The sequence below is a fragment of the Aquabacterium parvum genome (genome assembly GCF_001447195.1).
Lineage (GTDB): Bacteria > Pseudomonadota > Gammaproteobacteria > Burkholderiales > Burkholderiaceae_C > Aquabacterium > Aquabacterium parvum.
Genome location: NZ_LFRI01000235.1, coordinates 54708 through 102070 on the forward strand (window position 1 = coordinate 54708; position 47363 = coordinate 102070).

A 47363-nucleotide genomic window follows, 5' to 3' on the forward strand; every position below is an offset into this window, starting at 1 on the left:
GCAGGTCACCGTCAGCCGCGACAAGCAGGTGGCGACGCTGGCCTTCGGCGGTGGCGACGTGATCGAGCCCGTGGCCGTGCGTCCGGCCGCCAGTGGCGATCGCAAGAACGGCACCACCGTGCGCGCTTGGCCCGACGCCAAGTACTTCGAAAGCGCCGAGCTGCCCCGTGGCGAGCTGGTGCACATGCTGCGCAGCAAGGCCGTGCTGATGCCGGGCGTGACCATCACGCTGACCATCGAGAAGTCTGGCAGGGAGCCCGAAGTCCAGACCTGGCTCTACAAGGGCGGTCTGCGTGACTACCTGAGCCAGACGCTCACGGCCGACCCGGTCATCCCGCTGTTCGAAGGCGAGCAGTACGCCGGCGGCAACGAAAGCGAGAACTTCGCCGAAGGCGAGGGCGCGGCCTGGTGCGTGGCCTTCACCGAAGACGGCTCGCCCATGCGCGAGAGCTACGTCAACCTGATCCCCACCGTGGCCGGCGGCACGCACGAGGCGGGCCTCAAAGACGGCCTCTTCCAGGCGGTCAAGGGCTTCATCGAGATGCACGCGCTGATGCCCAAGGGCGTCAAGCTCATGCCCGATGACGTTTTCGGCCGCGCCAGCTTCGTGCTGAGCGCCAAGGTGCTGGACCCGCAGTTCCAGGGCCAGACCAAGGAGCGCCTGAACAGCCGCGATGCCCTGCGCCTGGTCAGCACCTACGTCAAGCCGACGATGGAGCTGTGGCTCAACCAGCACGTTGACCACGGCAAGAAGCTGGCCGAGCTGGTCATCAAGCAGGCCCAGGCACGCCAGCGCGCCGGCCAGAAGGTCGAGAAGAAAAAGGGCTCCGGCGTGGCCGTGCTGCCCGGCAAGCTGACCGACTGCGAAAGCCGCGACATCGCCTTCAACGAGGTCTTCCTGGTCGAGGGGGACTCGGCCGGTGGCAGCGCCAAGATGGGCCGCGACAAAGAGACGCAAGCCATCCTGCCCCTGCGCGGCAAGGTGCTCAACGCCTGGGAGGTTGAGCGCGACCTGCTCTTCAAGAACAACGAGATCCACGACATCTCGGTGGCGATCGGCGTCGATCCGCACGGCCCGAACGATTCGCCGGATCTGTCAGGCCTGCGCTACGGCAAGGTCTGCATCCTGTCGGACGCCGACGTGGACGGCTCGCACATCCAGGTGCTGCTGCTGACGCTGTTCTTCCGCCACTTCCCCAAGCTGATCGAAGCCGGGCACGTGCACGTGGCGCGCCCGCCGCTGTTCCGCGTCGATGCACCGGCGCGCGGCAAGAAGCCGGCGGCCAAGCTTTATGCGCTGGACGAAGGCGAGCTCACCGCCATCCTCGACAAGCTGCGCAAGGAAGGCTGCCGCGAAGGCGCCTGGAGCATCAGCCGCTTCAAGGGCCTGGGCGAGATGAGCGCCGAGCAGCTGTGGGACACCACGCTGAACCCGGACACCCGGCGCCTGCTGCCGGTGGCCTATGGCGAGCCAGGCTTCGGCGACACCGAAGTGGCTTTCAACAAGCTGATGGGCAAAGGCGAAGCGGCGTCGCGGCGCGAGCTCATGGAGCTGCACGGCGACGCCATCGAGATCGACGTCTGAGGGCCTGGTTCGGCCCGAGTCAAGCAGCTGCGCTCAGCGCGCGGAGCCGGCGACCTGCGTGTCGATGGCGATCGCGCGTTGGCTGGGCAGCCAGCCGAAGGTGATCACCTGGGTGATCGGGTGGGTGTATTGGACCTGGGTCCATGCGCCTTGGGTTGGCCCGATCCGGATTTTGTCGTTCTGCACCAGGTGCTTGCCCAGCGGGCATGCCTGGTCTGGCGCCGTGAAAAGGTGGGTGCGGCCTTCGGCCTCGATGCGGCCGACTCGCCATTGCGACAGGTCGGTTGGCTCGACTGGCTGCATGGGCTTGAGCGTGCAGCTGGCCTCGGCGCGTTGATCGCGAAGCGAGCCCGGCAGGCCCGCAGTGGGTGGGTGGCGCTCCATTTCGGCGAGGGCCAGGTTGATGTCGGTGGGCGATGCCTTGGCCAGCTGCGTGGGCGAGGTCATCGGGTCGCTGGTTTTGGGGCACGCGGCATCGAGTGATCCACCTGCCGGCAGCCAGCTGGTGTCGCTGCGCTGAACGCGCCATTGGCCTTTTTGACGCTGGAACTGGATCCGCTGCAACTGGAATCGGCCTCTGTCCAGCACGGGGCGGCCTTGTGCGTCAAGGGTCAGGGCGCACAGCTGCGCGACGGAATCGGTGGCCCAGGCTCGACGCACGGAGAGCTTGGTGCCCGGTGCAGATGGCGATGAGCTGGCCTGCCTGGCCAGGCTCACCAGCGTCACCCGCAGCGGCTCCATCGTCGCCAGTTCTCGGGCGTGTGCGCCAGCGCTGGTCGTGCCAAGCAGGCAGCTCAGGAGGGCGGCGGACAGGGGGCGGTCGAAGCGGGCCATGGTGGTTCGGCGCAGCGGGGGCTGCGCGTGGTTCATGTCCCGTCAAGGTAAGCCGGTTGACCTGGGCCAAAGGGCGGACAAAAGGGGTGTTGAGGCGGTATTTAAGCGGGCATCCGGGGCAGGCGAACAGCCAGCTCGTGCATCAGGCTGGGATGCGTCACCTGCGCGTAAGGTGGCTTCGGCCATTGCCACCGCTGGGCTGGAAACAGCGCTCGCATCGCGTTGATGTCGCAGTGGTAGGGAGGGCCCTCGATCAGCCCTTGCTCGACCGCCTCAGGGCGTGGGCGTTGCATGAACATCGCCCACAGGGCCCCATCCGGTTGCAGCCAGCGGTGCAACTGGGCCGCATAGGTCGTCCAGTGGTCAGGGTGGATGGCGCACAGGCAGGTCTGCTCGTAGATGGCGTCGAAGGGGCGCTGCGGCGTGTGGGTGAGCACATCGGCCTGGACCACCTCGGCGCGCAGGCCCTGGTTCGCCAGCAGGGCCCGGGCGCGGGCCACGGCGGCCTCGGTGTAGTCCAGGCCGATCACCTCGAAGCCACGGCGCGCCAATTCGGCCACCTCCCAGCCACTGCCACAGCCCGGCACCGCGATGCGGCACGGCTGCAGCACACCGCTGTCCAGCCAGGCCAGCAGCCCAGGGCTGGGCCCACCCCGATCCCAGCGGGTTTCCTGTTTCTCGAATCGTTCTTGCCAGAAGGCTGGTGTGGGGCCGCTCATGGTCCTGTCCTGTTGCTCTTGCTGTTGCCCTATGTCAGCGCAGCCAAAGGCTGATGCGTGGCTGGCAGTCCAGGCTCAGGGCCGGGTCAACGGCTTCTTGACAGGCCGGCAGGCCTGGCTTGGTGCCGACGGGGCGCAGCTTGTCCTGCCAGCCGGCGCTGGTCATCAGTTCATTGGCACGCACGTTGAACAGGGTGGTTTGTGGCCCGGATTGCCAGCGGCCAGTCGATTTCAGCAGCTCGCCCTGGCTGACCACCTGCACGCTCACCTCAACGCCGGACATGCCCTCGATGGCCTCCAACACCTTTTTCATGGCGGGTGCGTCTTGCTGGGTGAGTCGCCCCAGGCTCGCCACGAAGGGGTCATTGAGAACGTCCACCCGCAGGGGCTGCCCGGCCTGGCGGTTCAACTCGAAACGGTAGCTCAGGCTGTCCGGCATGGGGCGCTGGCCAAAGCGCCAGACCAGTCCCTGGAAGTCCGGCACCGCGTAGGTGACCTGGGCCACATGGAGGCGGCCCTCCTTGGGCAGCACCTCGCCGGACACCGCGACGCCCGGGGCCATGTTCATGGCCCGCTCTGCCAAGCGCGAGGGGTTCAGGTAGGCGGCCAGCGGGCTGGCGCCTGGCGGCAGCCACGCGGCGTCGTCGCGGACGCGGTAGGTTTCCGTGACCTGACCGCTGCCGTCCGCTTGGATCTCGAAGCGCACGTCGACCTGAATGCAGGCGCTCAGCCAGCACAACACGGGCAAGCAGACCAGCCATCGCAGTGAACGCATCCATCGGTGCATGGGATGTCCAGGGCAGTGAATCTGCCCTGAGGTTACGACATCCGAGAGGTCGATTCGGCCTTCAAAGCTGCTCGATGTTTTCCCTCAGTCGAATGGCTTGCTGGGAGATCGCATGCCTGGCCTCGGGGGTCATGCGGTCAAGCTGGCGGTAAACCATGCCAATGCGGGCGTTGCGGCGCAGCCTGTCTTCGTGGCGGAGGTGGAAGTCCCAGTACAGCGCGTTGAACGGGCAGGCCTGCTCGCCCAATCGCTCCTTGCGTTGGTAGGGGCAATGGCGGCAGTGGTCGCCCATCCGATCCAGGTAGGCAGCGCTGGACACATAAGGCTTGGTGGCCAGCAGCCCCCCGTCGGCGAACTGGCTCATGCCCAGGGTGTTGGGCAGCTCCACCCACTCGAAGGCGTCGATGTAGACGCCCAGGTACCAGTGGTGCAGGGCCTTCGGGTCCAGGCCGGCGAGCAGGGCGAAGTTGCCGATCACCATCAGGCGCTGGATGTGGTGCGCGTGGGCATCCTGCAGCGACTGGCCGATGGCGCGCGACATGCAGGCCATGCGTGTCTGGCCCGTCCAGAACCACTTTGGCAGCGGCAGGTCGTGGCCGAAATGGTTGCGCTCGTCGTAGCCGGGCATGTGGGCCCAGTAGACGCCGCGAACGTACTCGCGCCAGCCCAGGATCTGCCGGATGAAGCCCTCGGCCGCGGCCAGGGGCGCGTGGCCGTTTCGCCAGGCTTGCTCGGCCGCGTCGATCACCTCCCGTGGGTGGAGCATCTTGACGTTGAGCGCAAACGACAGCAGCGAGTGAAAGAGCCGGTTGGCCCGTTGGCTGAGTGCGTCCTGGAAGTCGCCGAAATGGGGCAGGGCGTGTTTGACGAAGGCGTGCAGGTGCGCACGCGCCTCGTCTGCGCTCACTGGCCAGGGCAGTCGATCGGCCTGCGGCTGGCCAAAGGTGGTCACGCCCGCGTCCACGATGGCCTGCCAAAGCGCCTGGTGGTCGTGCGGCGCGCGCCAGTCAGGGGGCTCGGGCGGCTGACCTGGCCAGGCTTTGCGGTTATCGGCGTCGAAGTTCCATTGCCCGCCTTCGGGTTGACGATCTGGCGACATCAGCACCCCATGGCGACGGCGCATGTGCCGATAAAAGTGCTCCATCAGCCACTGCTTGCGGCCGGCGAACAGCTCGGCGGCTTCGTCTCGTGCGGTCAGGAAGTGCGCTGTGTCGGCCATCTCCACCGTCAGGCCTTGCGCCCGCTTGGCCTGAGCCCAGCGAGCCAGCTCCTCATCCAGGCGCCATTCGTCCGGGGCCTGGTAGGCCACGCGGTCTGCCTGGTGGTGGGCGATCAGCGCGTCCAGGTTGGCCGCGATCGCCTGCCGGTTGCTCGGGTGGTCGATGGCGATGTATCGCACCCGGTGTCCCTGCGCCCGCAGGTGTTCGGCGAAGTCCCGCATCGCAGCGAAGATGGCCAGCACCTTCTGGGCGTGGTGCAGCACGTAGGAGGTCTCCTGCTTGACCTCCATGAGGACATGGACGACGTCCTCATCGACCTGCCGGTACCAGCTGTGGTCGGGGTTGAGTTGATCGCCCAGGATCAGGCGCAGCGTCGTCATGCCTGGCTCCACATGCGGCGGTAAGCCCCATCGGGGTCGTGCTCGCGGGCTTGTTTGTCGGCATCGAAGCGCCGACCGCCGCGAGGGTCGGTGCCGCGCCCGGCGATGTAGGCCCAGTTGCCCTGGTTGCTGAAAACGTCGAAGTCGATCAGCCGGGACTCGAACCAGGCGGCGCCGGCGCGCCAATCGCAACGCATCTCGTGGATGAGGTGGCTGGCCACGATCTGCCTCATGCGGTTGGACAGCCAGCCCGTGGCCTTGAGCTCCCGCATGCCGGCGTCAACCAGGGCGTGGCCGGTCTGCCCCAGGCACCAGCGCTCGAAGGCGGCAGGGTCGTGAGTGGGCGCAGGCAGCTGGCCAAGGCCCCTGCCGTGGTAAAGCCGCCGGCCATGCTTGAAGTGGAGCAGCCGGAAGTGCTCGCGCCACAGCAGCTCGAAGCTGACCCAGCCGCTGCTGTCGCTGGCGCCGTGCTCGGCCTCCCAGGCTTGCAAGGCGTGCTGAGCCTGCCGCGCCGAGATCGCGCCCCAGGCCAGCCAGGGCGCGAGCTTGGTGGAGAACGCCGTGCCATGCAGGCCGTTGCGGGTGGCCTTGTAGTGGTGCGGCAGCCCTTGTGCCAGGTAGCGCGCCCAGTGGGCTCGGGCCGCTTGCTCGCCGATGTGCCAGGCCGACTCGGTCAGGGGGAACGAAGACCTGGGGTCGGCATGCACGTGCGAGGACGCATCGAGCAGGGCTGGGGGCCAAGGGTGGGCTTGGGCCTGCAGCGCAGGATCGGTCAGTGGCCGCGGCCATTCGGTGGGGCCGGGCTGGGGCGCCTCGGCCTGCAGGCCAGACCGCTGCACCGCCTGTCGAAAGGCCGTGAACACATCGGGTGTCTGCTCAGGTCTGAAGGGCAAGTCACCCAGCTCGAACAAGCCGCCCTGGTGGCGGGTTTGCCAACGCCAGCCACCCCGCTGTGCCGCTTGAGCCAGCGCCTCCTCGACAGCGGTTTCCTCTGGTGCTGGCAGCTGCTCACTCCAGACTTCGCCCGCGCCGGTGCGCGACACCAGCTGCGTGATGGCCTGTGTCGGTTCACCCTGCAGCACCAGCAGGCCGTGCCCTTGGGCGCGCAGGCCTTCAGAGAGTTGGCTGAGCGCTTGATGCAACGCCAGCAAGCGGTGTGGGCCCATGCGCTGAGCCACCCACCGGGTCGCCTGGGTTTGCGCCGGGTCCCAGACGAAAACGGCCAACCAAGGCGCGCCCTGCGCCAACGCCGATGCGCAAGAGGCTCGCAGCACCGGGTGATCCGACAACCTCAGGTCCTGGCGAAACCAGTGGATCACGGGCTTCATGGGTTCCCCCGGGACGATGCAGGTTGCCCTGGTCCCTGGCCCCGGCAACGGTCCGAGCAGTAGCGCACCTTGTCCCAGTCGCGCTCCCATTTCTTGCGCCAGGCAAACGGGCGTTGGCAGCAGGCGCAGACCTTGGTGGGCAGCTCCGACTTCTTTTTCATGCGCGGCATTCAGAACCCCAGGGACAGTTGATCTTCGTTGGATGGGGTGCCGTGCCGCGCCTGCCGAGGCTTGCGGGCGCGTTGCGCTGGGTCGCCTCGGTGGGTGCGCGAGGCATGGCGTTGCGCGATGGCCTGCTTGGCCGCACGCACGTCGGGGTCGGCACGGCGCGCGTGCAGCCTGGCCTTGGCGCTGCGCAAGGCCTCGTCCAGGTCCACCAGCGGCAAGGGGATGTCGGCTTGCTCGTCGGCGCCCACGCGCAGGCCACAGCGCGCCTGCACGTCAGCGGGCATGCGCCAGGGCTCGAACAACCAGGTGTCGGGCACGCGTCGCATGTCGGGCAGCCAGCGGCGCACGAACACGCCGCGGGGGTCATGGTCGCGGGCTTGCTTGATCGGGTTGTAGACGCGGGTGGTGTTGATGCCCGTGGTGCCAGCCTGCATCTGGCTCCAGTGGATGCCGGGCTCGTAGTCGACGAACTGCCGCGCCAGCCACTCGCCCACGGCCCGACAGTGCAACCACAGTGGGTAGCTGGCCACCGACACCAGCATGGCGCGCATGCGGAAGTTGATCCAGCCGGTTTCGCGCAGCATGGCCACGCAGGCGTCCACCAGGGGCCAGCCCGTGCGCCCGGCCTGGAGGGCCGCGAACCGTTCGGCGCTGAATTCGCTCTCTCGCAAGCCGTCGTAGCCTCGGTGCACGTTGCGCCACTCGATTTCGGGCTCGCTTTCCAGCTTCTGGATGAAATGGCAGTGCCAGTGCAGGCGGCTGATGAAGGCGTGCAGGCCAGCTTGCTGTCGTGCTGCCCGGGCCTGCTCGTCGGGCGGTGCCGAGCTGGCTGGTTCGGCGAGTTCCGCCAGTCGGTGGTGGGTGGCTTGCACGACCTCGCGCAGGCTCACGCAACCCAACGCCAGGTAGGGCGACAGGCGCGAGCAAGCGGTGGGAGCAGACAAGGGCGACGAAATGCCGCCTCGGTATCGGGCGCAGCGGTCGTGCAGGAAGTCGTCCAGCACCTCCAGGGCGCGCTGCCGTCCCCCCCGCTGCCGGCGCGGTGCGTCGGCTTCCGCGAAGGTGGGCAGGTCCGGGAGTGCCCAGGGTGGCCGAGGCGCGTGGCCGGGCTGGTGTGGCGAGACTTCGCTGCGCAGGGCGTTCGCCCGGGGTGGCGCGGGCCAGGTGGGGCCGCGCATGAAAGCGTCCCATGCCAGGTGCCAGGTGTCGCGGCTGCGCAGGCGGCGCACCACGCCGAACTGGGGCCACTCCTCGAACGCGATGCCCCGATCCCGGCACCACGCTGCCACGGCCAGGTCACGCTGGTAGGTCAGGGCGTTGCCGGTTTCCTCGTGCGCCAGCAGGGCGTCGAATGGTGTTTCGGCGTGCAGGCGGGCCAACGCCTCGCAGGCCTCGCCACGCACCACCTCGAGTCGGCCACCGTGCGCCTGCACCTGGGCATGCAGGTCGGCCAGGCATTCCATGACAAAACCGAGCTGGCGCGCCGAAGCGTCGGGCTGGCCCCACACCGAAGGCTCGACGATGTAGACGCCTCGCCAGGGCTGCTGCGGTGCGCGCAAGATCGCCGCGTGGACGGCGGCGTGGTCGTGCACGCGCAGGTCGCGCTTGAACCAGACAAGGGGAGTGGCCATGGTGTCGAGTATCGGCAGGCGAGTCGGGTTCGACGCGGATTTGCCGCGCAAAAGCGGCGTCATGCTGAGGTCAGTGTGGTCCGTTGGGCGGTGAGCGGGCCCGCAGTGCCTTGCCGCTAAACTCCCGGCGCATGGTTGCCCGCCCCAGCGGCTGGCCCACGAGAGACACGATTGCCCACCGATGACCCAACAGACCATCGATTTCAGCCCGCCCCCGCCCGCCGATGGCGGTGACTCCCTGACCCTGGCCCACTACGCCGAGCGCGCTTACCTGGAGTACGCCCTGAGCGTCGTCAAGGGCCGCGCCTTGCCAGATGTCTGCGACGGCCAGAAACCCGTGCAGCGCCGCATCCTCTACGCGATGGAGCGCATGGGCCTGGCTTTCAGCGGCAACAGCGGCCCCAAGCCGGTCAAGAGCGCCCGCGTGGTGGGCGACGTGCTGGGCCGCTACCACCCCCACGGCGACACGGCCGCCTACGACGCCATGGTGCGCATGGCGCAGGACTTCGCGCTTCGCTACCCGCTGATCGACGGCCAGGGCAACTTCGGCTCGCGCGATGGCGACGGCGCCGCAGCGATGCGCTACACCGAAGCCCGCCTGTCGCCGATCGCGCGCCTGTTGCTCGACGAGATCGACATGGGCACGGTGGACTTCGTGCCCAACTACGACGGCTCGACCGAAGAGCCCAAGCAGCTGCCCGCGCGCATGCCCTTCGTGCTGCTCAACGGCGCCAGTGGCATCGCCGTGGGCCTGGCCACCGAGATCCCGAGCCACAACCTGCGCGAGGTGGCTGCGGCCAGCGTGGCCCTGATCAAGAACGACAAACTGTCCGACGAAGAGCTGTTCTCCCTCGTGCCTGGGCCGGACTTCCCGGGCGGCGGCCAGTTGATCTCGGCTGCGTCGGACATCCAGGACGCCTACCGCAGCGGCCGTGGCAGCCTGAAGGTGCGCGCCCGTTGGGTGATCGAAGACCTCGCTCGCGGCCAGTGGCAACTGGTCGTCACCGAGCTGCCGCACGGCACCAGCGCGCAGAAGGTGCTCGAAGAGATCGAAGAGCTCAGCAACCCCAAGGTCAAGACGGGCAAAAAGGCCCTGACCGCCGACCAGACCCAGCTCAAGGCCGCTGTGTTGTCGGTGCTCGACACCGTGCGCGACGAGTCGAGCAAGGACGCCGCCGTGCGCCTGGTCTTCGAGCCCAAGACGCGCACCGTCTCGCAGCAAGAGCTGATCACCACCTTGCTGGCCCACACCAGCCTGGAGACCTCCGTCTCGGTCAACCTCACCATGGTGGGCGCTGACGGCAAGCCCATGCTCAAGGGCCTGCGCCAGATCCTGACCGAGTGGATCGGCTTTCGCCTGGAGACGGTGACCCGCCGCACGAAGCACCGCCTGGGCAAGGTGCTCGATCGCATCCACATCCTCGAAGGCCGGCAGCTGGTGCTGCTCAACATCGACGAGGTGATCCGCATCATCCGCGAGAGCGACGAGCCCAAACCTGCGCTGATCGAGGCGTTCAAGCTGTCCGAGCGGCAGGCGGACGACATCCTCGACATCCGCCTGCGCCAACTTGCGCGGCTTGAAGCCATCAAGATCGAGCAGGAACTCTCCGAGCTGCGCACCGAGCAGGCCAAGCTCGAAGACATCCTGGGCAACCCCGGCGTGCTGCGCCGCACCGTGGTCAAGGAAATCGAAGCCGACGCCAAGCAGTTTGGAGATGACCGCCGCACCCTGATCCAGGCTGAAAAGCGCGCCGTCGCCGAGGTCAAGGTCATCGACGAGCCGGTGACGGTGGTCATCAGCGAGAAGGGCTGGGTGCGTGCGCGCACCGGCCATGGTCACGACCCGGCGGGCTTTGCCTTCAAGGCGGGCGATGGCCTGTATGGCACCTTCGAGTGCCGCACGGTCGACCCGCTCATCGTGCTGGGCAGCAACGGCCGCGTCTACAGCGTGGCGGTCAGCGCATTGCCGGGCGCGCGGGGCGATGGCCAGCCCATCACGACCCTGATCGAGCTGGAGTCGGGCACGCAGCCGGCGCACTACCTGGCTGGCAACGTTGAGCAGACCATCCTGCTGGCCAACAGCGGCGGCTTCGGCCTGCTGGCCAAGCTGGGTGACCTGATGACGCGCCAGAAGGGCGGCAAGTCCTTCCTGACGCTCGACGAGGGCGACACGGTGCTGCCTCCGATCGTGGTGCAGCCGGCGCACACCCAGGTGGCCTGCCTGTGCGCCGATGGTCGCATGCTGGTGTTCGGGCTCGATGAGCTCAAGCTGCAGTCCAACGGTGGCCGGGGCCTGACGCTGATGGAGGTCGACGCCAAGAAGGCCCCGCTGGCCTCCGTGGCGACGGTGCACAACGGCGTGCGCGTGATCGGCACCACCCGTGGCGCCAAGCCCAAGGAAGAAGACGTGCGCAACTCCGCCTATGCGGCCCACGTGGGCAAGCGCGCGCGCAAGGGCAAACCGGTTGAGGCCTTCCAGAAGGTGGCCCGTTTGCTGGCTTTGTCCTGATTGGTCCCGACGCCGTCCGAGCGCCCCTCCCTTGACTGGGTGGGTGTGCTGCTCGGTCGGCAGGATGCAGGGTTTTCCTCGGGTACGCTCTGCCCCGTCGAATCACCCAAACCAGGAGAAAGCCATGTCTCGTTCGCCGCTGCGTCCTTCCCGTGCCATCCACCTTGCTGCCATCTTGAGCACGCTGGTGGTTTCGGCCCAAGCAGGCACCGTGGAGACGCCGGGTGGCTCGGTCACCTTCGCCTGGGGCCTGGATGCCGAAGAGATCAAAACCGGCACCTTCCAGTACGTTTACCCCGGCGACGATGCATTGCCGCTGAGCACGGGTGGGCAACGCACCGCCACAGCCGGATCGGTTTCGGCCAGCGTCAACGCCTGGGTCGACCCGTACAGCGGCACCTTCAAGGCCCAGACCACCGCCACCACCGGTGACGCAGGCCGGCCCACCAGCATCGCCCAGTCCTACGCCCGCCTTGACCTGAGCGACACCGTGCGCATCAGCGGCCCGGGCGCCACGACCACCGTGACCTTCCGCATGAGCTACGACAGCCAGTTCAGCGGCCTGGCGCTGTCGTCTTTCGAGCGCGTGGGGCTCTCGCACTTCCTGCAAGCCGATTCCTCGCGTTACGCCACCCTGAGCTACCGCACGCCCAACCCCGCTTACGACCCCGAGGCCACCTGCACGGGCGAAGGCGAGATGACCGAATGCGGCGTCGAGACCATCGAGTACTTCACCACGTACGAGAGCGCCTCCAAGGGCCTCTTCCGCGAGTGGGCCCTGGGTGGCCCCGATGGCGTGTACGGCAACGGCGAGGTCAACAACGGCCGCTACACCGGTGAGGTGCTGTTGAGCCTGGTTGTGCCCACCGGCGTTGACCTCACGCTGGAATACACCGTGCACCAGAACGCCCGGTGCTTCCACCTCTCCAACTGCGACGTGGGTGTCAACGCCATGTTCTCCGATCACATCGGCCTGGAGCTGGCAGACGGCTACACCTTCACCTCGGCCTCGGGCTTCCGTTACGAAGGCCTGGCGCCCGCCGTGCCTGAGCCCGAAACCCTGGCGCTGATGTTGGCGGGCCTGACTGGACTGGGCCTGGCCCGACGCCGCAGCCAAGGCTGAGCCTGGCTCGCGCGCCCCAACCGTGTGCGGTTTGCATTCGGTGAAATGAGCTTCAGAACGCGAGTCGCCATCCGAAAAACCGACGATGTCGGTGAATCGGATGCGGCCGCGCTGCGTCCAAACAAGGGCGCAGCATGTTCGCGAAGCTTTCGATCCAGAAGAAACTCATCCTCGGCCTGACGGGCAGCCTCATCCTGACCATCGGGATCTCTTCGGCGGTCGGCATCTGGCTGATCGGGGACCGATTGTTGGAGCGTTCTGCCCGCGAGGAATTGCCGGTCAACGTCACCGCCATCCGCAACGACCTGCTCAAAGTCATCGCTGGCCCCCTGGCCCAATCGCGCGCGATGGCCGTCAACCCGGCTTTGCTGCAATGGGAGGCCGCGGGTACGCCGCCGGAGCAACTGGCGGCCTGGCAGGCGTATGCCGGCAAGCTCAAGGAAGTGGCCCAGGCCTCCAGCGTGTACTGGGTGTCCGAGTCGTCCGGGCGATATCACACCGACAAGGGGCTGGACCGCACGCTCAGCCGTGACGCCGCCGCCGACGGCTGGTTCTACGGTTTCCTGGCCGCTGGCAAACAGCTCAGCCTGGACCTGGACGTCGACAAGTCCAACAACGTGCCGAACCTGTTCATCAACGTGGTGTTCCAGGCCGAAGGTGGTCAGCGTGGCATCACCGGGCTGGGGCTGGCTGTGGACAGCCTGACCAGCCTCATCAAGAACTACCGCATCGCTCAAACAGGGCACGTGTTCCTGGTGCGCCCCGACGGCACGGTGTTATTGCATGGCGACCCGGCCATCACCAGCCAGCGCCCGAAGGTCTCGAGCCTGGCTGGCTGGACCGAAGCCGACCTGCTCCCATTGCTCAAGGGCGAGGCCCAGGCCTCATCGAGCCGGGACTCGGACCAGGGCCGGATGATGGTGGCGTCCTCGTTCGTGCCCGATCTGAACCTCTACGTTTTCGCCGAGGTGCCCGAGGCCGAGGTGGCAGGCCCCATCCGTTCGACCTTGTGGTGGGTCACGATCGCCACGGGCCTGGGTTCCGTGCTGGTCGCGGCCGTGCTGGTGACGCTGTTCAGCCGCGCCATCGCCGGGCCGGTTCAGCGCGCGTCGTCACTGCTGGGTGAAATCGCCAGCGGCGAAGGCGACCTCACCCGCGAGATGGTCGTCGAGACGCAGGACGAAACCGGTGAGCTGGCCATGAACTTCAACCGATTCGTCGGCACGCTCTCGGGCATGGTCCGATCGATTCGGCAGTCCACCGAGACCATCAACGTGGCGAGCACCGAGGTGGCCGTGGGCAACCAGGACCTGAGCAGCCGGACCGAACAGGCCGCCAGCGCATTGCAGGAAACGGCAGCGGCGATGGCGCAGATCACCCACTCCGTGCAACACAGCGCGACGGTCGCCCAGGAGGCCCGCGAGCTGGCCGGCGCGGCCATGCAGACGGCCCAGCTCAGCGGCGCCGCGATGGACGACGTGGTCCACACCATGTCCGAGATCAGCAGCTCATCGACCAGGATCCGCGACATCATCGGCGTGATCGACGGCATCGCGTTCCAGACCAACATCCTGGCGCTCAATGCGGCGGTGGAAGCCGCGCGAGCCGGGGAGCAGGGGCGTGGCTTCGCGGTGGTGGCCTCCGAGGTTCGGGCCCTGGCTCAGCGCAGTGGCGAGGCGGCCAAGGAGATCCGCACCTTGATCGGGGCCTCGTCAGACATGGTCGAGACCGGCTCGGTCAACGTGGCCAAGGCTGGCGAGTCGCTGCGCGAGCTTGTGGGCTCGGTCGACCGGGTCAATGCCTTGATCGCTGACCTTTCGCAGGCGGCGGTCCAGCAAGGCGAGGGCATTGGTCAGATCAACCAGGCCATCACTCAGCTCGATGGCATGAAACAGCAGAACGCGGCCTTGGTCGAGCAGTCGACCGCTGCCGCCGAGAGCCTCAAGCAGCAAGCCATTTCGCTGTCGGAGTCGGTGGCGGCGTTCAAGGTTCGCTCCTGAAGTCAGCGGGCCCACAGGGCCTGCACCGCCCAGGCATACAGGGGGATGCCGATCAGGATGTTGAAGACGAACGTCACCCCCAGCGACAGCCCGAGGTAGAGCCCCGGCTGGGCTTCCGGCATGGCGTGCCGCAACACCGCCGGCACCACGATGTAGGACGAGCTGGCCGCCAGCACCACCAGCAAGATCGTGTCACCGACCGGCAGGCCCAGCACCGCCGCCAGCCCCATGGCGATCAAGCCATGGGTCAGGGGGCCGACGACGCCGTAGCCGATCAAGGCAGGGTGCACCTGCCGCAGGGCTGGCAACTGGCGCGCCACCAGCAAACCCAGGTCGAGCAGGAACAGCGCCAGCATGCCCTTGAACAGCGCGCCGGAGAAAGGCTCCATCATCAGCTTGCCCTGGTCACCGGTTGCCCAGCCGATCAGCAAACTGCCCAGCAGCAGCAGGTTGGCGCCGTCGGTGAAGGCTTCGCGCACCACGTGCCAATGAGAAGGCGCCGGTGCGCCCGGAGCCGGCCTGCAAGCGCCTGGCACCGCTTGTTCTGCGGCCTGCTGCCGCCGAGCCCAGGCCGCCAGCGCCATCGCCATCAGGATGGCAGGCGACTCCATCAGCACCAGGGCCACGGCCATGTGTCCACCAAAGGGCACTTGCAGTTGCGCCAGGTACTGGCTGGCCGCGATGAAAGTCGTGGCGCTGACCGAGCCATACGTGGCCGCCACGGCCGCCGCGTCGAAGCGCGAAAGCCATTTGCGCAGCAGCAGGTAACCCAGGGCCGGCACCAGCAGGGCCAGCAGCAGCGCGGCCCCCAAGCTGCCGAGCACATCGGCGCCCAGGCCGCTGTGGGCCAGCGAGAAACCGCCCTTCAGGCCCACCGACATCAACAGGTAGAGCGACAGGAAGCGCGCGATTTGCGGCGGCACCTCGAGGTTGGATCGCAGCAGGCCAGCGACCACACCGAAGACGAAAAACAGGATGGCGGGGTCGAGCAGGTTCTGGAGCGGGTTCATGGGGCGCCATCCTAGGGTTTTGCAGGTATCATGAAAAATCAAATCTTTTGATCTGATGGTTAGATAAAAACCTATGCATGTCACCTGGCGTCAGTTGCGGCTCTTCCAGGCGCTGGCCGAAACCGGCTCCGTCACCGCTGCGGCCGAGGCCGAACACGTCACCCAGCCGACGGTGTCCATGCAGTTGCGCCAGCTGTCCGAGGCCGCGGGCGTGCCGCTGTACGAGCCGTTGGGGCGGGGCATCCGCCTGACCGACGCCGGACAGCGCCTGGCGCGCGCCTGCCACGACGTGCTGCACCGCTGGGCCGAGTTCGAGATGGAACTGGCCGACCTGCAGGGCCTCAAGCGCGGCCGACTCGACGTGGCCGTCGTGAGCACCGCCAAGTCCTTCATCCCGCGCCTGCTGGGCCCTTTTTCGCAGCGCTACCCAGACATCGATGTGCACCTGGAGGTGGCCAACCGAGACAGCATCGTGCGCCGACTGGAGCAGTCGCTGGACGACCTCGTCATCATGACCACGCCGCCTGATCACGTGGCCGTGGAGGCCGAGTTCCTGCTGGACAACCCCTTGGTGATGATCGCGTCCAGGCAACATCCCTTGGCCGCGAAGCCGGGCCTCCAACTCAAGGCCGTGGCGGGCGAGCGCTTCATCCTGCGCGAGCCAGGCTCGGGCACGCGCATCAGCTGCGAGCGGCAGTTCGCCGCATGGGGTTTCAGCCCGCGGGTGCAGATGTCCCTGGGCAGCAACGAGGCCATCAAGCAGGCCGTGGCGGGTGGTTATGGCCTGGCGGTGTTGTCGCGTCATGCGCTCGACCGCGACCCGGCGCACGAGGGCCTCGCTGTGCTCGACGTGCAGGGCTTTCCGATCGCGTCGCGTTGGTACCTGGTGCGACGTCAGGAGCGTCAGCCCACGCCGGTGGCGCGCGCCTTCCTGGACTTCCTGCGCGAGACGCTCAATGGCGCGCAGGGCGCACCTCAGTCAGGTGCGCTCACACCCGAACCACCGTCACCGAGCACTCCGCCTCGGCGACGACCTGCGCGCTGACGCTGCCCAGGTAGCGGCGCAGCGACGAGTTGCCCCGCGCACCCATGACGATGTGGTCGACCTGGTTGCGCGTGGCGAACTCGACGATGGCGCTGGCCGTGTCCGGGGCTTCGAGCACGTGGTAAGTCAGCCGGTGTTCGTCCATCTGCAACTGCTGTTGCAGCGGCCTGGCCCAATGTTTGATGGCCACCAGCTGTTGCACGTGCAGGCTGTTGCCGGACTCGTCCACCAGGGTGTCCATGCCGATGCGGTTGGTTTTCATCACGCTGACGCAAGCCAGTCGGGCGCCCGGCTCCATCTGCATGATGCGGCGCACGGTGGCCAGCAGCTTCTTGTCGAGCTCGGGCGTGCTGTTCTTGATGCCGATGGCCACCATCAGGATGGGGCTGCGCTCGACGTGCTGGCTGCTGGGCACGTCCGATTTGGGCTCGTGGCCCATGGCCTTGAACCAGCGCTTCATGGTGCTGAGCGTGCCGCGCGTGCCGGTGCGTTCGGCGCGCTGGGTCAGCGGGATCTGTTCGGGGTGTTGCAGGTCCAGCGTGAGCTGTGCGCCCGTCTGGTAGCGCTGCTGCGGGTCGATCTCCAGGCAGCGCAGGATGACTTCCTGCAGCCAGGCGGGGGTGTCTGAGCGGATGTCGCGCGGGGGCACCGGGTCCGTGTAAAGGCGCTTGCGCAGGCCGGGCACGCTGCTGGGGTTGCCGAAGGGGCGCTCGCCCGTGGTCAGGTGGTAGAGCATCACGCCCAACGCGAACAGGTCGCTGCGCGGGTCGTTGCGCACGAACTGCACCTGCTCGGGCGAGATGTAGGGGCCCGTGCCCATGGGCAGCGAGAACTCTTCTTCGAGCAGATCGGGCAGCTTGTCGTGGCGGCTCAGACCGAAGTCCACCATCACGGCCTCACCGGTGGCGCGGAACATGATGTTGCTGGGCTTGACGTCCAGGTGCACCAGGTGCTGCTTGTGCAGGTCATGCAGGGCCAGTGCCACCCGCTGGCCGATGTCGGCCACCTCTTCGATCGGCAAAGGGGCGCGGTCCAGCCGAGGCCGCAGCGTGTCGCCAGCGATGTGCTCCATCACGATGTAGGGCATGCGGGTGAAGTCACCCTTGCCGACGAAGCGGGGTGCATGCGGGCCTTTGAGCATCGGCATGACCATCTGCTCGACCTCGAAGCCGACGATGGTGGCTGGGTCCTCGCCACCTTTGATGCGCGGCACCTTCATGATCAGCTGCGGCTCACCAGGTGGGTGCACGGCCCGTCCTTGTTCGTCGACGCGCTCGACAGACCACAACGTGGCCATGCCGCCCTGGTGCAGCTTGGCCTTGAGCACGAAGCCGTCGATGCGATCGCCTGCCTGCAGTTTGGCGGGAGACATGGTCATCGTGCGGGCTCCTGTCGGCGATGAGGGGGTGCTCAGCGTCCGTCGCGAAGGCGCTGGGCCAGCGATTCGGGCAGGCCGGCATCGATCACGCGCTGCGCCGCCGCGTCGTGGTCGTAGGGCACGCGGTGAAAGGTGAGGGTGGCAGATTCGGTTTCGAACGTGGCGTAGCAGGCGGCCGGGTTGCCGTCTCGGGGCTGCCCGACGGAGCCGGGGATGGCGAGCCAGCGGCGCATGGGTGAGAGCTGGATGGGCGTGGCGTCGACCGGCTGAAACTCGCCCGACTTGCCGGTGGACGACAGGTGGTAGAGGCACGGGTCGTGCATGTGGCCGCAAAACACGTGCGACTGCTGCGAGGCAAACAGGCTGCGCGTGGCCTCCATGCGGCCTTGCACGTAGCCCCAGTGGGACGGGTCGTGCACGTTGGCGTGGGCAAACAGGCAGTCGCCCAGGACAGCGGTCAGGGGCAGTGACTCGATGAAGGCGATGTGTGCGGCGCTCAGCTGTTCGCGGGTCCAGGCCAGGGAGGCCAACACGTGGTTGCCCAGGTTGTGCTGGTCTTCGTGCCGCAGGGCGTCGTCGTGGTTGCCTTTGACGACGATGGCGCCGCCCGCGTGCTGGGCCATGACGAAATCCATGACCCAGGCCGGATCGGCGCCGTAGTCCACGAAGTCACCCAGCAGGACGGTTTGCTCGCAGCCCCCTTCGCGTGCGTGCGCCCAGACGGCTTCGACGGCCTGCCGATTGGCGTGCAGGTCCGAGAGGATGGCGAGTTTCATGAAAGGGACAGCTCAGAACGGGCGCAAGAGGCACAGTTGCCCATGCTAGCCCGCCGCTGCCCTGGGCATCAAGCTGGGGCAGACAGGTCTTGACGAGCAGCCTGGCCCTTCATTTCCTTGCGCAAAGCCACAGCATCGTGGCTGTGGGCAGACTTGCCGCCGACCTCGGTGTGGAACACCTGGACCGCCTCGGCGACCGATTTGGCGCGCTGAGCCAGGCTCATCGACGCTGCGGCAATCTGCTCCACCGCTGCGGCGTTTTGCTGCGTGATGCTGTCCAGCTGGGCCACCGCCGAGTTGATCTGCGAGATGCCGCTGAGTTGCTCGCGTGCGCCGCCACTGATCTGGGTGACCAGCGTGGTGACCTGCTCGACCGACTGCACGGCCTCTTGCATGGTGTTTTGCGCGGCGTGGGTGAGTTCGCTGCCGGCGCGCACCTTGTCGGCCGAATCGGTGATGAGTTGCTTGACCTCGCGAGCGGCGGTGGCGGTGCGGCCCGCCAGGGCACGAACCTCCGAAGCCACGACCGCGAAGCCTCGACCTTGCTCGCCTGCGCGGGCGGCTTCCACCGCAGCGTTGAGCGCCAGGATGTTGGTCTGAAAGGCGATGCTGTCGATCACCTGGATGATTTCGCCGATGCGTCTGGACGAGTCTTCGATCGCCTGCATGGTCTGGGTCACGTCGCTGACCACCTGGCTGCTGCGCTGGGTGATGGCCGTCGTCTGGGTCGCCAGGTCGGCGGCCTGGCCGGCCGTGTCGGAGCTGTGCTTGACGGTCCCGGTGATCTCTTCCATCGAGGCCGCCGTTTGCTGCAGGCTGCTGGCCTGCGACTCGGTGCGGCTGGACAGGTCCTGGTTACCGGCGGCGATCTCCCGCGTGGCCAGCAGCATTTCGTCGACCTGCATGCGCGCGTCCTTGACGATGGAGCGCAGGTTCACGTTGAGCTGATTGAGCGAGCGGGTGAACTGTCCGATGAGGTCGTGGCGATCGGAGTGGATGACTTGGGTCAGGTCGCCGGCCGCCATGCGATTGGCCGAGTCCATCAGGGCCTTGATCGGGCCCATGGTCATGCTGCGGATCTTCATGCTGGCCAAGGCGATCAAGGTGCCCAGCACCAGCAGGCAACCCAAGCTGATCGGCGAGAGCAGGCCTTGGCCGCTGCCGCCTGCCCACATGCCCATGCCGAATCCGATGAGGGCGACGCTGCCAGCGATCATGGCCAGGCGCTCGCTCAAGCCAGGTTTGAGGCGCTCGGCGGTGCGGCCACCCCAGGTGTTTTTCAGCACGCGGCCGTTGCGCAGGGTGTGGATCAACCGTCCTGCTTCTTTTTCCTGCCGCATGACGCGATACAACTCGCTGGCCTGGGCCACGGCCTCGCGCTCTGGCTCGGTGCGAACCGACATGTAGCCGACAGGCCGGCCGTCTTCCATCAGCGGGGTGACGTTGGCCTGAACCCAGTAGAAGGAGCCGTCCTTGCGGCGGTTTTTCACCAGGGCGGTCCAGGGTCGGCCCGAGGCAATCGTCTCCCACATGTCTCGGAAGGCCTCTTCCGGCATGTCGGGGTGGCGGATCATGTTGTGGGGTTGCCCCAGCAACTCTTCGCGGGTGTAGCCACTGACGTGGATGAAGCCCGGGTTGCAATAGGTGATGCGGCCCTTGAGGTCGGTGGTCGAAACCAGGGTGTCGCCTTTCGGGAAGGCAAATTCCTGCTCGGTCACAGGCAGATTCGGTCTCATTCCAAGCCTCGTTCGTCTCGGGGTTGCGAGTCGACAGGGTTTGAACGCCATCCTGCCGGGGCGGGCGCCTGACCTCGTGGTTCAGGCGTCATGCAATGCTTTTTCGGAATGGTGCCCGCAAGCGAAAGGGCTGGAGGCGGGAAAAAGGCCGGCGTTCCGCGTCTTACTCCATGGGTTTGTTACCATCTTTGTAGATCGTGCCGGACTTGGCACCTAAGAGGTTCACCCCATGAAGACAGCCGAGCAGGAAGCGGTGCTGCGCTCCGTGCGCAAGCTGGTTGATTTCTGGCAAATCGAAGCCCACGAGCTGGACGACATCAAGCCGGTGGTGGTCACGCCACAAGCGGTCGTGGCAGAGCCCGCACGGCCCTGTTATCGCCACCCGATTTCCGGTGAAACCTGGCGGGGGGAGGGCAGTCAGCCCGAATGGCTCAAGCTGGCGCTCACGCGAGAGGGTTACACGGTGCAGGAGCTGCGCGTGTCGATGTCAGATGACCCTGCCACCTCGGCCTGAGGTGGTCCCCCCGACAGGAATCGAACCTGTATTTGCCGCTTAGGAGGCGGCCGTTCTATCCATTGAACTACGGAGAGCGAGCGGTTGGCAGGCAATGCCAGCCGCGGGCGCTAGTGTAGTGGATTGACGCTGGCTTGCCGGCCGATCGGCGATGGCGCCGGTGCAGGCAGCCAGAGTTCGAAGACGCCATCGCGCCCCTTGACGGTGGGTGGCAGCCGCCGTATCCAGATTTCCGCAGGTGGGGTGTCGGTGCCGACGCCCGATGTCGGCGTGGCCAGGTGCGGGCGCAGCCATTCGCGCAGGCCCTCGGCGCAAGCCATGTCGCTTTCCCGGTGCACGACGATGGTTGCTCGGGGCCAGGGGACCGGGCCACGCTGGCCCTGCAGGGCAGATCGCTGCACCACGTTGTCGACCGGGGGCACCATCCACGGGCTGGCGGATTGGGCGTTGAGCTTGCGGCGCAGGTCTTCTGCGATGTTGCGGGCGGACTCGCTGTAGATCTGGACGTACAGCAGCGCTGCGGGCGATCGGGTCGGGCAGGCTTGCGCCAGGAGATCGCCGGGGCCGGGCCCGGCCGCGGGGGCGATCTCGTCAGGCATGCCTTCGGTGGCGGCCATGGCAGCCTGATCCGGATCGTTGGGCGATTCGGTGTCTGGCGCTTGCGCGAAGGCGGTGTCACCGCCTGGGGTGGTGGTCCAGCGCTCCAGCAGCGCCATGGCCGCCTCGTATTGCTCTTGCGGACGCTGAGGCGCCACCCAGTAATTCATGGCCGTGGCGGTGGCGGGTGGCCGCTGCATGGCGGCGCAGAAAACCAGCCGGTCCTGGCTGGCCTGGGGTGTGCAGGTTTGCCATGCCTCGGCGCCTGGCTGGCAGCTCTCGCGGATGCGGGCGCTCATGCGGTGAACGCTGCCGCGGTCGAGCGGGCTGAGGGTGTCGCTGCGGACCACGTCCAGCATCAGGCTCTCGGCCTGGTTGACGACGTGCTCGGGGATGGCCTTGCACTGCCGGTCAAAGCCCTGCAACTCGGTCGAGACCTTGACGAACAGCTCTCGCGCCTGGGCACGGGCCTCCTTTTGCTGCAGGTTCATGCTCTCGACGATCTGCCAGCCCGACAGCAGCAGCGTGCCCGATGCGCCCAGGCCCAGTGTGGTCTTGAGCGCTGCAGCGCGCGGGCCGCGTCGCCACAGGGGCTCGGGGGCAAGCTGTTGCGCCGCGACGGCGGGTTTGAGTCGAGCCGAGACTCGCACGGCGTGCCGTGCGCGATGCCGCCAGCCGGGCAACTGGGCCAGCCAGGTCTCGGTCAGGGCCTGGCCGATGTCTTCGCCCAGTCGGTGGTAGCTTTCCCACTGGGCTTCGTCAAAGAACTGATCGGACGTGGCCTCGTGGGGGAAGGTGGGGTTGCGCTCGGCGTAGGACAGCACGTCCACATCCAAGGCGTTGTGCAGGTTGGGCTTGATGACCACCAAGGTGCCCTCAGGGCGACAGGTCTGGCCTGGGCGGTTCGGGTCAGGGCGTTCACGGTAGCGGATGCGCGCCAGCAGCACGCCCCGGCTGGAGGTGTTGTCTCGCAGGTCCTCCGGGGACAGCACCGTCAGGTCGGCGCCGCAGAGGGTGAACAGTCGCGATGCCTCTTCGCGGGTGTAGAAGTCGATCTCGGCACCAAAGTCGATGCGCGCCTTGCGCACGAGGTTCTCGAGGTCGCTGAACTGGAAGTGACGGTCTGAGCTGGCGTCGGACAGCAGGATGAAGTCGAGCTCGCGTTTGATCAGCGGGTACACGCCCGTGTTGTCGAAATGCCCCCCGTCTGAGACATACCACCATGGCCGCTCCTGCCCCATGAAGGTGGCAGTGGCCTCGCAGGTGAGCATCAGGGGCTTGGGGAACGCGTCCCATCCCAATTGGCTGAGCCAGCGCAGTCCGGGCGTGCGGATCGGGCTGGCGATCCAGAATCCCAGTCGGATGCCCAGGAAATACAACAGCAGCGCCAGCCCACGCGAGGTGTAGGCGCCAGCGCCCGGCGATGCGGCCGCGCCCGAGATCGCCACCCACTGACCCACGGTGCCAGCCTGTTCGGCTGATGCGTGGCGATGCACCTCGCTAGGTCCGACTTCCATGCCGCGCCAGCTGACTGTCAGCAGCGCGCCTTTGCGGTCGGCGTTGTAGAGGTTGCTGTCGCTGTCGCGGGTTTCGTTCAGGCAGGTGTTGATGAGGTGAATGGGCGCGCCTTGGTCCTCGGGGCGGTAGTGGGCCAGGAGGCCGTCGTCGCCTTCGACCACGTTGCGCACGCTGCGCTCACGCCCCAGTCCCAGCCAGGGCAGGCGTGCCGGGTTGCCGACGGCCAAATAGGCCCTTGTCAGCCGCGCGCGGTAGAAGGCGTGCAAGGATGTGCTGTTGGGCATGTGGGTGTTGGTGGATGTCAAGGCGATCCAGGCCACGCAGGCCAGCAGCACCAGGATGGCGCGCATCAGCGGTGGCGCATTGCTGATGGCCTCGATGCTGTCCGGTGCGAAGACCAGCCATTGCAAGGTCACCAGCCAGGCCATCACCAGACCGAGCAGGCCGAGGGCGCTGATCGCGCCCAGCAGCTTGGGCAGCCACTCCCGAGCGTGGCCTTCCGTGTCGGCAGCCAGTTGTTGCAAGGGTTGGGCAAAAGAGCGCAGCAGCAAAACGCCGACACCCCCGGCGCCGATGCCGCCCCACCAGGCGTTGCTGCCGGTCAGCAGCTCCTGCAACAACCACCAGCTGGCGGCGTCGAGCACGCCCAATGCCAGCAGCAGCGCTGCGGCCAACCCGACGCCATGGAGCGCTCGGGTCAACCAGTTGCGCAGGCGTGCCGCAGCCAGGGCGTGGCCCTTTTTGCGCATGCGGGGGTGAACCAAGGCGGCCCAGCACAGGGCCTGACCCAGCAGCACCGAGCCAATCATCAGCGAGGTCACGGCGTAGGCGCTCGGGCCCTTGGCGTAGAGGCTGTCCAGCACGGGGGCGCTGGCGTCACGTTGCATCCACAGCACCACCGTGACCAGGGCGACCGCCATCAGCCACTGCAGGGCCTGCGCCAGCCTGGCTTGCCAGCTGTTCGCGTCAGGGCGAGGGGTGTCTCGTGTGAACCAGTAGCCTGCGATCAGGCCTGGCCCCACGGCCATGAGCAGTCCGGCCGACAGCGCCACCCAGGGCGAGTACCAGCCCTTCCACGCGCTCGAGAGCACCTGGGTGCTGTATTGCCACAGGTGTGGGGCGATCACCAGCAGGCCCCACATCAGGCAAAAGACCATGAACTCCAGGTGGATGGCCAGCAGCGCCCGCATGTAGGTGACCACGACGATGCCGATGTCGCGCGAGCCGCCAGGGCTGAGGTAGCGGCCATTGCGACGCAGCCAACCCAGCACATTGCTGTCGTGACCGGCCAGTGTTCGTTCGGCTTCGAGCATGCCGCAGTCGCCGCTCGGTGTGGGCTCGCCGTCGGCCTTGGCTGCCAGCCGCCCCAGCATGGCGGCCACGTAGCCACCGCCGGAAACGGACGAGAGGTAGTCGAAGCGGCCGAGCAGGCCTTGGCGGCTGAGCTGTTCAGAGGGGTGTTCGGTGCGTCCGTTGCTGGACTGCGGCGCTGCCGCTGGCGTGGCCGCGCGGCCGCCTTTGGCGAGCCCGCGCAGCAGCCCCAGCGAGAAAGTGGCGCTGCGCACGCCGCCGCCTGACAGGGCCAAGCCAACCAGGGGGATGGCGCGCTCAGGGCTGCTCGGGTCGGACTGAGCTTCGTTCAGCGTGGGGGCCACACGACGGCGCCGTCGGCCAATGGCCGCCAGTTCGTCCTTGAGCTGCGCAGCCCATGCGCCGCCCCCACCAGAGTCCACTCCGGTGATGTCACCCTGCTTGTTCATCGCCGACGCTCCAGTCGATCAGACCGGGCGATCATGGCAAAGCACGGCTGCCTGGGCAATGGCCCGCAGCGGACCTAGGGATGCGCATCGCCAGCCGTGGCCTGGCAGCGAGCGCCCAGGCCGATCAGGCTGCGCGCAGCAGGCCCTTGGTCTCGATGAAGTCGATCACCTGGTCCAGGCCGGCCTTCGTCTTGAGGTTGGTCATCACGAACGGGCGCGTGGGGCGCATGCGTTTCGTGTCCGACTCCATGATCTCGAGGTTGGCGCCCACGTGCGGGGCCAGGTCGGTCTTGTTGATGACGAACAGGTCGCTCTTGGTGATGCCGGGGCCGCCCTTGCGCGGGATCTTCTCGCCGGCGGCCACGTCGATCACGTAGATGGTCAGGTCGGAGAGTTCGGGGCTGAAGGTGGCGGCCAGGTTGTCACCGCCGGACTCGATGAACACGATGTCGGCATTGGGGTACTTCGCCAACATGCGATCGACGGCTTCGAGGTTGATGGAGGCGTCTTCGCGGATGGCAGTGTGCGGGCAGCCGCCGGTTTCCACGCCCATGATGCGGTCCGGGTCGAGCGCGCCGGCCACGGTGAGCAGGCGCTGGTCTTCCTTGGTGTAGATGTCGTTGGTGATGACGACCAGGTCGTGGTGCTCGCGCATGGTCTTGCAGAGCATTTCAAGCAGGGTGGTCTTGCCGGATCCGACAGGGCCGCCCACGCCCACGCGCAGGGGGGGGAGCTTCTTGGTGCGGCCGGGGATGTTGTGCAGGTTGCTCATGATCGGAACAGGCGTGAGTACTGGGTTTCGTGCCGGCTGCTCAGGATGGCCAGCATGGGGGTGAAGGCCTGGCGCTGTGAGTCGGGCAGCGCCAAGGCGTGGTCGATGGCCTCTGGGATGGCTTGGATGAGGGCCTGCAGGATGCGCTGGCCTGCGCTTTGGCCCAGGGGCACGGCTTTGATGGCGGCTTGGACCATGTTTTCGGCCCAGCCGAAGGTGAAGCTCAGCAGGGATTCACGCAGGGCGGCTTCGTTGTTGTTGTGGCCGCTGTTGTGAACGCTGTTGTGAACGTTTGGGCTGGGCAGGCAGCGGGCCACTGCCAGGGCGAAGGCCACGGGCCAGGTCGGTGCGGGGGGCAGGCTGGCGCAGTGTTGCAGGCGCGGGTCGGGTTCGGCCTCGATGTTGGTGGTTTGCTCGGCGGCCAACGCGTGGGCGTCGCCATTGCGCAGCCATTCCACGAGCGAGCGGCCCATCTGCTCGGTTTGAAGGCGCAGTTCGGCGGTTTCGCGGGTCTGAACGACCCAGTCGTTGAGCTCGCGCACGCGATCAAGGTCATGGCGCTGCCAGGCGGGCACGGCTCGGGCCACGACGGCCAGGTCGCTGCGCGCCACGGCCAGCTGGAGCTGGTCACGCAGCCATGCAGCGACGTTGGCCTCGGTGGTGACGATGCCGGCGTCGATGGCCGCTTCCAGTCCTTCCGAGTAGCTGAAACCGCCAACGGGCAGGGCGGGCGAGGCCAGCCACATCAGTTGCAGGCGGGCCCCGGCGCTCAGCGGCGTGGGGCGGGGGGCGATGCGGGGCATGGGCGGCGGTGGACGCTTCAGTGATCGTGACCGTGTCCGTGGTCATGCCCGCATCCGGGGCCATGAACGTGGGGCTTGGCTTCGGCCGGCTTGACGGCGATGCCGATGGGCTTGCCGCGGGTCACAGTGGCGGCGGCGGACGGCGCGGCATGGCCATGGCCGTGGTCGTGTGAATGACCGTGGTTGCAGCCCGGGCCGTGCACGTGGCCGGGTGCGCCGTGAGGCGGGTTGGCTGCCGGTGCGTGGCTGTGAGTGTGGTCTCCATGCGCATGATCATGCCCATGGTGCCCATGGCTGGGTCCGCCGTGCCCGCCAGCCGCATACGCGCCACCCTCGGGCTCGAAGGCCACGGTTGCATCGCGCACCGTCAGGTGCATGGCTCGCAGCATGTCGGCCAGCACGTGATCGGGCTCGATCTTCAAGTGGTCGGGTTGCAGCTCGATCTGCACGTGGCGGTTGCCCAGGTGATAGGCCGCGCGCACGAGGTCAAAAGGCGAGCCGTGCTCTGCGCAGGGCGTGATGACCAGCACCGGCTGGGGCGCGGCCACCACTCGGATCATCGAGCCGTCTTCGGCCACCAGCACATCGCCACCGCGCACCAGGGTGCCACGCGGCAGGAAGACGCCAAGGGTGCGGCCCTGGCTGTCGGTGGCGTCGAAACGGCTTTTCTGGCGCACGTCCCAGTCGAGTTCGACCTGCGAGGCACGCTTGAGCAGCACGGGAGCCAGGCCCTGGCCCTGGGGGAGGAGTTTGTTGACGATCAGCATGGCCGCCAGTGTGGCTCAGAACAGGAAGTACTTCTGCGCCATGGGCAACTCGGTGGCCGGCTCGCAGACCAGCAATTGGCCATCGGCGCGCACCTGGTAGGTCTGGGCGTCGATCTCCATGGTCGGCATGTAGTTGTTGAGCACCATGTCCTTTTTCTTGACGCTGCGATTGCCCCGCACGCCCGAGACCTGCTTTTTCAGCCCGTATTCCTGGTGCTTGCCCGCAGCGATGGCGGCCTGGCTCATGAAGGTGATCGACGAGCGCGACAGCGCCCCGCCAAAGCTGCCGAACATGGGTCGGTAGTGCACCGGCTGCGGCGTGGGGATGGATGCGTTCGGGTCGCCCATGGCGGCCGCAGCGATGAAGCCACCCTTCATGATGGTGCTGGGCTTGATGCCGAAGAAGGCAGGGCGCCAGATGACCAGGTCGGCCCACTTGCCCACCTCGATGCTGCCGACCTCGTGCGCGATGCCGTGCGACAGCGCCGGGTTGATCGTGTACTTGGCGACATAGCGCTTGACCCGGTTGTTGTCGGCGCGGGCCGAGTCACCGGGCAGGCTGCCGCGCTGCGCCTTCATCTTGTGGGCCGTCTGCCAGGTGCGGATGATGACTTCGCCCACTCGGCCCATGGCCTGCGAGTCGGAGCTGAACATGCTGATGGCGCCCAGGTCGTGCAGCACGTCTTCGGCGGCGATGGTCTCGCGGCGGATGCGGCTTTCGGCGAAGGCCAGGTCTTCGGCGATGGACGCGTCGAGGTGATGGCACACCATCAGCATGTCGAGGTGTTCATCGACCGTGTTGACCGTGTAGGGCATGGTCGGGTTGGTGGACGAGGGCAGGAAGTTGGCCTCGCCGACCACGCGCATGATGTCGGGGGCGTGGCCGCCGCCGGCGCCCTCGGTGTGGAAGGCGCACAGCGTGCGGCCCTTGGTGGCAGCCATGGTGTCTTCCACGAAGCCCGACTCGTTGAGCGTGTCGGAGTGGATGGAGACCTGGGTGTCGGTTTCTTCGGCCACGCTCAGGCAGCAGTCGATGGCCGAGGGCGTGGTGCCCCAGTCCTCGTGCAGCTTCAGGCCCACGACACCGGCGTCGATCTGCTGGCGCAGCGCCTGCGGCTGGCTGGCGTTGCCCTTGCCCAGGAAGCCGATGTTCATCGGGAAGGCTTCGGCGGCTTTCAGCATCAGCGCGATGTTGTCGGGGCCGGGCGTGCAGGTGGTGGCGAACGTGCCCGTGGCGGGGCCGGTGCCGCCGCCCATCATCGTGGTCACGCCGCTCATGAGCGCTTCTTCGATCTGCTGCGGGCAGATGAAGTGGATGTGCGTGTCGATGCCACCGGCCGTGACGATCATGCCTTCGGCGGCGACGATCTCGGTGCCGGGGCCGATGACGATGTCCACGCCGGGTTGCACGTCGGGGTTGCCGGCCTTGCCGATCTTGAAGATGCGGCCAGCCTTGATGCCGATGTCGGCCTTGACGATGCCCCAGTGGTCGACGATCAGGGCGTTGGTGAGCACGCAGTCGCAGGCGTCCATGGGGCCGGGGCCGTTGGGGCGCTGACTCTGGCCCATGCCGTCGCGGATGGTCTTGCCGCCGCCGAACTTGACCTCTTCACCGTACCCGCCGGCACGCAGCGTGTAGTCGTCTTCGACCTCGATGATCAGGTTGGTGTCGGCCAGGCGCAGGCGGTCACCCTTGGTGGGGCCGAACATCTCGGCATAGGCGCGGCGGGGGATGCTTGCCATCTGGGGAATTCCTTGTTTGCCTCGGGTCGGCGCTGCCCTGGTGGCAGGCCGGTGTGCGTCAGAGCGGGCCTTGCGTGAGGCCGCGGAAGCCGAAAACGATGCGATCACCCGCGTAATCGACCAGCTCCACTGTGCGCTGCTGACCGGGCTCGAAGCGCACGGCCGTGCCGGAAGCGATGTTCAGCCGCATGCCTTGCGCGGCTTTGCGGTCGAAGCTCAGCGCGGCGTTGGTCTCGGCGAAGTGGTAATGCGAGCCGACCTGGATCGGGCGGTCGCCGCTGTTTTCCACCACCAGGGTGATCGAGCGGCGACCGGGGTTGAGGACGATGTCCGGCCCGTCGGTGAGCAGTTCGCCGGGCGTCATCACTTGCCGCCCTTGAACCAGATGACGGCGCCGATCACGGCCGCGATGGCCACAAAGCCGAGCACATCCGAGGCGTGCCAGTGGGCGAAGCCCGGCATGCCGTGACCTTCGTGGGCCCAGGCGGGCAAGGCGGCGCTCATGGACGCCAGGAGCAGAGTCAGGGGGCGGAGTTGCTTCATGGTGGTGCTGGATTCGATCGGGGTGATCCGGTGCGTGACTTCATTGGCTCGTTTGTGCGCCAAAACGGTGCGATAACGGGCTGCGGGCAGCGTTCATGCAATGGGTTGGTGCACTGTCACCAACTTGGTGCCATCCGGGAAGGTGGCCTCGACCTGGATTTCGGGGATCAGGTCGGCCACGCCATCCATCACGTCGGCGCGGCTGAGCACGGTCTTGCCTTCGCTCATCAGCGCGGCCACGGCTTTGCCATCGCGGGCGCCTTCCATGATGGCGGCGGTGATCAGGGCCACGGCTTCCGGGTGGTTGAGCTTGAGGCCGCGGGCCTTGCGCCGCTCGGCCAGCAAGGCGGCGGTGAAGATCAGCAGCTTGTCTTTCTCGCGGGGGGTGAGTTCCATGGTTTGGCTGTGGCGTGCAGGCCGAAAGGCGCGTCGGTGCACGGCACCGAACTTGCCTTGTCAAAGGGATTCAGACCGCCACCATGCAAGAGACAGACCACACCCGTCAAGCCCGATCGGCCTCAGAAAGCGGCGTGTCCCCCGAGGCCCGCCAGCGGGTCATCAAGGTGCGGCGCGACTACAACAGCTGGGTGGCCACCGAGACGCTGGAGGACTACGCCTTGCGTTTCACGCCGCGCTCGGCTCGCCGCTGGGGCAAGGCGGGCGTGGCCAACATGGCGTTCGGCGTCGCGTCTTTCCTGGTGCTGGAGGCGGTGGGTGCCACGCTGCTGGTCGACCATGGCTTCGTCAATGCCTTCTGGGCCATCCTGGCCACGGGGCTGATCATCTTGCTGGCCGGCTGGCCCATCAGCGTTTATGCCGCCCGCCATGGCGTCGACATGGACTTGCTGACCCGCGGCGCTGGCTTTGGTTACATCGGCTCGACCATCACCTCGCTCATCTACGCCTGCTTCACCTTTGTCTTCTTCGCCCTGGAAGCGGCGGTCATGGCCTACGCGCTGGAGCTGGCGTTCGACATCCCGCCGGTGTGGGGCTACCTGATCTCGGCCGGGGTGGTGGTGCCCCTGGTCACACACGGGGTCACCACCATCAGCCGCTTGCAGCTCATCACGCAGCCGATCTGGCTGCTGATGCTGGTGGTGCCCTTCGTGTACGTGTTCAACGCGCACCCGGGCATCTTGCAGGAGCTGGCCGGTTATGCGGGCCAGGACGGCCAACACGCGGGGTTCGACCTGATCGGCTTCGGCACCGCGCTGACGGTGGGCATCGCCCTGATCACGCAGATGGGCGAGCAGGCGGACTACCTGCGCTTCATGCCGGAGCCGCGTGACCGCAGCCGTGCCGAACGGGTCCGCTGGCGCGCAGCGGTTTTCATCGGCGGGCCGGGCTGGGTGATCCCGGGGGTGCTCAAGATGCTGGGCGGGGCGTTGCTGGCCTTCCTGGCCATTGGGTATTCGGTGCCGGTGGAGCAGGCGCTGGACCCGAACCAGATGTACCTCATCGCCTGGGAGAAGGTGTTCGCCAACCAGGGCTGGGCGATCGCGGCGGTGGCCGTGTTCGTGGTGATCTCGCAGCTCAAGATCAACGTGACCAACGCCTACGCCGGCTCGCTGGCGTGGTCGAATTTCTTCGCGCGGGTCACGCACAGCCACCCGGGGCGCGTCGTGTGGGTGGGCTTCAACGCCCTGATCGCGCTGATGCTGATGGAGCTCAACCTGTTCCAGGCGCTGGGCAAGGTGCTGGGCTTGTATGCCAACGTGGCGATCGCCTGGATCATGGCCGTGGTGGCCGACCTGGTGGTCAACAAGCCGATGGGCTGGTCGCCCAAAGGCATCGAGTTCAAGCGGGCGCACCTGTACGACATCAACCCGGTGGGCGTGGGGGCGATGGTGCTGGCCTCGCTGGTTTCAATCGTGGCGTATGTGGGCTGGATGGGCGAGCTGGCGCAGGCCTTCTCGGCCGTGATCGCGATGCTGGTGGCGTTCGTGACGTCGCCGCTGATCGCCTGGGCGACGCAGGGGCGCTACTACCTGGCGCGCAGCTCCGATTTGCCGCAAGCGGAGCCTGAGCCCTCGGTGGGGTCAGGGGGCGCATGCCAGCCTTCGCAGCTGGACGAGGCCGGCCGGCCGCTGTCGCGCGTGATCCGGCTCAAGGCGCTGCACCGCTGCACGGTGTGCGAGCGCGAATACGAGGCCGAGGACGTGGCCAGCTGTCCGGCCTACCAGGGCTTCATCTGCTCGCTGTGCTGTGCGCTCGATGCGCGCTGCCAGGACCTTTGTAAACCCGAGGCGCGCTGGGCGGTGCAGTGGCGCGCGCTGGGGCAACGGGTGATGCCATTGGCTTTGTGGCGACGGCTCGACACCGAGCTGGGCCAGTTCCTGCTGATCATGGCGGTGCTGGCGCCGCTGCTGGCGGGGCTCTTCGGCCTGGTCTACCGCCAGCAGTTGCAGGAGATCAGCTCGCTGCACCTGGGCAGCCTGCCCGTGGCGGCCGACATGATGGGTGCGGCGCTGCTCAAGGTGTTCGTGGCGCTGCTGCTGATCGTCGGCGTGGTGGGCTGGTGGGTGGTGCTCACGCACAAGAGCCGGCTGGTGGCGCAGGAAGAGTCGAACCGGCAGACCCACCTGCTTCTGCGCGAGATCGAGCTGCACCGCATCACCGACGACAAACTGCAGCGCGCCCGCCAGACGGCCGAGCAGGCCAACCAGGCCAAGAGCCGCTACATCTCGACCATCAGCCACGAGCTGCGCACGCCGCTCAACGGCATCCTGGGCTACGCGCAGCTGCTCGATGAAGACGCGAAGCTGCCTGGTCACGCCAAGCACGCGGTCGGCGTCATCAAGCGTGGCGGCGATCACCTCCTGTCGCTCATCGAGGGCACGCTGGACATCGCGCGCATCGAAAGCGGCAAGCTCACGCTGGACGTCAAGCCGGTGCGTTTTGCCGAGCTCTTGCAACAGATCACCGGCCTGATCGAAAACGAGGCGCATGCCAAGCGGCTGACCTTCGTGGCCGAGCTGGACGCCAACCTGCCCGAGGCCGTTCGCGCCGATGAACGGCGCGTGCGCCAGATCCTGCTCAACATCCTGGGCAACGCGGTGAAGTTCACGGCGCAAGGCGAGGTGAAATTCAAGGTGCGCTACGCCCGCGAGATCGCCCACATCGAGATCACCGACACCGGCCCTGGCATCTCGCCCGAGGAGCTGGAGCGCATTTTCGAACCCTTTGCGCGCGGCACCTCGGCAGCGGGCGCAGGTGGCACGGGCCTGGGCCTGACCATCAGCAAGATGCTGACCGACCTGATGGGCGGCGAGATGCGCGTGAGCAGCGAGGTGGGGCAGGGCACGACCTTTCAGATTCGGCTGTTCCTGCCGCAGGTGCGCGCGGCCGAGGTCGACCGCCTGCTGCGCCCGCGTGGCCTGCGCACCGGCTACGTGGGCGAGCGCCGCCGCATCTGGGTGGTGGACAACGAGGAGGCTGACCGCGGCCTGCTGGTGCGCATCCTGGAGCCGCTGGGCTTTGACGTGACGCCGCTGCCCAGCGGCCTGGCCTGCCTGGCGCAACTGCGGGCAGCGCCTGCCAGCGATCACCCCCACGCCATCTTCATGGACCTGGCCATGCCCGGGCTGGACGGCTGGGCCACCTTGCGCGCCATCCGGGCCGAAGGGCTGTGCGATGCGCCGGCAGCCATCGTCTCGGCCAACGCTTTTGACAAGGCGCTGGACAACGACGTGGGCATCCGCCCGGAGGATTTCATCGTCAAGCCGGTGCGGGTGGCGGAGCTGCTCGACTGGCTGGGGCGGCGGCTGGGGCTGCAATGGATCGAGGCCGAGCGCAGTGCGCCTGAGCTGGCCGCGCCGCCCATGTCTGCCCCCGCCTCGCAAGCTGGCGCTTTGCCCAAGCTGGAAGCCCTGCGCCAACTCGAAGAGCAGTTGCACGCGGGTTACATTCGCGGCGTGCACAAAGTGCTCGACCAGATCGCTGCAGCCCAGCCCGAATGCGATGCCTTCGTGACCCGGCTGCGCGAGCTGGCCCGTCAGTTTCAGCTCGACGCCCTGGCGCGCCAGGTTGAAGGCGCGCTGGAAGTGGCCCAGGCCGGCTCGCAGGCCTGACAGCGCCTCACCACCGATTCAAGCCTTGCATTCGCCAGCCTTCACAGATGTTTGACCGCCTCGACCGCAGCCGCACCGACGTCGTGCTCATCGTTGACGATGTGCCCGACAACCTGTCGCTGCTGCACGATGCCCTGGACGACGCGGGCTACACCGTGCTGGTGGCCACCAACGGCGAAGCGGCGCTGCAACGTGCTTTGCAGGCTGTGCCCGACGTGATCCTGCTCGACGCCATCATGCCGGGCATGGACGGCTTCGAGGTGGCCCGGCGCCTCAAAGCCCAGCAGGAAACCGCCCACATCCCGGTGATCTTCATGACCGGCCTGAGCGAGACCGAGCACGTGGTGGCGGCCTTCGATGCGGGCGGCGTGGACTACGTGGTCAAGCCCATCCGCCCCCGCGAGGTGCTGGCGCGCATCGCCAGCCACATCCAGGGCGCGCGCCAGGCTCGCCAGGCGCGCAATGCGCTCGATGCCTTCGGGCACGCCTCGATCACGGTGCGCATCAGCGACGGGCGCATCCTGTGGCAGACGCCACTGGCGCGCAAGCTGCTGCAGTCGCATTTCGATGCGCCGGAGGCCGTGGCGCCGGTGGAGCTGGCCGAGTGGCTGCAGCAGACCGCACCGAAGCTGTCGGCTTCGATCGCGCAAGGTTTGCCGCCGGGCACCGTGCCGGTGTGGGCCGTGAACCAGGGCGGTCGGCGCCTGAGCTTCACGCTGCACCAGCCCACAGGCGATGACGAGTGGCTGCTGGTCATGCAGGAAAGCTCAGACCAGGCCGCGATGGACGCGCTCAGCCAGGAGTTCAAGCTCACCACCCGCGAGGGCGAGGTGCTCTACTGGGTCGTCAAGGGCAAGACCAACCGCGACATCGGCGACATCCTGGGCAGCAGCCCGGCCACGGTCAAAAAGCAGCTCGAGCACATCTTTGCCAAGCTGGGCGTGGAGACGCGCACGGCCGCGGCCGGTCTGGCCATGAGCCGGGTGGCGCAGCTCAAGGCTCGGTGAGGGTCGGGGGTGGGCTCAGGCTGAACTCGGTTTGGCTGGCAGCTCCATGGCCTGGGGGTCGAACCCGCGTGAGCGCAGCCAGTCGCGCAGCGCCAGCCCCGTGGCCACGGGCCAGTAGCGGGCCTTCTCCGGCGCGATGCGCTTGTACTCGCTGAGCTCCTCGCCCAATGTGATCACGCCGGTGGCGGGCACGTGGTAGGCCAGGATGATCTGGTTCTGGCGCTCGAAGCGGTAGTGCCCGATGAAGTGCACGCCCGTGGCGTCCAGGTCCAGCTCTTCCTTGACCTCGCGGGCGACGGCCTCGTCGGGGCTGGTGTCGGTCTTTTCCAGGAAGCCGGTGATGAGTGCGTAGAACGGCGCCGTCCAGGCCTTGTTGCGCGCCAGGATGATGGCCCCTTCGTGCTCGACCACGGCCGCCACCACAGGCACCGGGTTGTCCCAATGGATGAAGCCACAGGCCTCATCAGGACAGGTCGGGCGCTGGACGTCGAGCGAGCCGGCATGGCCGCGCAGGCTCAAGGGGCTGGCGCAAAGGGGACAGTGGCGGTAGCTCATCTCTCGGTCGTCCTCAGGGTGTTCTGGGGGGCTCAACCCACCGGAAAGCCACGCATCAAAGCGCGCTGGATGCGCTGCGAGGCCACGGCCAGCGTGGCCTGGTGGGCCGCGCCGATGGCCTGCCAGTGTGACTCGAAATCGGCCACGCATTGTTCGAACAGGTGGCGCGGGCCAGCGGTGACCAGGTCGTTGCCGCCCTCGTCGGACAGCACCGAAATCATCGAGCCTTCGAACACCTTGAACAGGCGCTTGCCGATCTCGCGGGTCTGGGCGGTGTCGGCCTGCACATTGGCCACCAGCAGGCCCTCGGCGCTCAGCGCCTTGCGGCAGTGCAGGTAAAAGCTGCGCGAACACAGCGCCTCGGCGATGCCCTCGCCGGTGAACCCGTCGACCAGGATGAGGTCGTAGCGCTTGGGTGGCTTGCGCACAAACTCCGCGCCGTCGGCGCAGACGATGCGCAGGCGCTCGCTGTCGGGGGGCAGGCAGAAGTCGTCGCGCAGGTCGATCACCTCCTGGCTGATCTCGACGGCGGTGAGGTCGGCTTCTGGCACATGGCGGTGCAGGTACTTGAGCATCGAGCCGCCGCCCAGGCCGATCATCAGCACGTGGCGAGGGCGCGGGTTGAGCAGCAGGGCGCCCATCATCGTGCGGGTGTAGTCCAGCACGAGCTCGTCGGGGTCGGCCAGGCTCATGCAGCTCTGGATGAGGGTGGTCGACAGGCTCAGCGAGCGGGTCTGGCGGTTGGTGTGAACGTGGACGGCATCGGTCATGGGTGGCGCCGAGTCTACGCGTCGCCTCAGGGCAATCCCTGGCTGTCGGGCTGGCGTGGTGACGTGATCGGTCACGAATGGGTTTAACTGGTCAGATAAGCTGATCATCATGAATGCCATCGTCGAACCCATCCAACGCCAACCCGTTTCGGAGGCGCTTTACCGGCAGCTCAAGGGCCGCATCCTTTCCGGCGACTTCAAGCCGGGCGAGCGGCTGCCGTCCGAGCGGGTGCTCAGCGAAGCCTCGGGCATCAACCGCGGAGCCGTGCGCGAGGCGGTCAAACGCTTGCAGCAGGCCGGCTTGATCGCAGTGCGCCAGGGCGGCAACCACGAGGTGCTGGATTTCCTGCAGGAGGCGGGGCCGGAGCTGCTGCCCTCGCTGCTCATTGGCGGCGAGGGATTCAACCCCAAGGTGGTGTGCGACCTCATGGCCATGCGAACGGTGCTGGCGCCCGAGATCGCGGCTGCAGCCGCCATCCGCAGCACCCCTGAGCTGGTCGCCACCTTGCAAAGCCATTGCGATGGCATGCGGGCGCAGCAGGCCGATTTGCCGGCGCTTCAGCGGCTGGCCATGGCCTTCTGGCAGGCGCTGGTCATTGGCAGCGACAACGTGGCCTTCAGGCTCTCGTTCAACGCGATGCGCCAGTCCTGCCTCCAGGCCTGGGATGCCCTGACCCTGCCCATGGCCGACGAATTCCGCGACATCGAACGCCTGCAGGGCGTCGCCGACGCCGTGGCGCGTCGTGACGCAACGGCGGCTTTCGCTTTGGCAAAGCAGCACGTCGCGCTGGGCCAATCGGCCATCCAGCAACTCTTTGGCCAGACCGCATGAGCCACCGCATGAACACCAACCGCGCCACCAACCAAGACATGCCCACCGCGCAGGACACGGTTCAGGCCAACCCGATGCGCCCGCCGGCCGATTCGCCGCGCACGGCAAAAGACGCCTGGCGCGTTTTCCTCTTGCATCCGAGCCCGCTGATTTTGTTGGCGACCTTGCTGGGGGGCGGTGTCTGGCGCTGGCAGTTGGGTGGCTGGAGCTGGCTCGATGCGGCCATCGCCTTGACCCTGTGGCTGGCGTTCCCGTTCATCGAATGGTTGATCCACGTGCACGTGCTGCACTTCAAACCCCTGCGCCTGGGGCGCTTGACGTTGGACTTCTACCTGCCCAAAACCCATCGCCGCCACCACGCCGAGCCATGGAGCCTGCACTGGACCTTCGTGCCGCGCCACGTGCACGCCTGGGTGCTGGTGTCGCTGGCCGTGCTGCTTTGGTTGGCGGGCCCCTGGCGGTCGTGGGTGCTGACGGGCAGCCTGGCTTTCCTGGTGCAGGGCCTGCACTACGAATGGGTGCACTACCTGGCGCACATCAGCTGGCGCCCGCGCATTGCGTACTACGAGCGGCGGGTGCTCGAGCATCGTTGGCACCACTTCCGCAACGAGCGCCTCTGGTGGGGGGTGTCACGCGGTCTGGGCGACCGGGTGCTCGGCACCGCCCCCGATGTGCGTGACGTGGCACGCAGCGATCACACCACCGACCTGGGGATCAAACGCTGACAGGGCAGGGGCCTGACGGGCCCATGGGAACAATGGGTGTGCTTTCGGTGCCACCCGATACGCCATGTGGCGTATTCAACAGAGCGCCCTGGCTGGGCACACTGAATCCATCGATTCAACCAACCCAGCCCCACAGGAGCAAGCTCACATGAACATGTCCCGCCGCAGCGCCGTCCAGTCCCTGTCCGCCGTCGCCCTCGGCGTCGCTGGCCTGGCCTTCAGCACCATGGCCCAAGCCGCCGACACCATCAAGGTCGGCGTGCTGCACTCGCTGTCCGGCACCATGGCCATCTCCGAAACGGTTCTCAAGGACACCGTCCTGATGGCCATCGACGAGATCAATGCCAAGGGCGGCCTGCTGGGCAAGAAGCTCGAGCCCGTGGTGGTCGACCCCGCTTCCAACTGGCCCCTGTTCGCCGAAAAGGCCAAGCAGCTGCTGACGCAAGACAAGGTCTCGGTCGTGTTCGGCTGCTGGACCTCGGTGTCGCGCAAGTCGGTGCTGCCGGTCTTCAAGGAAAACAACGGCCTGCTGTTCTACCCCGTGCAATACGAAGGTGAAGAGCTCGAGAAGAACGTGTTCTACACGGGCGCCGCCCCCAACCAGCAAGCCATCCCCGCTGTCGAATACCTGATGAGCAAGGACGGCGGCTCGGCCAAGCGCTTCGTGCTGCTGGGCACCGACTACGTCTACCCCCGCACCACCAACAAGATCCTGCGCGCCTTCCTGAAGTCCAAGGGCGTTTCGGAAGCCGACATCATCGAGGAGTACACCCCCTTCGGCCACTCCGACTACCAGACCATCATCGCCAAGATCAAGAAGTTCTCGTCCGAAGGCAAGAAGACCGCCGTCATCTCGACCATCAACGGCGACTCCAACGTGCCCTTCTACAAGGAACTGGGCAACCAGGGTCTGAAGGCCAAGGACGTGCCGGTGGTGGCCTTCTCGGTGGGTGAAGAAGAGCTGCGCGGCGTGGACACCAAGCCCCTGGTCGGCCACCTGGCTGCCTGGAACTACTTCATGTCCGTCAAGAACCCGACCAACGACGAGTTCATCAAGAAGTGGTCGGCTTACGCCAAGGCCAAGAACATCGCCGGTCACAAGGACAAGCCCCTGACCAACGACCCGATGGAAGCGACCTACATCGGCATCAACATGTGGGCCCAGGCCGTCACCAAGGCCAAGTCCACCGACACCGACAAGGTGATCGCTGCGATGGCTGGCCAGACCTTCAAGGCACCGGGCGGCTTCATGTCCAAGATGGACGAGAAGAACCATCACCTGCACAAGCCTGTCTTCATCGGTGAGATCAAGTCCGACGGCCAGTTCAAGGTGGTCTGGAAGACCCATGGCCCCGTCAAGGCCGCTCCTTGGAGCCCCTTCATCGAAGGCAACGACAAGAAGAAGGGTGAGCCCGAAGTCAAGTGAGCGGGTTCTCTCCTTGTGGCCAGCTTTGAGCTGGTCACCCCTGGCGGGAGTCGCTTTCCGCCCGGCCTTGAAAAGTCTGAGTGCAAAGAGCGGTTCGCCCCGCTGGGGTCTCCCCTGGGGGCATCTTTTTTCTGGTGATGCCTGTGATCAGCGACATCGATCGAACCTCCATCCATCCTCCCGTTGGCGCCTGGCGTCGGCGTGTTTCGCAACTGGCCCTGAGCCTCGGGCTCGGCGCAAGCCTCTTCGGCCTGAGTGGCCTCGTCGCTCAGCCGGCGTGGGCCCTGACGGCCGAAGAGGCCTACGCCATCTCGGCCGGTGACAACGACGACCGCTTGGCCGCCTTGCGTGCCGTCGTGGCCAAGGGCGATCCGGCCCTGCCAGCCTTCCTGCAGGCCCTGGCCGACGACACCGTCAAGGTGGCCGGCAATCGCGCCTACATCGTGTATGGCGACGACGTGAAGGACGCCGCCACGGGCGAGCCGGCCAAGTTGCCCGAGGGCGCCGAGGACGTCGTCAACAACAACCGCATGGGCAGCGAGATCGAGGCCGCACTGGCCATCGGCAAACTGGCTTCCACCGATCGCGACGAGCGCGCTGCGGCCATCGAGGCGCTGTCCAGTGCGGCCGACGAGTCGCAGCTGGCCACCATCGACAAGGCCCTGGCGGCCGAGTCCGATGCGCAACTGCTCAAGCAGCTCAAGACCGTTCGTTCCAAGGCCTTGCTGAACTCGCAAGACCCAGGGCGCCGACTCGAGGCCGTCAAAGCCCTGGGGGCCGATGCCTCGCCCGAGTCCCGCTCCTTGCTGATGGAGCGCATGAACGACGGCGCCGAGACCGACGCCACGGTCAAGGGCGCGCTGCAGGCGGCCCTCGACGCCGTCAACCGCAAGCTGGCCTGGGGTGAGCACGCCGGCGTGCTGTTCACCGGCATCAGCCTGGGCTCCATCCTGCTGCTGGCCGCGCTCGGCCTGGCCATCACCTATGGCCTGATGGGCGTCATCAACATGGCGCACGGCGAGCTGATGATGATCGGCGCGTATGCCACCTTCGCGGTGCAGAACGTCTTTCGGGCCTACTTCCCTGAAGCGTTCGATTGGTACATCCTGCTGGCCGTCCCGGCCTCGTTCATGGCCGCAGCCCTGGTCGGTGCGGTGCTCGAGCGCAGCGTGTTCCGCTTCCTCTATGGCCGCCCGCTGGAAACCCTGCTGGCCTCCTGGGGCCTGAGCCTGATCCTGATGCAGGCCGTGCGCACGGTGTTCGGCGCGCAGAATGTGCAGGTCGAGAACCCGAGCTGGATGTCGGGCGGCTTCGATGTGCTCAGCAACCTGACGCTGCCCTACAACCGCCTGGTCATCATCGCCTTCGCGGCCGCCGTGCTCATCGGCATGACCCTGCTGATCAACAAGACCCGCATGGGCCTGTTCGTGCGCAGCGTGACCCAGAACCGCCCGATGGCCTCGTGCATGGGCGTCAACACCGCCCGGGTCGACACCATGGCCTTCTCGCTGGGCGCGGGCATCGCCGGCCTGGCGGGCTGCGCGCTCTCGCAGATCGGCAACGTGGGCCCCGACCTCGGCCAGAACTACATCGTGGACTCGTTCCTGGTGGTGGTCACGGGGGGTGTCGGCCAGATCGCCGGCACGGTTTACGCCGCGATGGGGCTGGGCATGGTCAACAAGCTGCTCGAAGGCTGGTCGGGTGCCGTGCTGGCCAAGATCATGGTCCTGGTCATCGTGGTGATCTTCATCCAGAAGCGCCCGCAAGGTCTGTTCGCGATGAAGGGCCGCAGCGCCGAAGCCTGAGGAAACAACAACATGAGTGCAGTGATGACTTCGAATCTGCCTGGCACCGGCATCACGGTTCCCCGCAGCGCCCTCGGGCCCAAGGGCTGGACGGCCCTGATGGCCGCCGTGATCACCGTGATGGTGCTCGCGCCGGTGCTCAACCTGGTGGTGCCGGCCGATTCGGCCTTCCACCTCTCCGACTACGCCGTCGCCTTGATCGGCAAGATCATGTGCTACGCCATCTGCGCGCTGGCCATGGACCTGATCTGGGGCTACACCGGCATCCTGTCGCTGGGACACGGCCTGTTCTTCGCCCTCGGTGGCTACGGCATGGGCATGTACCTGATGCGCCAGATCGGCCGCGATGGCTCCTACGGCGCCGACATCCCCGACTTCATGGTCTTCCTGGACTGGAAGACGGTGCCTTGGCACTGGACGCTGAGCGAAAGCTTCATCGCCCAGATGCTGCTGGTGGTGCTGGTGCCGGGCCTGCTGGCCTTCGTCTTCGGATTCTTCGCGTTCCGCTCGCGCATCAAGGGCGTGTACTTCTCGATCATCACCCAGGCGATGACGTTCGCGGCCATGCTGCTGTTCTTTCGCAATGAAACCGGTTTTGGCGGCAACAACGGCTTCACCGACTTCAAGCGGATCCTGGACATCCCGATTGCACAACCGTCCACCCGCATGGTGCTGTTCGTGCTCACGGGCCTGACGCTCATCGGCTTCTTCCTGATGGCGCGCTGGCTGGTGGGCACCAAGTTCGGCCGCGTGCTGCAGGCCATCCGCGACGCCGAAAACCGCGTCATGTTCTGTGGCTACAACCCGTTGGCCTACAAGCTCGCCATCTGGACGCTGTCGGCCGTGATGTGCGCCATCGCCGGGGCCTTGTACGTGCCGCAGGTCGGCATCATCAACCCCAGCGAGATGTCGGCGGCGGCCTCCATCGAGATCGCCATCTGGACGGCGGTGGGCGGTCGCGCCACCTTGATCGGCCCGATCATCGGCGCCTTCTTCGTCAACGGCGCCAAGAGCTGGTTCACCGTGGCCTTCCCCGAGTTCTGGCTGTACTTCCTGGGTTTGCTGTTCGTGCTGGTGACCCTGTTCCTGCCCGACGGCATCGTCGGTGGTGTGAAGAAACTGCTCAACAAGAAGGCTGAGGTGAAGGCATGACCCCCGACCTGATGGAAGAAGGCAGCAAGACCCTGCTGCGCGCGCTGAACATGCCCACCAACGCCGGCGAATCGGGCGGCCGCGAGGCCAGCTACGGTCGCTTGGTCGACAACCCCGACCAGGTCGACCTGACCCACGGCTCCATCCTGTACCTTGATGACATCGAGGTCAGCTTCGACGGCTTCAAGGCGCTCAACAAGCTGAGCCTGGACATCGCGGTGGGCGAGATGCGCTGCATCATCGGCCCCAACGGCGCGGGCAAGACCACGATGATGGACGTCATCACCGGCAAGACCCGACCGGACAGCGGCTCGGCCTTCTTCGGCTCGACCATCGACCTGCTGAAAAAGCGCGAGAACGAGATCGCCCAGATCGGCATCGGCCGCAAGTTCCAGAAACCCACGGTGTTCGAGCAGCTCAGCGTGTTCGAGAACCTGGAGCTGGCGCTCAAGGCCGACCGGCGCGCGCGCGCTTCGGTGTTCTTCAAGCTCAGCGGCGAGCAGCTCGATCGCATCGGCGCCATGCTGCAGCTCATCCACTTGAAGGACCAGGCTCAGCGCACGGCTGGGCTGCTGTCGCACGGCCAGAAGCAATGGTTGGAAATCGGCATGCTGCTGATGCAGGACCCCAAGCTGCTGCTGCTGGATGAGCCCGTGGCCGGCATGACCGACGAAGAGACCGAGCGCACCGCCGAGCTGTTCCTGTCGCTCGAAGGCGCGCACTCACTGGTGGTGGTCGAGCACGACATGAAGTTCATCCACGAACTCACCACCCAGGGCCCCACGGCCGGCAAGAAGAAGGTCACCGTGCTGCACGAAGGCTCGGTGCTGGCCGAAGGCACGCTGGCCGATGTGCAGGCCAATGACAAGGTCGTCGAGGTTTACCTCGGTCGCTGACGCAGGGTTTCAAGAAAGAACAACATGCTGAAGGTTGAAAGCGTCAATCAGTACTACGGCGGCTCGCACATCCTGCGCGGCCTGAGCTTCGAGGCCAAAATCGGCGAGGTCACGGTCGTGCTCGGTCGCAACGGCGTGGGCAAGACCACGCTGCTCAAGAGCCTCATGGGCCTGGTGCCCATCAAGAGCGGCGACATCCAGCTCGACGGTCGATCCATCGATGGCACCAAGCCCTACGAGCGTGTGCGCCTGGGCGTGGGCTACGTGCCCCAAGGCCGCGAGATTTTTGGCCGCCTCACCGTGGCGGAGAACCTGCAGATGGGCCTGGCCAGCAAGCCCGGCAGCACGCCGCTGCCCGAGCAGCTCTTCGAGCTCTTTCCGGTGCTCAAGCAGATGCTGCACCGCCGGGGTGGCGACCTCTCGGGTGGTCAGCAGCAGCAGCTCGCGATCGCCCGCGCCCTGGCCGCCGGCCCCAAGATCCTGATCCTGGACGAGCCCACCGAGGGCATCCAGCCCAGCATCATCAAGGACATCGGTCGCGCCATTCGCAAGCTGGCCGACGAGGGCCTGAACGGCCAGAAGATGGCCGTGGTGCTGGTCGAGCAGTTCTACGATTTCGCCGCCGAGCTGGCCGATCAGTACCTGGTGATGGAGCGAGGCGAGATCATCCGCCGGGGGCGCGGCGCCGACATGGAAGCCGACGGCGTGCGCCAGCTGATGTCGATCTGAAGCGGGGCGCGCGGTAGACTCGCGGCTCCCTTTTTTCTGCTTCCGCCTCCTGAAAGGACTCGCCATGCCCGTCGTCACCACCACCTCCGGCCTCCAGTACGAAGACGTCGTCGAGGGCTCCGGCGAGGTCGCCAAGGCTGGCGCCTACGTCACCGTTCACTACACCGGCTGGCTGTACGAAAACGGCGTCAAGGGTGCCAAGTTCGACTCCAGCAAGGATCGCCGCGACCCCTTCGAGTTCCCGCTGGCGGCTGGCCACGTCATCCGCGGCTGGGACGAAGGCGTGCAAGGCATGAAGGTCGGTGGCACCCGCATCCTGGTGATCCCGCCCGCGCTGGGCTACGGTGCCCGCGGCGCTGGCGGCGTGATCCCCCCCAACGCCACCCTGATGTTCGAAGTCGAGCTGCTGGGCGTCTGATCGATGTTCGCGCCTTCTCAGGAGCAGGTCCGGCGCTTCTTTTGCGAGACCTGGGCCAAGCACCAGGCCGGCCAGCCCCTGACGCCCCTGGAAGCCCAGGCGGCCGACTGGATCGTGCAGCACCCCGAGTACCACGCCGACCTGTCGGACGTGGAGGCGGCGGTGGCGGCCGTTTTCGAGGTGGAGGAGGGGCGCACCAACCCCTTCTTGCACCTGTCCATGCACCTGTCGATCACCGAGCAGGTCAGCATCGACCAGCCCCGGGGCATCCGGGCTGCGGTGGAGTTGCTGGCCAATCGGCGCCAGTCGCTGCACGAGGCGCACCACGAGGTGATGGAGTCCCTGGGCGAGATGGTCTGGGAGTCTCAACGGTTTGGCAAACCGTTTGACGGCGAACGCTACATCGACCACATCCGTCAGCGCGCGACGCGTTGACCGGTGGCAGCCCTTCACGCGAGGGGTTGCTGCCCCCCCTGCGGCATGGGGGACCCACATAAACTGTGAACTTGTACCGGTCTTTTCCAACGGACTTGCCCATGCCCATCCTTGCCATGTCTTCCGGCACCGTCACCGCCATCTGGGGTGCTGCCTTCCTCCGCATGCCCAACGGGCAGCTCAAGCCTCTGAAGGTGGGCGACAAGGTCCTGGGTGGTCAACAGGTGATCACCGAAGACGATGGCCTGGTGCAGATCTCGCCTGACCGCGAAGCCACGCCGCTTGCGCGGGCCACTGCCGAAACCGAACGCGTCATCGCCGACCTGGCCCAGCCCGATCCGCTTGAAGCGCCTGCAGCCGGCTTGCAGGGAGGGCCAGGTGCAAGCCTGTCAGACGGCCTGCGCGTCGAGCGAATCAGCGAGGCCGTCACGCCGCTGTCGTTCACCTACGGAACCGAGCGCGTGCTGCCTCCGCCCATCTTCGCGGTGACCGCGCCTGACGACGCTGGCGTCGGCACGCAGCCCGCTGATCCGGTCAACCCGGCTCCGCCGCCCCCTGCGCCGCTGCCAACCCTGTCGATCGACGACGTCCGCGTCAACGAGGGCGCTGGCAACGCCACCTTCACCATCACCTTGAGCGAGCCCAGCACCGAGCCCGTGACCGTCGGCTACGTGACACAGGCCGCTCCGTCGTCGGTCGGGGCTCAGGCCGATGCGGGGCAGGACTACGTCCCCACGCTCACCGCCGGCACCGTCACCATCCCCGCAGGCCAAACCTCGGTGCAGGTGCACATCCCCATCGCGGATGACGACATCTACGAGGGCGACGAGGTGTTCCAGGTGCTCCTGAGCGATGCCGTCAACGCCGACATCGACCGGGGCGTGGGGCTGGGCACGATCGCCGACGACGGCACAGGCACTTTTGCCGGCTCGCCGAACCAGCCGCTGCCCGATGACGACCGTCCCGTGGTCAGCGTGCTGGGCGGACCGACCGTGACCGAAGGTCAGCCCAGCGTCTTCACGGTGCAACTCAGCCATGCCAGTGCGACCCAATCGGTGGTGTTGAAGCTCGAGCCACAAGCCGGTGTGGACGCGCCAGGCACCAGCGCGGTCGAGTCGGGCGCCACCCCCGGGGCCGACACGGCCGGGCCTTTGGAATACTGGAATGGCGTCACTCAGCAGTGGCTGCCGCTGACCGACGGTTTGCTGACCTTTGCGCCGGGCCAAACCGCCATCCAGGTGCGCGTGCCCACGGTCAATGACTCGCCCGCCGAAGGCGCTGAAACCCTGTCCTTGCAAGCATCGGTGGTCTCTGGTGTGACCGCCAACACCTCGGCATCGGCTCAGAACACCTTGCTCGACAACGACTTTGAAGCGCGCGTCTTCGAGTCCGGTCTGGCGGGGCGAACCGACCCGGCACCGGCGCGTGTCTCAGGCAGCCTGTCCTTGCTCGACGACGCCGGCCTGCCCACCGAAGCCCGCCTGATTGCCCCAACCGAGCAGGTCCTGGCCACGATCAACCAGCAGCCGCTGGTCTGGAAAGAGACCGCCCCCAACACCTTGACGGCCTATGCCGGCTCGGCGCCGAACGCGCCCGTGGTGGCCATCGCCCGCCTGGGCTCGGATGGCGCTTACTCGTTCGAGCTGCAGTCGGCCATCTTCCACCCGGTCACGCGCAACGAGATCGACCTGGTCTTCGGGCTGCAACCAGCCTCAGGCACGGGTGGCCAGGCCTCCAGCCTGACGATCCACGTCGTGGACGATCAGCCGCGCCTGTCCGGGGCTTTCTCCACCCAGGCATCCATCCAGGACACCAATCTGCTGTTGGTGATCGACACCTCGTCCAGCATGGCAACGGCCAGTGGCGTGGATGGGCTCAGCCGATTGCAAGCCTCGGTGCGCGCTGCCGAGCAACTCCTCGACAGCCACGACGACGTTGGCAGCGTGGCCGTTCGCCTGGTCACATTCGGTGCCCAAGCCCAGGCTGCTGGTGATGCCTGGATGACGGTGGCGCAAGCGCGCCAGGCCCTGGCTGCCTTGCAAGCTGCGGCCACCGACGACGCTCGTCATGACCTGGCCTTGCAAGCCGCCCAATCGGCCTTTGCATCGCCCGGTCGCATCGATGGCGCCCAGAACGTTGCCTATGTGCTGTCCGACAGCTCTCCTTCGGCGCAGGTTGCCCAGTCGCTCGGTCAGCTCGTTCCTGACTGGGTCAGCTTCCTCAAGCAGAACCACGTTCGCAGCGAGGTCGTGGGTCTGGTGCCGAACGTGCAGGGCTCCCTGGATGGCCTGGCCTACGACGGCATCGCGCGTTCCGACCTGGACGCCAGCCTGGCCAACACCTTCGCGCAGTTGCCCGGTTTGCTGACGGGCCTGGCGCCAGATGCCATCGGTGGCAACCTCGTGCGCGATGCGGGCCGCGGTGTGGCGGGAGGCGCCGATGGTGTGCCTCACCTCGACAGCGTCACCATCGATGGTCAGACCTACCTGTACCAGGCAGGCCAGACCGATTTGACCGTGACCACCAAGGCTGGCGGTGTTTTCCACATCGACCTGATCACCTCCGACTTCACCTACGTGCCATCGGGGGCAACGCCTGCGGAAACCATCGCCTTCAGCGTCACCGACCGCGATGGTGATGTGGCCTCCTCCAGCCTGACCTTGCGTGTGGACCAGGCGCGCACCCAGGTGGGCACGGAACGCGGGGACGTGCTGTCCGTGGTGACCGGGGCTGGCACCTTGCTGGGTGGTGCTGGCGACGACTCTCTGACGGGCGGCTCGGGCAACGATGCGCTGTACGGCCACGAAGGCAACGACAGCCTCGTGGGTGGCGCTGGTTCCGATTGGTTGGTGGGTGGAGCCGGCAACGACCGACTGACCGGTGGCGCGGGCAGCGACGTGTTTGCCTGGCGCCTGGCGGACAAAGGCGATGGCTCGGGCGCCATCGACACCATCACCGACTTCAGCACCCGGCAGCTGTCCAGCGGCGGTGACGTGCTCGACCTGCGTGACCTGCTGCAAGGCGAGAACCTGATCAACGTCAGTGGCAACATCGCCGACTACCTGCGGGTGGAGTCCTTCGGCAGTGGTGCGTCGACCGGCACACGCATCGACATCAGCAGCCAGGGCGGCTTTGCCACGGGCACGGCCCACATCGACCAGCAAATCGTCCTGGAAAAGGCCAACTTGCTCGGCTTGAGCTCGGCTGGCGCCTCCCAGCAACAGGTCATCCTTGACCTGATTGCCCAGGGGCGCTTGTTGGTGGACGTGACCTGAGGGGGGGGGGGGGGCGGCCCGG

Annotated in this window: 39 protein-coding genes and 1 tRNA gene (1 of these 40 only partly in view); 18 read left to right on the forward strand and 22 right to left on the reverse strand. The window is 66.9% G+C overall.

Annotated elements, in window-relative coordinates; translation table 11 throughout:
• Window positions 1–1585 carry the 3' portion of a DNA topoisomerase IV subunit B gene (locus ABG80_RS08450; RefSeq protein WP_058087276.1) on the forward strand. Its footprint begins 419 nt before the window's first position, so 1585 of the gene's 2004 nt are visible here — the last part of the coding sequence; its start codon lies off the left edge, out of view; it ends in the stop codon at window positions 1583–1585.
• Window positions 1586–1618: 33 nt separating this feature from the next.
• Here the strand turns inward: ABG80_RS08450 and ABG80_RS08455 are convergent, their stop codons facing one another.
• The 7 genes from ABG80_RS08455 to ABG80_RS08480 form a co-directional block, all read right to left on the reverse strand.
• Window positions 1619–2419: a hypothetical protein gene (locus ABG80_RS08455; protein WP_160322496.1), complete on the reverse strand. Its 801-nt coding sequence runs from the start codon at window positions 2417–2419 to the stop codon at window positions 1619–1621.
• A 101-nt stretch (window positions 2420–2520) separates the two neighbouring features.
• Window positions 2521–3138 carry a methyltransferase domain-containing protein gene (locus tag ABG80_RS08460; RefSeq protein ID WP_058087278.1) on the reverse strand — a complete coding sequence of 206 codons (618 nt, stop codon included), beginning with the start codon at window positions 3136–3138 and terminating at the stop codon, window positions 2521–2523.
• 34 nt (window positions 3139–3172) lie between these two features.
• The gene (locus ABG80_RS08465; protein WP_058087279.1) at window positions 3173–3913 is read right to left on the reverse strand and encodes a hypothetical protein; all 741 of its coding nucleotides are present in this window, start codon (window positions 3911–3913) and stop codon (window positions 3173–3175) included.
• 73 nt (window positions 3914–3986) lie between these two features.
• Entirely contained in the window at window positions 3987–5525 is a 1539-nt protein-coding gene (locus ABG80_RS08470; RefSeq protein ID WP_058087280.1) for a cryptochrome/photolyase family protein, read from the reverse strand.
• Entirely contained in the window at window positions 5522–6853 is a 1332-nt protein-coding gene (locus ABG80_RS08475; protein ID WP_058087281.1) for a DASH family cryptochrome, read from the reverse strand. Before ABG80_RS08475 ends, ABG80_RS08470 begins: the two co-directional genes overlap by 4 nt.
• Entirely contained in the window at window positions 6850–7023 is a 174-nt protein-coding gene (locus ABG80_RS21330) for a DUF2256 domain-containing protein (RefSeq protein WP_083505936.1), read from the reverse strand. The genes ABG80_RS08475 and ABG80_RS21330 overlap by 4 nt, the downstream gene beginning before the upstream one ends.
• The gene (locus ABG80_RS08480) at window positions 7024–8652 is read right to left on the reverse strand and encodes an FAD-binding domain-containing protein (RefSeq protein ID WP_058087282.1); all 1629 of its coding nucleotides are present in this window, start codon (window positions 8650–8652) and stop codon (window positions 7024–7026) included.
• 181 nt (window positions 8653–8833) lie between these two features.
• Here ABG80_RS08480 and parC point away from each other — a divergent pair, with 181 nt between their 5' ends.
• The 3 genes from parC (at window position 8834) to ABG80_RS08495 (ending at window position 14284) form a co-directional block, all read left to right on the forward strand.
• Window positions 8834–11161: a DNA topoisomerase IV subunit A gene (gene parC, locus ABG80_RS08485; RefSeq protein WP_058087283.1), complete on the forward strand. Its 2328-nt coding sequence runs from the start codon at window positions 8834–8836 to the stop codon at window positions 11159–11161.
• Between the two features lie 124 nt (window positions 11162–11285).
• Window positions 11286–12284, forward strand: coding sequence for a PEP-CTERM sorting domain-containing protein (locus tag ABG80_RS08490; RefSeq protein ID WP_058087284.1), 999 nt, complete (start codon window positions 11286–11288; stop codon window positions 12282–12284).
• A 134-nt stretch (window positions 12285–12418) separates the two neighbouring features.
• Window positions 12419–14284: a methyl-accepting chemotaxis protein gene (locus ABG80_RS08495; RefSeq protein WP_058087285.1), complete on the forward strand. Its 1866-nt coding sequence runs from the start codon at window positions 12419–12421 to the stop codon at window positions 14282–14284.
• A gap of 2 nt (window positions 14285–14286) precedes the next feature.
• On the opposite strand, the gene ABG80_RS08500 is transcribed toward ABG80_RS08495, so the two are convergent.
• Window positions 14287–15294, reverse strand: a complete 1008-nt coding sequence (locus ABG80_RS08500) for a sodium-dependent bicarbonate transport family permease (protein ID WP_058087286.1) — start codon at window positions 15292–15294, stop codon at window positions 14287–14289.
• Window positions 15295–15367: 73 nt separating this feature from the next.
• On the opposite strand from ABG80_RS08500, the gene ABG80_RS08505 reads away from it, so the two are divergent.
• Window positions 15368–16339 carry a LysR family transcriptional regulator gene (locus ABG80_RS08505; RefSeq protein ID WP_058087287.1) on the forward strand — a complete coding sequence of 324 codons (972 nt, stop codon included), beginning with the start codon at window positions 15368–15370 and terminating at the stop codon, window positions 16337–16339.
• On the opposite strand, the gene ABG80_RS08510 is transcribed toward ABG80_RS08505, so the two are convergent.
• The 3 genes from ABG80_RS08510 to ABG80_RS08520 form a co-directional block, all read right to left on the reverse strand.
• The gene (locus tag ABG80_RS08510) at window positions 16284–17717 is read right to left on the reverse strand and encodes a bifunctional serine/threonine-protein kinase/universal stress protein (RefSeq protein WP_152987538.1); all 1434 of its coding nucleotides are present in this window, start codon (window positions 17715–17717) and stop codon (window positions 16284–16286) included. The genes ABG80_RS08505 and ABG80_RS08510 overlap by 56 nt on opposite strands.
• A gap of 32 nt (window positions 17718–17749) precedes the next feature.
• Window positions 17750–18493: a metallophosphoesterase family protein gene (locus ABG80_RS08515; protein ID WP_058087288.1), complete on the reverse strand. Its 744-nt coding sequence runs from the start codon at window positions 18491–18493 to the stop codon at window positions 17750–17752.
• Window positions 18494–18561: 68 nt separating this feature from the next.
• Window positions 18562–20229, reverse strand: a complete 1668-nt coding sequence (locus tag ABG80_RS08520; RefSeq protein WP_058087289.1) for a methyl-accepting chemotaxis protein — start codon at window positions 20227–20229, stop codon at window positions 18562–18564.
• Window positions 20230–20458: 229 nt separating this feature from the next.
• Here ABG80_RS08520 and ABG80_RS08525 point away from each other — a divergent pair, with 229 nt between their 5' ends.
• Window positions 20459–20743, forward strand: a complete 285-nt coding sequence (locus tag ABG80_RS08525; protein ID WP_058087290.1) for an H-NS family nucleoid-associated regulatory protein — start codon at window positions 20459–20461, stop codon at window positions 20741–20743.
• Between the two features lie 2 nt (window positions 20744–20745).
• On the opposite strand, the gene ABG80_RS08530 is transcribed toward ABG80_RS08525, so the two are convergent.
• The 9 genes from ABG80_RS08530 to ABG80_RS08570 form a co-directional block, all read right to left on the reverse strand.
• A tRNA-Arg gene (locus tag ABG80_RS08530) sits at window positions 20746–20820 on the reverse strand.
• Window positions 20821–20853: 33 nt separating this feature from the next.
• Window positions 20854–24618 (reverse strand): hypothetical protein, encoded by a 3765-nt coding sequence (locus tag ABG80_RS08535; protein WP_058087291.1) that lies wholly within the window; start codon window positions 24616–24618, stop codon window positions 20854–20856.
• A 124-nt stretch (window positions 24619–24742) separates the two neighbouring features.
• Entirely contained in the window at window positions 24743–25390 is a 648-nt protein-coding gene (gene ureG / locus ABG80_RS08540) for an urease accessory protein UreG (RefSeq protein WP_058087292.1), read from the reverse strand.
• Window positions 25387–26193 carry an urease accessory protein UreF gene (locus ABG80_RS08545; protein ID WP_058087293.1) on the reverse strand — a complete coding sequence of 269 codons (807 nt, stop codon included), beginning with the start codon at window positions 26191–26193 and terminating at the stop codon, window positions 25387–25389. The genes ureG and ABG80_RS08545 overlap by 4 nt, the downstream gene beginning before the upstream one ends.
• 17 nt (window positions 26194–26210) lie before the next feature.
• Window positions 26211–26960 carry an urease accessory protein UreE gene (ureE, locus tag ABG80_RS08550; protein WP_058087294.1) on the reverse strand — a complete coding sequence of 250 codons (750 nt, stop codon included), beginning with the start codon at window positions 26958–26960 and terminating at the stop codon, window positions 26211–26213.
• A 15-nt stretch (window positions 26961–26975) separates the two neighbouring features.
• A complete protein-coding gene (gene ureC, locus ABG80_RS08555) occupies window positions 26976–28703 on the reverse strand; it encodes an urease subunit alpha (protein WP_058087295.1) in 1728 nt (575 codons plus the stop codon).
• A 58-nt stretch (window positions 28704–28761) separates the two neighbouring features.
• Window positions 28762–29067, reverse strand: coding sequence for an urease subunit beta (locus tag ABG80_RS08560; RefSeq protein ID WP_058087296.1), 306 nt, complete (start codon window positions 29065–29067; stop codon window positions 28762–28764).
• The gene (locus ABG80_RS08565) at window positions 29067–29246 is read right to left on the reverse strand and encodes a hypothetical protein (RefSeq protein WP_152987539.1); all 180 of its coding nucleotides are present in this window, start codon (window positions 29244–29246) and stop codon (window positions 29067–29069) included. The genes ABG80_RS08560 and ABG80_RS08565 overlap by 1 nt, the downstream gene beginning before the upstream one ends.
• A gap of 93 nt (window positions 29247–29339) precedes the next feature.
• Window positions 29340–29642, reverse strand: a complete 303-nt coding sequence (locus tag ABG80_RS08570; RefSeq protein WP_058087298.1) for an urease subunit gamma — start codon at window positions 29640–29642, stop codon at window positions 29340–29342.
• Between the two features lie 83 nt (window positions 29643–29725).
• On the opposite strand from ABG80_RS08570, the gene ABG80_RS08575 reads away from it, so the two are divergent.
• Together ABG80_RS08575 and ABG80_RS08580 are read left to right on the forward strand one after the other, a co-directional pair.
• Window positions 29726–33316, forward strand: coding sequence for a hybrid sensor histidine kinase/response regulator (locus tag ABG80_RS08575; RefSeq protein ID WP_058087299.1), 3591 nt, complete (start codon window positions 29726–29728; stop codon window positions 33314–33316).
• Between the two features lie 47 nt (window positions 33317–33363).
• On the forward strand, window positions 33364–34323 hold the full coding sequence (locus ABG80_RS08580) for a response regulator transcription factor (protein WP_058087300.1): 960 nt from the start codon (window positions 33364–33366) through the stop codon (window positions 34321–34323).
• Window positions 34324–34338: 15 nt separating this feature from the next.
• Here ABG80_RS08580 and ABG80_RS08585 read toward each other — a convergent pair whose 3' ends face one another.
• The gene (locus ABG80_RS08585; RefSeq protein WP_058087301.1) at window positions 34339–34878 is read right to left on the reverse strand and encodes an NUDIX domain-containing protein; all 540 of its coding nucleotides are present in this window, start codon (window positions 34876–34878) and stop codon (window positions 34339–34341) included.
• A gap of 32 nt (window positions 34879–34910) precedes the next feature.
• Window positions 34911–35648 carry a spermine/spermidine synthase domain-containing protein gene (locus ABG80_RS08590; protein WP_058087302.1) on the reverse strand — a complete coding sequence of 246 codons (738 nt, stop codon included), beginning with the start codon at window positions 35646–35648 and terminating at the stop codon, window positions 34911–34913.
• Window positions 35649–35757: 109 nt separating this feature from the next.
• Here ABG80_RS08590 and ABG80_RS08595 point away from each other — a divergent pair, with 109 nt between their 5' ends.
• From ABG80_RS08595 to ABG80_RS08640, 10 genes are all read left to right on the forward strand, one after another.
• Window positions 35758–36480, forward strand: coding sequence for a FadR/GntR family transcriptional regulator (locus tag ABG80_RS08595; protein ID WP_058087303.1), 723 nt, complete (start codon window positions 35758–35760; stop codon window positions 36478–36480).
• Between the two features lie 8 nt (window positions 36481–36488).
• Entirely contained in the window at window positions 36489–37205 is a 717-nt protein-coding gene (locus ABG80_RS08600; protein ID WP_160322497.1) for a sterol desaturase family protein, read from the forward strand.
• A gap of 148 nt (window positions 37206–37353) precedes the next feature.
• Window positions 37354–38631 carry an urea ABC transporter substrate-binding protein gene (urtA, locus tag ABG80_RS08605; RefSeq protein WP_407638744.1) on the forward strand — a complete coding sequence of 426 codons (1278 nt, stop codon included), beginning with the start codon at window positions 37354–37356 and terminating at the stop codon, window positions 38629–38631.
• 137 nt (window positions 38632–38768) lie between these two features.
• Window positions 38769–40436, forward strand: a complete 1668-nt coding sequence (urtB, locus tag ABG80_RS08610; protein ID WP_083505939.1) for an urea ABC transporter permease subunit UrtB — start codon at window positions 38769–38771, stop codon at window positions 40434–40436.
• A gap of 12 nt (window positions 40437–40448) precedes the next feature.
• The gene (gene urtC / locus ABG80_RS08615; RefSeq protein WP_058087305.1) at window positions 40449–41588 is read left to right on the forward strand and encodes an urea ABC transporter permease subunit UrtC; all 1140 of its coding nucleotides are present in this window, start codon (window positions 40449–40451) and stop codon (window positions 41586–41588) included.
• Window positions 41585–42484, forward strand: coding sequence for an urea ABC transporter ATP-binding protein UrtD (gene urtD / locus ABG80_RS08620; RefSeq protein WP_058087306.1), 900 nt, complete (start codon window positions 41585–41587; stop codon window positions 42482–42484). The genes urtC and urtD overlap by 4 nt, the downstream gene beginning before the upstream one ends.
• A gap of 24 nt (window positions 42485–42508) precedes the next feature.
• Complete coding sequence (gene urtE, locus ABG80_RS08625) at window positions 42509–43213, forward strand: urea ABC transporter ATP-binding subunit UrtE (RefSeq protein WP_058087307.1); 705 nt, start codon at window positions 42509–42511, stop codon at window positions 43211–43213.
• A gap of 64 nt (window positions 43214–43277) precedes the next feature.
• Entirely contained in the window at window positions 43278–43631 is a 354-nt protein-coding gene (locus tag ABG80_RS08630) for an FKBP-type peptidyl-prolyl cis-trans isomerase (protein WP_058087308.1), read from the forward strand.
• A gap of 3 nt (window positions 43632–43634) precedes the next feature.
• Complete coding sequence (locus ABG80_RS08635; protein WP_058087309.1) at window positions 43635–44066, forward strand: DUF1841 family protein; 432 nt, start codon at window positions 43635–43637, stop codon at window positions 44064–44066.
• A gap of 101 nt (window positions 44067–44167) precedes the next feature.
• The gene (locus tag ABG80_RS08640) at window positions 44168–47341 is read left to right on the forward strand and encodes a Calx-beta domain-containing protein (RefSeq protein WP_058087310.1); all 3174 of its coding nucleotides are present in this window, start codon (window positions 44168–44170) and stop codon (window positions 47339–47341) included.
• Window positions 47342–47363 lie beyond the last annotated feature (22 nt).

Coding starts and splice junctions, on each gene's coding strand:
- ABG80_RS08560 (WP_058087296.1), bottom strand. CDS start 29,067: ATGACGCCCGGCGAACTGCTCACCGACGGGCCGGACATCGTCCTCAAC.
- ABG80_RS08590 (WP_058087302.1), bottom strand. CDS start 35,648: ATGACCGATGCCGTCCACGTTCACACCAACCGCCAGACCCGCTCGCTG.
- ABG80_RS08505 (WP_058087287.1), top strand. CDS start 15,368: ATGCATGTCACCTGGCGTCAGTTGCGGCTCTTCCAGGCGCTGGCCGAA.
- ABG80_RS08455 (WP_160322496.1), bottom strand. CDS start 2,419: ATGGCCCGCTTCGACCGCCCCCTGTCCGCCGCCCTCCTGAGCTGCCTG.
- ABG80_RS08490 (WP_058087284.1), top strand. CDS start 11,286: ATGTCTCGTTCGCCGCTGCGTCCTTCCCGTGCCATCCACCTTGCTGCC.
- parC (WP_058087283.1), top strand. CDS start 8,834: ATGACCCAACAGACCATCGATTTCAGCCCGCCCCCGCCCGCCGATGGC.
- ABG80_RS08520 (WP_058087289.1), bottom strand. CDS start 20,229: ATGAGACCGAATCTGCCTGTGACCGAGCAGGAATTTGCCTTCCCGAAA.
- ABG80_RS08575 (WP_058087299.1), top strand. CDS start 29,726: ATGCAAGAGACAGACCACACCCGTCAAGCCCGATCGGCCTCAGAAAGC.
- ABG80_RS08595 (WP_058087303.1), top strand. CDS start 35,758: ATGAATGCCATCGTCGAACCCATCCAACGCCAACCCGTTTCGGAGGCG.
- ABG80_RS08470 (WP_058087280.1), bottom strand. CDS start 5,525: ATGACGACGCTGCGCCTGATCCTGGGCGATCAACTCAACCCCGACCAC.
- ureC (WP_058087295.1), bottom strand. CDS start 28,703: ATGGCAAGCATCCCCCGCCGCGCCTATGCCGAGATGTTCGGCCCCACC.
- ABG80_RS08525 (WP_058087290.1), top strand. CDS start 20,459: ATGAAGACAGCCGAGCAGGAAGCGGTGCTGCGCTCCGTGCGCAAGCTG.
- ABG80_RS08600 (WP_160322497.1), top strand. CDS start 36,489: ATGAACACCAACCGCGCCACCAACCAAGACATGCCCACCGCGCAGGAC.
- urtE (WP_058087307.1), top strand. CDS start 42,509: ATGCTGAAGGTTGAAAGCGTCAATCAGTACTACGGCGGCTCGCACATC.
- urtB (WP_083505939.1), top strand. CDS start 38,769: ATGCCTGTGATCAGCGACATCGATCGAACCTCCATCCATCCTCCCGTT.
- ABG80_RS08535 (WP_058087291.1), bottom strand. CDS start 24,618: ATGAACAAGCAGGGTGACATCACCGGAGTGGACTCTGGTGGGGGCGGC.
- ABG80_RS08515 (WP_058087288.1), bottom strand. CDS start 18,493: ATGAAACTCGCCATCCTCTCGGACCTGCACGCCAATCGGCAGGCCGTC.
- ABG80_RS08475 (WP_058087281.1), bottom strand. CDS start 6,853: ATGAAGCCCGTGATCCACTGGTTTCGCCAGGACCTGAGGTTGTCGGAT.
- ABG80_RS08480 (WP_058087282.1), bottom strand. CDS start 8,652: ATGGCCACTCCCCTTGTCTGGTTCAAGCGCGACCTGCGCGTGCACGAC.
- ABG80_RS08465 (WP_058087279.1), bottom strand. CDS start 3,913: ATGCGTTCACTGCGATGGCTGGTCTGCTTGCCCGTGTTGTGCTGGCTG.
- ABG80_RS08500 (WP_058087286.1), bottom strand. CDS start 15,294: ATGAACCCGCTCCAGAACCTGCTCGACCCCGCCATCCTGTTTTTCGTC.
- ABG80_RS08510 (WP_152987538.1), bottom strand. CDS start 17,717: ATGACCATGTCTCCCGCCAAACTGCAGGCAGGCGATCGCATCGACGGC.
- ABG80_RS08585 (WP_058087301.1), bottom strand. CDS start 34,878: ATGAGCTACCGCCACTGTCCCCTTTGCGCCAGCCCCTTGAGCCTGCGC.
- ABG80_RS08460 (WP_058087278.1), bottom strand. CDS start 3,138: ATGAGCGGCCCCACACCAGCCTTCTGGCAAGAACGATTCGAGAAACAG.
- ABG80_RS08495 (WP_058087285.1), top strand. CDS start 12,419: ATGTTCGCGAAGCTTTCGATCCAGAAGAAACTCATCCTCGGCCTGACG.
- ABG80_RS08580 (WP_058087300.1), top strand. CDS start 33,364: ATGTTTGACCGCCTCGACCGCAGCCGCACCGACGTCGTGCTCATCGTT.
- ABG80_RS08565 (WP_152987539.1), bottom strand. CDS start 29,246: ATGAAGCAACTCCGCCCCCTGACTCTGCTCCTGGCGTCCATGAGCGCC.
- ABG80_RS21330 (WP_083505936.1), bottom strand. CDS start 7,023: ATGCCGCGCATGAAAAAGAAGTCGGAGCTGCCCACCAAGGTCTGCGCC.
- ureG (WP_058087292.1), bottom strand. CDS start 25,390: ATGAGCAACCTGCACAACATCCCCGGCCGCACCAAGAAGCTCCCCCCC.
- urtD (WP_058087306.1), top strand. CDS start 41,585: ATGACCCCCGACCTGATGGAAGAAGGCAGCAAGACCCTGCTGCGCGCG.
- ureE (WP_058087294.1), bottom strand. CDS start 26,960: ATGCTGATCGTCAACAAACTCCTCCCCCAGGGCCAGGGCCTGGCTCCC.
- urtC (WP_058087305.1), top strand. CDS start 40,449: ATGAGTGCAGTGATGACTTCGAATCTGCCTGGCACCGGCATCACGGTT.
- ABG80_RS08630 (WP_058087308.1), top strand. CDS start 43,278: ATGCCCGTCGTCACCACCACCTCCGGCCTCCAGTACGAAGACGTCGTC.
- ABG80_RS08635 (WP_058087309.1), top strand. CDS start 43,635: ATGTTCGCGCCTTCTCAGGAGCAGGTCCGGCGCTTCTTTTGCGAGACC.
- ABG80_RS08640 (WP_058087310.1), top strand. CDS start 44,168: ATGCCCATCCTTGCCATGTCTTCCGGCACCGTCACCGCCATCTGGGGT.
- ABG80_RS08545 (WP_058087293.1), bottom strand. CDS start 26,193: ATGCCCCGCATCGCCCCCCGCCCCACGCCGCTGAGCGCCGGGGCCCGC.
- ABG80_RS08570 (WP_058087298.1), bottom strand. CDS start 29,642: ATGGAACTCACCCCCCGCGAGAAAGACAAGCTGCTGATCTTCACCGCC.
- urtA (WP_407638744.1), top strand. CDS start 37,354: ATGAACATGTCCCGCCGCAGCGCCGTCCAGTCCCTGTCCGCCGTCGCC.